This window comes from Citrobacter sp. Cpo221 (genome assembly GCF_030332345.1).
GTDB lineage: Bacteria > Pseudomonadota > Gammaproteobacteria > Enterobacterales > Enterobacteriaceae > Citrobacter > Citrobacter portucalensis.
The window spans coordinates 1-57671 of record NZ_JAOWIA010000043.1 but is presented as its reverse complement, the minus strand read 5'-3'; the positions used below and the strand labels follow the sequence as shown (position 1 = coordinate 57671).

The 57671-nt window shown below is 52.0% G+C and carries 48 protein-coding genes, 1 tRNA gene and 4 pseudogenes (1 of these 53 running past the window's edge); 39 read left to right on the top strand and 14 right to left on the bottom strand.

All coding sequences use genetic code 11. The features are described 5' to 3' along the window. The 8 genes from metK to ruvX form a co-directional block, all read left to right on the top strand. Positions 1-88, top strand: partial view of a methionine adenosyltransferase gene (gene metK, locus OGY72_RS08965; RefSeq protein WP_020996311.1) — the end only. Its footprint begins 1067 nt before the window's first position; only the last 88 of its 1155 coding nucleotides appear in the window; its start codon lies off the left edge, out of view; its stop codon occupies positions 86-88. A gap of 398 nt (positions 89-486) precedes the next feature. Continuing rightward, entirely contained in the window at positions 487-1881 is a 1395-nt protein-coding gene (gene galP / locus OGY72_RS08960) for a galactose/proton symporter (RefSeq protein WP_008785766.1), read from the top strand. Between the two features lie 78 nt (positions 1882-1959). Continuing rightward, the gene (locus tag OGY72_RS08955) at positions 1960-2457 is read left to right on the top strand and encodes a SprT family zinc-dependent metalloprotease (protein WP_003825440.1); all 498 of its coding nucleotides are present in this window, start codon (positions 1960-1962) and stop codon (positions 2455-2457) included. A gap of 94 nt (positions 2458-2551) precedes the next feature. After that, a complete protein-coding gene (gene endA / locus OGY72_RS08950; RefSeq protein WP_008785767.1) occupies positions 2552-3259 on the top strand; it encodes a deoxyribonuclease I in 708 nt (235 codons plus the stop codon). A 74-nt stretch (positions 3260-3333) separates the two neighbouring features. Then, positions 3334-4065, top strand: coding sequence for a 16S rRNA (uracil(1498)-N(3))-methyltransferase (rsmE, locus tag OGY72_RS08945; protein WP_286547593.1), 732 nt, complete (start codon positions 3334-3336; stop codon positions 4063-4065). Between the two features lie 19 nt (positions 4066-4084). Further along, positions 4085-5032, top strand: a complete 948-nt coding sequence (gshB, locus tag OGY72_RS08940) for a glutathione synthase (protein WP_003027083.1) — start codon at positions 4085-4087, stop codon at positions 5030-5032. Between the two features lie 175 nt (positions 5033-5207). Further along, positions 5208-5771: a YqgE/AlgH family protein gene (locus OGY72_RS08935; protein ID WP_003027086.1), complete on the top strand. Its 564-nt coding sequence runs from the start codon at positions 5208-5210 to the stop codon at positions 5769-5771. After that, positions 5771-6187 (top strand): Holliday junction resolvase RuvX, encoded by a 417-nt coding sequence (ruvX, locus tag OGY72_RS08930; RefSeq protein ID WP_008785771.1) that lies wholly within the window; start codon positions 5771-5773, stop codon positions 6185-6187. The genes OGY72_RS08935 and ruvX overlap by 1 nt, the downstream gene beginning before the upstream one ends. Here ruvX and OGY72_RS08925 read toward each other — a convergent pair. Next, positions 6184-7164, bottom strand: coding sequence for a type IV pilus twitching motility protein PilT (locus OGY72_RS08925; protein WP_286547592.1), 981 nt, complete (start codon positions 7162-7164; stop codon positions 6184-6186). The two genes, ruvX and OGY72_RS08925, sit on opposite strands and share 4 nt — an antisense overlap. A gap of 17 nt (positions 7165-7181) precedes the next feature. Between OGY72_RS08925 and OGY72_RS08920 the strand changes: the two genes are divergently transcribed. From OGY72_RS08920 to hemW, 5 genes are read left to right on the top strand one after another with little or no spacing between them, the layout of a single operon-like run. Then, positions 7182-7886 (top strand): YggS family pyridoxal phosphate-dependent enzyme, encoded by a 705-nt coding sequence (locus OGY72_RS08920; protein ID WP_057067562.1) that lies wholly within the window; start codon positions 7182-7184, stop codon positions 7884-7886. 18 nt (positions 7887-7904) lie between these two features. Continuing rightward, positions 7905-8471, top strand: a complete 567-nt coding sequence (locus OGY72_RS08915; protein ID WP_003825417.1) for a YggT family protein — start codon at positions 7905-7907, stop codon at positions 8469-8471. After that, on the top strand, positions 8468-8758 hold the full coding sequence (gene yggU, locus OGY72_RS08910) for a DUF167 family protein YggU (RefSeq protein ID WP_003027101.1): 291 nt from the start codon (positions 8468-8470) through the stop codon (positions 8756-8758). Before OGY72_RS08915 ends, yggU begins: the two co-directional genes overlap by 4 nt. Before the next feature lie 7 nt (positions 8759-8765). Further along, complete coding sequence (locus OGY72_RS08905; RefSeq protein WP_003825414.1) at positions 8766-9359, top strand: XTP/dITP diphosphatase; 594 nt, start codon at positions 8766-8768, stop codon at positions 9357-9359. Further along, entirely contained in the window at positions 9352-10488 is a 1137-nt protein-coding gene (gene hemW, locus OGY72_RS08900) for a radical SAM family heme chaperone HemW (RefSeq protein WP_286547588.1), read from the top strand. Before OGY72_RS08905 ends, hemW begins: the two co-directional genes overlap by 8 nt. A gap of 114 nt (positions 10489-10602) precedes the next feature. Here hemW and ansB read toward each other — a convergent pair whose 3' ends face one another. The 4 genes from ansB to trmB form a co-directional block, all read right to left on the bottom strand. Beyond that, positions 10603-11649, bottom strand: a complete 1047-nt coding sequence (ansB, locus tag OGY72_RS08895) for an L-asparaginase 2 (protein ID WP_126317426.1) — start codon at positions 11647-11649, stop codon at positions 10603-10605. A 188-nt stretch (positions 11650-11837) separates the two neighbouring features. Next, positions 11838-12557: a YggN family protein gene (locus OGY72_RS08890; RefSeq protein WP_126317425.1), complete on the bottom strand. Its 720-nt coding sequence runs from the start codon at positions 12555-12557 to the stop codon at positions 11838-11840. A gap of 49 nt (positions 12558-12606) precedes the next feature. Continuing rightward, positions 12607-12933 (bottom strand): YggL family protein, encoded by a 327-nt coding sequence (locus OGY72_RS08885; RefSeq protein WP_003027115.1) that lies wholly within the window; start codon positions 12931-12933, stop codon positions 12607-12609. Next, on the bottom strand, positions 12933-13652 hold the full coding sequence (gene trmB, locus OGY72_RS08880) for a tRNA (guanosine(46)-N7)-methyltransferase TrmB (RefSeq protein ID WP_003825406.1): 720 nt from the start codon (positions 13650-13652) through the stop codon (positions 12933-12935). The genes OGY72_RS08885 and trmB overlap by 1 nt, the downstream gene beginning before the upstream one ends. Before the next feature lie 160 nt (positions 13653-13812). Here trmB and mutY point away from each other — a divergent pair, with 160 nt between their 5' ends. The 4 genes from mutY (at position 13813) to OGY72_RS08860 (ending at position 17801) form a co-directional block, all read left to right on the top strand. Further along, positions 13813-14865 (top strand): A/G-specific adenine glycosylase, encoded by a 1053-nt coding sequence (gene mutY / locus OGY72_RS08875; protein ID WP_128611816.1) that lies wholly within the window; start codon positions 13813-13815, stop codon positions 14863-14865. Between the two features lie 27 nt (positions 14866-14892). Continuing rightward, positions 14893-15162 (top strand): oxidative damage protection protein, encoded by a 270-nt coding sequence (locus tag OGY72_RS08870; protein WP_003027126.1) that lies wholly within the window; start codon positions 14893-14895, stop codon positions 15160-15162. An 86-nt stretch (positions 15163-15248) separates the two neighbouring features. Continuing rightward, positions 15249-16334 carry a membrane-bound lytic murein transglycosylase MltC gene (gene mltC, locus OGY72_RS08865; RefSeq protein WP_003825397.1) on the top strand — a complete coding sequence of 362 codons (1086 nt, stop codon included), beginning with the start codon at positions 15249-15251 and terminating at the stop codon, positions 16332-16334. A gap of 210 nt (positions 16335-16544) precedes the next feature. Continuing rightward, positions 16545-17801, top strand: a complete 1257-nt coding sequence (locus OGY72_RS08860) for a nucleoside permease (RefSeq protein ID WP_071445575.1) — start codon at positions 16545-16547, stop codon at positions 17799-17801. Positions 17802-17853: 52 nt separating this feature from the next. Here the strand turns inward: OGY72_RS08860 and OGY72_RS08855 are convergent, their stop codons facing one another. Then, positions 17854-19989, bottom strand: coding sequence for an ornithine decarboxylase (locus OGY72_RS08855; RefSeq protein ID WP_286547586.1), 2136 nt, complete (start codon positions 19987-19989; stop codon positions 17854-17856). A 468-nt stretch (positions 19990-20457) separates the two neighbouring features. Between OGY72_RS08855 and OGY72_RS08850 the strand changes: the two genes are divergently transcribed. The 17 genes from OGY72_RS08850 (at position 20458) to OGY72_RS08770 (ending at position 43656) form a co-directional block, all read left to right on the top strand. Further along, on the top strand, positions 20458-21165 hold the full coding sequence (locus tag OGY72_RS08850) for a DUF554 domain-containing protein (protein WP_003825390.1): 708 nt from the start codon (positions 20458-20460) through the stop codon (positions 21163-21165). A 105-nt stretch (positions 21166-21270) separates the two neighbouring features. Then, a tRNA-Phe gene (locus OGY72_RS08845) sits at positions 21271-21346 on the top strand. Positions 21347-21541: 195 nt separating this feature from the next. After that, complete coding sequence (locus OGY72_RS08840) at positions 21542-22795, top strand: tyrosine-type recombinase/integrase (protein ID WP_286547584.1); 1254 nt, start codon at positions 21542-21544, stop codon at positions 22793-22795. A 206-nt stretch (positions 22796-23001) separates the two neighbouring features. Further along, positions 23002-24063: a nucleoid-associated protein gene (locus tag OGY72_RS08835; protein WP_040232076.1), complete on the top strand. Its 1062-nt coding sequence runs from the start codon at positions 23002-23004 to the stop codon at positions 24061-24063. Next, the gene (locus OGY72_RS08830) at positions 24035-25519 is read left to right on the top strand and encodes a hypothetical protein (protein WP_040232075.1); all 1485 of its coding nucleotides are present in this window, start codon (positions 24035-24037) and stop codon (positions 25517-25519) included. Before OGY72_RS08835 ends, OGY72_RS08830 begins: the two co-directional genes overlap by 29 nt. A gap of 1284 nt (positions 25520-26803) precedes the next feature. Further along, positions 26804-27541 (top strand): coiled-coil domain-containing protein, encoded by a 738-nt coding sequence (locus tag OGY72_RS08825; RefSeq protein WP_040232073.1) that lies wholly within the window; start codon positions 26804-26806, stop codon positions 27539-27541. Between the two features lie 79 nt (positions 27542-27620). Next, positions 27621-28103: a hypothetical protein gene (locus OGY72_RS08820; protein WP_023288353.1), complete on the top strand. Its 483-nt coding sequence runs from the start codon at positions 27621-27623 to the stop codon at positions 28101-28103. Positions 28104-28184: 81 nt separating this feature from the next. Then, a complete protein-coding gene (locus tag OGY72_RS08815) occupies positions 28185-29297 on the top strand; it encodes a tellurite resistance domain protein (RefSeq protein ID WP_286547582.1) in 1113 nt (370 codons plus the stop codon). 49 nt (positions 29298-29346) lie between these two features. After that, positions 29347-30792 carry an SrfA family protein gene (locus OGY72_RS08810; RefSeq protein WP_047358976.1) on the top strand — a complete coding sequence of 482 codons (1446 nt, stop codon included), beginning with the start codon at positions 29347-29349 and terminating at the stop codon, positions 30790-30792. Positions 30793-30809: 17 nt separating this feature from the next. Next, complete coding sequence (locus OGY72_RS08805) at positions 30810-33878, top strand: virulence factor SrfB (RefSeq protein ID WP_040232067.1); 3069 nt, start codon at positions 30810-30812, stop codon at positions 33876-33878. Continuing rightward, positions 33878-36592, top strand: coding sequence for a putative virulence factor (locus tag OGY72_RS08800; protein WP_286547581.1), 2715 nt, complete (start codon positions 33878-33880; stop codon positions 36590-36592). The genes OGY72_RS08805 and OGY72_RS08800 overlap by 1 nt, the downstream gene beginning before the upstream one ends. Continuing rightward, positions 36586-37605 (top strand): hypothetical protein, encoded by a 1020-nt coding sequence (locus tag OGY72_RS08795; RefSeq protein ID WP_040232063.1) that lies wholly within the window; start codon positions 36586-36588, stop codon positions 37603-37605. Before OGY72_RS08800 ends, OGY72_RS08795 begins: the two co-directional genes overlap by 7 nt. Continuing rightward, positions 37602-39569 carry a vWA domain-containing protein gene (locus OGY72_RS08790; RefSeq protein ID WP_040232062.1) on the top strand — a complete coding sequence of 656 codons (1968 nt, stop codon included), beginning with the start codon at positions 37602-37604 and terminating at the stop codon, positions 39567-39569. The genes OGY72_RS08795 and OGY72_RS08790 overlap by 4 nt, the downstream gene beginning before the upstream one ends. Beyond that, positions 39569-40294, top strand: a complete 726-nt coding sequence (locus tag OGY72_RS08785) for an ABC transporter ATP-binding protein (protein WP_047358974.1) — start codon at positions 39569-39571, stop codon at positions 40292-40294. Before OGY72_RS08790 ends, OGY72_RS08785 begins: the two co-directional genes overlap by 1 nt. Beyond that, positions 40284-41498: an ABC transporter permease gene (locus OGY72_RS08780; RefSeq protein ID WP_040232058.1), complete on the top strand. Its 1215-nt coding sequence runs from the start codon at positions 40284-40286 to the stop codon at positions 41496-41498. Before OGY72_RS08785 ends, OGY72_RS08780 begins: the two co-directional genes overlap by 11 nt. Before the next feature lie 50 nt (positions 41499-41548). Beyond that, positions 41549-43117 (top strand): formylglycine-generating enzyme family protein, encoded by a 1569-nt coding sequence (locus OGY72_RS08775; protein ID WP_047358973.1) that lies wholly within the window; start codon positions 41549-41551, stop codon positions 43115-43117. Between the two features lie 35 nt (positions 43118-43152). Beyond that, on the top strand, positions 43153-43656 hold the full coding sequence (locus OGY72_RS08770; RefSeq protein ID WP_040232055.1) for a hypothetical protein: 504 nt from the start codon (positions 43153-43155) through the stop codon (positions 43654-43656). Positions 43657-43715: 59 nt separating this feature from the next. Here OGY72_RS08770 and OGY72_RS08765 read toward each other — a convergent pair whose 3' ends face one another. Then, entirely contained in the window at positions 43716-44171 is a 456-nt protein-coding gene (locus tag OGY72_RS08765) for an IrmA family protein (RefSeq protein WP_047363966.1), read from the bottom strand. 533 nt (positions 44172-44704) lie between these two features. Here OGY72_RS08765 and OGY72_RS08760 point away from each other — a divergent pair. Next, positions 44705-44953, top strand: a pseudogene (locus tag OGY72_RS08760) (transposase); the annotation flags it as partial. 9 nt (positions 44954-44962) lie between these two features. Here the strand turns inward: OGY72_RS08760 and OGY72_RS08755 are convergent. Beyond that, on the bottom strand, positions 44963-46114 hold the full coding sequence (locus OGY72_RS08755) for an IS30 family transposase (protein ID WP_040063370.1): 1152 nt from the start codon (positions 46112-46114) through the stop codon (positions 44963-44965). A gap of 64 nt (positions 46115-46178) precedes the next feature. Here OGY72_RS08755 and OGY72_RS08750 point away from each other — a divergent pair. The 3 genes and pseudogenes from OGY72_RS08750 to OGY72_RS08740 all read left to right on the top strand — a co-directional run. Beyond that, a pseudogene (locus OGY72_RS08750) lies at positions 46179-46604 on the top strand (transposase domain-containing protein); the annotation flags it as partial. Positions 46605-47276: 672 nt separating this feature from the next. After that, a complete protein-coding gene (gene ltrA, locus OGY72_RS08745) occupies positions 47277-48785 on the top strand; it encodes a group II intron reverse transcriptase/maturase (protein ID WP_047358972.1) in 1509 nt (502 codons plus the stop codon). 80 nt (positions 48786-48865) lie between these two features. Further along, a pseudogene (locus OGY72_RS08740) lies at positions 48866-49053 on the top strand (DDE-type integrase/transposase/recombinase); the annotation flags it as partial. 165 nt (positions 49054-49218) lie between these two features. On the opposite strand, the gene OGY72_RS08735 reads toward OGY72_RS08740, so the two are convergent. From OGY72_RS08735 to OGY72_RS08710, 6 genes and pseudogenes are all read right to left on the bottom strand, one after another. Continuing rightward, positions 49219-50223, bottom strand: coding sequence for a LacI family DNA-binding transcriptional regulator (locus OGY72_RS08735; RefSeq protein WP_003029591.1), 1005 nt, complete (start codon positions 50221-50223; stop codon positions 49219-49221). Positions 50224-50252: 29 nt separating this feature from the next. Next, on the bottom strand, positions 50253-51653 hold the full coding sequence (locus OGY72_RS08730; RefSeq protein ID WP_040232051.1) for a sucrose-6-phosphate hydrolase: 1401 nt from the start codon (positions 51651-51653) through the stop codon (positions 50253-50255). After that, positions 51653-53023 carry a sucrose-specific PTS transporter subunit IIBC gene (locus tag OGY72_RS08725; RefSeq protein ID WP_000345204.1) on the bottom strand — a complete coding sequence of 457 codons (1371 nt, stop codon included), beginning with the start codon at positions 53021-53023 and terminating at the stop codon, positions 51653-51655. Before OGY72_RS08725 ends, OGY72_RS08730 begins: the two co-directional genes overlap by 1 nt. Positions 53024-53160: 137 nt before the next feature. Continuing rightward, a complete protein-coding gene (locus tag OGY72_RS08720) occupies positions 53161-54678 on the bottom strand; it encodes a carbohydrate porin (protein ID WP_047359078.1) in 1518 nt (505 codons plus the stop codon). A 165-nt stretch (positions 54679-54843) separates the two neighbouring features. Next, complete coding sequence (cscK, locus tag OGY72_RS08715) at positions 54844-55767, bottom strand: fructokinase (RefSeq protein ID WP_047359077.1); 924 nt, start codon at positions 55765-55767, stop codon at positions 54844-54846. A gap of 249 nt (positions 55768-56016) precedes the next feature. Continuing rightward, positions 56017-56463, bottom strand: a pseudogene (locus OGY72_RS08710) (IS3 family transposase); the annotation flags it as partial. 80 nt (positions 56464-56543) lie between these two features. Here OGY72_RS08710 and OGY72_RS08705 point away from each other — a divergent pair. After that, positions 56544-57655 (top strand): IS3 family transposase gene (locus tag OGY72_RS08705; protein WP_103848104.1). Its coding sequence is split into 2 segments (ribosomal slippage): positions 56544-56805 and positions 56805-57655, totalling 1113 coding nucleotides; the frame shifts between segments, so codons are not numbered across the junction. Positions 57656-57671: the final 16 nt, after the last annotated feature.

Here is a 57671-nt window from a genome sequence, read left to right as displayed (position 1 = left end):
CGCTTACGGTCACTTTGGTCGCGAACATTTCCCATGGGAAAAAACCGACAAAGCACAGTTGCTGCGCGACGCTGCCGGTCTGAAGTAATTTAAACCAGACTTAACGCTTATGAAGACCAGCCTCGCGCTGGTCTTTTTTTATACCTATTTCCTCTCCCACATCCATCACCAAACCGCGCTGATTACTATTGCTTTAAATGAAAATGAAAGCGATTACATCACACCATATTTCCCTCTACCTTGAATTAACATCTCTTAGCCAGCACACTTGCATCACTGTTACATTATCTTTCATCATTGTCTTAAATTCAGACGACAAACATTATTTAATCCCAATAAATAATGTTAACTTTCAATGAATTAACTAATAACCCGCATGAATGACAGTGTAAGCGATTACACTAATGTGATGTGATTCGCATTTTTTTACCCCGTACTCACCTACCCTTAACATCAACAAAACTAGCTACCCAACCGGAGGGCATCATGCCTGACAATAAAAAAACGGGGCGTTCCAACAAAGCCATGACATTTTTTGTCTGCTTTCTGGCAGCCCTGGCTGGATTACTTTTTGGCCTGGATATCGGTGTTATTGCCGGTGCTTTACCGTTCATCACCGACGAGTTTCAAATTACCCCGCACACTCAGGAATGGGTGGTGAGTTCCATGATGTTTGGTGCGGCGGTAGGTGCTGTCGGCAGCGGTTGGCTCTCCTTCAAACTGGGACGCAAAAAAAGCCTGATGATCGGTGCGATCTTGTTTGTTGCGGGTTCACTGTTCTCCGCCGCTGCGCCAAACGTTGAAGTCCTGCTGGTTTCCCGCGTGCTGCTCGGCCTGGCTGTAGGTGTTGCGTCTTATACCGCGCCGCTGTACCTGTCTGAAATTGCCCCGGAAAAGATTCGTGGCAGCATGATCTCCATGTATCAGCTGATGATCACCATCGGTATTTTGGGCGCGTATCTTTCCGATACAGCGTTTAGCTACAGCGGCGCATGGCGCTGGATGCTGGGTGTAATCATCATCCCTGCCCTGCTGCTGCTGGTTGGCGTTATCTTCCTGCCGGACAGCCCACGTTGGTTTGCAGCTAAACGTCGTTTTGTTGATGCCGAACGCGTCCTGTTGCGTCTGCGTGACACCAGCGCAGAAGCCAAACGCGAGCTGGATGAAATCCGTGAAAGTCTGCAGGTGAAGCAGAGCGGCTGGGCGCTGTTTAAAGAAAACAGCAACTTCCGTCGCGCGGTATTCCTTGGCGTTCTGTTACAGGTGATGCAGCAGTTCACCGGGATGAACGTCATCATGTATTACGCACCGAAAATCTTTGAGCTGGCGGGCTACACCAACACCACTGAGCAGATGTGGGGGACTGTTATCGTCGGTCTGACCAACGTACTGGCAACCTTTATCGCCATTGGCCTGGTTGACCGTTGGGGCCGCAAACCTACTCTGATCCTTGGCTTTATCGTGATGGCTGTTGGTATGGGCGTTCTGGGGACAATGATGCACGTGGGTATTCACTCGGCATCCGCACAATACTTCGCAGTACTGATGCTGCTGATGTTTATCGTTGGCTTTGCCATGAGCGCTGGTCCGCTGATTTGGGTACTGTGCTCTGAAATCCAGCCGCTGAAAGGCCGCGATTTCGGCATCACCTGCTCTACTGCAACCAACTGGATTGCCAACATGATCGTCGGCGCAACCTTCCTGACGATGCTGAACTCGCTGGGCAGCGCCAACACCTTCTGGGTCTACGGCGGCCTGAACGTACTGTTCATCTTCCTGACTCTGTGGCTGATCCCTGAAACTAAAAACGTCTCTTTAGAACACATTGAACGTAACCTGATGAAAGGTCGTAAACTGCGCGAAATTGGCGCACACGACTAATCACCAAAGGCTTCCTCCCTCAGTGGGAGGAAGCCTTCCTCTTGCAGTCCCTTCCCTGTCGCACTATCCTCTGGCGTTATGAAAACCTCCCGTCTCCCTATCGCCATCCAGCAAGCCGTTATGCGTAGCCTGCGGGAAAAACTCGCCCAGGCCAATCTCAAGCTCGAACGCCAATATCCGGAGCCAAAGCTGGTTTACCAACAGCGCGGCACCGCCGCGGGCACCGCATGGCTACAAACCTATGAAATTCGCCTTAATCCCGTCCTGCTGATGGAAAACGTCGACGCATTCATTAACGAAGTGGTGCCCCATGAACTGGCGCATTTACTGGTGTGGAAGCACTTTGGGCGCGTGCCGCCACACGGGAAAGAATGGAAATGGATGATGGAAAGCGTGCTGGGCGTACCGGCCCGGCGCACGCATCAGTTCGAACTGCAATCGGTGCAGCGCAAGACCTTTACTTACCGCTGTAAGTGTCAGGAGCACCAACTGACCGTCCGTCGCCATAACCGCGTTGTGCGCGGTGAGGCCACCTACCGCTGTGTTCACTGCGGCGAGCCACTGGTTGCAGAATAATCTTCAGAATTATCAGGAACTTTTCTGACCTAACTGATTGCATACTGGAATAACTTTCGCTACGTTGCGGGCTCGTTTTGACACGGAGTTTGTGATGTACCGTCATTTTTCTTTTGCTGCGGCCCTGTTAGCCGCTGCGTTTTCAGGCCCGGTTTTAGCCGAAGGCATCAACAGTTTTTCTCAGGCAAAAGCAGCAGGCGTCAAGGTTAACGCCGATGCGCCGGGCGATTTCTACTGCGGTTGTAAAATTAACTGGCAAGGCAAAAAAGGGGTCGTTGACCTCGAATCCTGCGGCTATAAAGTGCGAAAAAATGAAAACCGCGCCAGTCGAATTGAATGGGAGCACGTTGTCCCCGCCTGGCAATTTGGTCATCAGCGTCAGTGCTGGCAGGACGGAGGGCGTAAAAACTGCGCCAAAGATCCAGTCTATCGTAAGATGGAAAGCGACATGCATAACCTGCAACCTGCGGTGGGTGAGGTAAATGGCGATCGCGCTAACTTCATGTACAGCCAGTGGAACGGTGGCGAGGGTCAGTATGGGCAATGCGCCATGAAGGTTGATTTCAAAGAGAAAGTTGCCGAGCCGCCGGCCCGCGCCCGCGGTGCCATTGCTCGTACCTATTTTTACATGCGCGACCAGTACGATCTGACGCTCTCCCGCCAGCAAACTCAGCTTTTTAACGCCTGGAATAAGCAATATCCGGTCACCGACTGGGAGTGTGAGCGCGACGAACGCATTGCAAAGGTACAGGGGAACCATAACCCATATGTGCAACGCGCTTGCCAGGCGCAAAAGAGCTAACCTACACTAGCGTCAATATTTTTAACCATGCCCTGGCCTTTCGCAGCCCAGGGCCATGACGCGGATGTTTAACTATGCGCATTCCTCGCATTTATCACCCTGAGCCAATCACTTCCGGCAGCCAAATTTCACTGTGTGAAGATGCAGCCAACCATATCGGCCGCGTGCTGCGTATGGGACCGGGCCAGGCGCTACAGCTGTTTGATGGCAGCAATCAGGTATTCGACGCTGAAATCACCCACGCCAGTAAAAAAAGCGTGGACGTGAAGATACTTAACGCTGAACTCGACGATCGTGAGTCGCCGTTGCACATCCACCTGGGTCAGGTGATGTCGCGCGGTGAAAAAATGGAATTCACTATCCAGAAATCGATCGAACTGGGTGTAAGCCTCATTACGCCACTTTTTTCTGAGCGCTGCGGCGTTAAACTGGACAGTGAACGCCTGAACAAGAAGCTCCAGCAGTGGCAGAAAATCGCCATTGCCGCCTGCGAACAGTGCGGTCGTAACCGGGTGCCCGAAATTCGCCCGGCAATGGATTTGGAAGCATGGTGCGAGGAACAGGACGAAGGTCTGAAACTGAACCTGCATCCGCGCGCCAGCGCCAGCATCAATACGCTGCCGCTGCCGGTGGAACGCATCCGCTTGCTGATTGGCCCGGAAGGCGGGTTGTCGGCAGATGAAATTGCCATGACCGCACGTTATCAGTTTACTGATATTCTGTTAGGACCTCGCGTTCTGCGTACTGAGACAACCGCGCTCACCGCCATTACTGCGCTACAGGTGCGTTTTGGCGATCTGGGCTAAGGCATAAACGGAGAAGAAAATGATCAAGCTCGGCATCGTGATGGATCCCATCGCAAGCATCAACATCAAGAAAGATTCCAGCTTCGCTATGCTGCTGGAAGCGCAACGTCGCGGTTACGAAATTCATTATATGGAGATGGCCGATCTTTATCTGATCAACGGTGAAGCCCGCGCCCATACGCGTACCCTGAGCGTAGAGCAGAACTACGACAAATGGTATGAGTTCAAGAGCGAGCAGGATCTCCCGCTGGCAGACCTGGACGTTATTCTGATGCGTAAGGATCCGCCGTTTGATACCGAGTTCATCTACGCAACCTATATTCTGGAACGTGCAGAAGAAAAAGGCACGCTGATCGTCAACAAACCGCAGAGCCTGCGCGACTGCAACGAAAAGCTGTTCACCGCCTGGTTTGCCGATCTGACGCCGGAAACGCTGGTCACGCGTAACAAAGCGCAGCTGAAAGCCTTCTGGCAAAAACACAGCGACATCATTCTCAAACCGCTGGATGGTATGGGCGGCGCATCTATTTTCCGTGTGAAGGAAGGCGACCCGAACCTTGGCGTCATTGCTGAAACGCTGACCGAGCACGGTACCCGCTACTGCATGGCGCAGAACTATCTGCCAGCAATTAAAGATGGCGATAAACGCGTCCTGGTGGTCGATGGCGAACCCGTTCCTTATTGCCTGGCGCGTATTCCGCAGGGCGGCGAAACCCGTGGTAACCTGGCCGCTGGCGGTCGTGGCGAGCCGCGTCCATTGACCGACAGCGACTGGGAAATTGCACGTCGCATTGGACCAACGCTGAAAGCGAAAGGTTTGATTTTTGTCGGTCTGGATATCATTGGCGATCGTCTGACGGAAATTAACGTTACCAGCCCAACCTGTATTCGTGAAATTGAAGCGGAGTTCCCGGTTTCAATTACCGGTATGCTGATGGATGCCATTGAGGCGCGTTTGCAGAAGTAAATACGTTGCCGGATAGCGACGCCATCGCGTCTTATCCGGCCTGTAATTGCACCCCGCAGGCCGGATTAGGCGAGCCGTCATCCGGCAAAGCTATCTTCAGAGGGTGACATCTTCGAGCTTTGCCCACATACTGGGCTCTGTTGCTTTTTTGAACCAGGAAACAGAACCTCTGACAATGAATTTACAGCATCACTTTCTGATTGCCATGCCTGCTCTCCAGGATCCGATTTTCCGCCGTTCCGTGGTGTACATCTGTGAACATAATGAGAACGGAGCAATGGGGATTATCGTTAATAAGCCTCTGGAAAACTTACAAATTGAAGGGATTCTGGAAAAGCTGAAGATTACCCCAGAAGAACGCGATCCGGCCATTCGTCTGGATAAACCAGTGATGCTTGGCGGCCCGCTGGCGGAAGACCGTGGATTTATTCTCCACACTCCACCGTCACGCTTTGCCTCCAGTATTCGCATCTCAGATAACACCATCATCACAACCTCCCGCGATGTACTAGAAACCCTGGGTACGCAGGAGCAACCGTCCGAAGTGCTGGTTGCGCTAGGTTATTCATCATGGGAAAAAGGTCAACTGGAACAAGAGCTACTGGATAACGCCTGGCTCACGGCGCCCGCAGACCTCAACATCTTATTCAAAACGCCGATTGCCGACCGCTGGCGCGATGCGGCGAAGCTTATCGGGATAGATATTCAGACTATGCCTGGCGTGGCGGGACATGCCTGATGAGCGGAACATTACTCTCTTTTGATTTTGGTACGAAAAGTATTGGTGTTGCTGTTGGTCAGCGCATTACCGGTACGGCCAGACCGTTGCCCGCCATTAAGGCGCAGGACGGTACGCCAGACTGGAGTTTGATTGAACGCCTGCTGAAAGAATGGCAGCCAGATGAAATCATTGTCGGCCTACCACTCAACATGGATGGCACAGAACAGCCCCTTACCGCGCGCGCGCGTAAGTTCGCTAACCGTATTCACGGTCGCTTTGGCGTAACCGTAACGCTGCACGATGAACGCTTGAGCACCGTCGAAGCCCGCTCCGGCCTGTTCGAACAAGGCGGATACCGGGCGTTGAATAAAGGCAAAGTAGATTCCGCTTCTGCCGTGGTCATCCTCGAAAGCTATTTCGAGCAGGGTTACTAAATCCGTCCCTGCGCCTGACGCTGCTGCTGACTTTGTGCAAATGTCTGCATACCTGTCTGCTGCCCGGTTTGAATTACGCCGGGCAGCTGATGCGTTTTCCCTTCACGAATCAAATTGCACACGGCAGGCGTGTTGACGAGCAGCTCAAATAGCGCCACGCGTCCTCCCTGCTTATCTTCCTCCAGCTTTTGCGAAAGTACCGCCCGCAGGCTGTCTGCTAACTGGTTACGCACCGGATCCTTCTCTGTTGCCGAAAAGGTGTCCACCAGCCGCGCGATGGCCTGTGCCGCCCCTCGCGTATGTAACGTTGCCAGCACCAGATGCCCGGTTTCCGCTGCCGTTAACGCCAGACGAATGGTTTCCGCGTCGCGCAGTTCGCCCAGCAAAATGACATCGGGATCTTCACGCAGCGCGCCGCGTAAACCGGCGGCAAAAGAAGCGCAGTGTACGCCCACCTCCCGTTGTTGAATAAGACAACGCTGGCTGGTGTAGCGATATTCAATCGGGTCTTCCAGCGTCAGAATATGCCCTGCAACATGCTGATTAAGGTACTCTACCATCGCCGCCAGGGTCGTTGATTTACCGCTACCGGTAGCGCCTGTCACCAGAATTAACCCATTTTCACTGCGCAGCAGTTCAGGTATGACGTCAGGGGTCTGGAGATCGTCTAAACGTGGACAATCAAGCGGGAGCAATCTTAGCGCCAGCGAGGTTCCCTGTTGATGAACAAAAGCACTGGCGCGCAGCCGCTGGGAACCTGCCAGCGCAATAGCAAAATCCAGCTGCCCCTGTTCCTGCCACTGTACCTGTTGTTGCTCACTGAGCCAGCACATCAGCAGATTCTCCACGTCAGGCGTAGTAAAGGGTGCGATTTCGACTTTTCCACGTATGCGCCAGCGCGCAGGCCATGCATTGCACAGGTGTAGATCCGACACGTTATGCTTTACACTAAGGGCCACTATTTCTTCCATATTCATATGAACATCCTCGGAAAATGAACGATATCGCGCATAACCTGGCACATGTCCGGGACAAAATCTCAGCCGCCGCGACGCGTTGCGGGCGGTCTTCAGAAGAAGTTACGCTGCTTGCAGTCAGTAAAACCAAACCTGCGAGCGCCATCGAAGAAGCCATTACCGCAGGGCAGCGTGCCTTCGGTGAAAACTATGTGCAGGAAGGGGTGGATAAAATCCGCTACTTCCAGGAAAAAGGCGTCAACGATCTGCAGTGGCACTTTATCGGCCCGCTGCAGTCCAACAAAAGTCGTCTGGTCGCCGAGCACTTTGACTGGTGCCATACGATCGACCGTCTGCGTATCGCTGCCCGTCTGAGCGAACAGCGCCCGGCGGAACTGCCGCCGCTCAATGTACTGATTCAAATTAATATCAGCGATGAGAACAGTAAGTCAGGCATTCCGCTGGCAGAGCTTGATGCACTGGCCGCTGAAGTCGCTGCACTGCCGCGCATTACCCTGCGTGGTCTGATGGCGATTCCGGCTCCAGAGTCAGATTATGTAAGGCAGTTTGAAGTTGCACAGCAAATGGCGGTAGCATTTGCCGGGTTGAAAACACGCTACCCAGGCATCGACACTCTCTCACTGGGAATGTCTGATGATATGGATGCCGCCATCGCGGCGGGTAGCACGATGGTGCGCATTGGCACTGCCATTTTTGGTGCTCGTGATTACACTAAAAAATAAGGAAAACTAAGGAACACCATGAATACGTTGACCTTCCTGCTCTCAACGGTAATTGAGCTGTATACCATGGCGCTGCTGCTGCGCGTGTGGATGCAATGGTCTCGCTGCGATTTTTACAACCCGTTCTCGCAGTTTATAGTGAAAATCACTCAGCCCATCATTGGGCCGTTACGCCGCATTATTCCCCCGATGGGACCGATCGACAGCGCATCGGCATTAGTTGCGCTCGTTCTCAGCTTTATCAAAGCAATCGTGCTGTTTAAGGTGGTCACGTTCCAGCCGATCATCTGGATCGCCGCCGTACTGATTGTCCTGAAGACTATCGGGCTGCTGATTTTCTGGGTGCTGCTGGTGATGGCAATTATGAGCTGGGTCAGCCAGGGCCGCAGTCCTGTAGAGTACGTGCTGATTCAACTGGCAGATCCGCTGCTGCGTCCTATCCGTCGCATACTTCCAGGCATGGGCGGGATCGATTTCTCCCCAATGATTCTGGTTCTGCTGCTCTACGTTATTAACATGGGCATCGCGGAAGTGTTACAGGCGACAGGCAACATGCTGCTGCCGGGGCTGTGGATGGCGCTATGAGTGCCGTTACACCCTGCGACGACGGTCTGGTTTTACGGCTCTACATTCAGCCTAAAGCCAGCCGTGACAGTATTGTGGGTTTACATGGCGACGAAGTTAAAGTCGCCATTACCGCCCCACCGGTAGATGGCCAGGCCAATAGCCATCTGGTGAAGTTTCTCGGCAAACAGTTCCGTGTGGCAAAAAGCCAGGTCGTCATTGAGAAGGGCGAGCTTGGTCGTCACAAACAGGTTAAAATCATTCATCCGCAACAGATCCCGCCCGAAATTGCGGCGTTAACTGATTAGGTATCCCATGCAAAAAGTTGTCCTCGCGACCGGCAATGCCGGTAAAGTGCGTGAACTCGCCTCTCTTCTGAGTGATTTCGGTCTTGATGTTGTTGCCCAAACGGAACTGGGTGTTGATTCTGCAGACGAGACCGGGCTGACGTTTATTGAGAACGCCATTCTGAAGGCGCGTCATGCCGCTCAAATTACCGGCTTACCGGCCATTGCTGATGACTCAGGTCTGGCAGTAAATGCCCTTGGCGGCGCGCCGGGTATCTATTCAGCCCGCTATTCCGGCGAAGATGCGACCGATCAGCAGAACCTGGAAAAACTGCTTCACACCCTGCAGGATATTCCTGATGACAAGCGCCAGGCGCAGTTCCACTGCGTGCTGGTGTATATGCGCCATGCAGACGATCCAACGCCTGTTGTTTGCCACGGAAGCTGGCCGGGCGTGATTACCCGTGAACCTGCCGGAAACGGTGGTTTTGGCTACGACCCGATCTTCTTTGTGCCGTCTGAAGGGAAAACCGCCGCCGAACTGACCCGTGAAGAAAAGAGTGCGATTTCTCACCGCGGACAGGCGCTGAAGCTGTTGCTGGATGCCCTGCGTAATGGTTAAGCTTCCGCCGCTAAGTCTTTATATTCACATTCCGTGGTGCGTGCAGAAATGCCCGTACTGCGACTTCAACTCGCATGCACTAAAGGGGGAAGTCCCTCATGACGACTATGTGCAGCATCTGCTGAGCGATCTGGATACTGAGGTGGCCCATGCCCAGGGCCGTGAAGTAAAGACGATTTTTATCGGTGGTGGCACGCCGAGCCTGCTTTCTGGCCCGGCGATGCAAACGCTGCTCGACGGCGTGCGAGCACGGCTGAATCTGGCCGAAGATACAGAAATCACGATGGAGGCGAATCCCGGGACGGTGGAAGCCGATCGCTTTGTGGATTATCAACGCGCTGGCGTCAACCGTATCTCGATTGGCGTACAGAGCTTTAGCTCCACCAAACTCGAACGTCTGGGACGTATTCACGGGCCGGAAGAAGCCAAACGAGCAGCACACCTGGCGAGCGGTCTGGGGCTACGCAGCTTTAATCTCGATCTGATGCATGGTTTGCCGGATCAGACGCTGGAAGAGGCGCTGGGTGATTTACAGCAGGCAATCGCGCTCAACCCACCGCATCTTTCCTGGTATCAGTTGACCATCGAACCCAACACGCTGTTCGGTTCCCGACCGCCGGTTTTACCGGACGATGACGCGCTGTGGGATATTTTTGAGCAAGGCCACCAGCTACTGACCGCCGCGGGATATCAGCAGTACGAAACCTCAGCCTACGCCAGACCGGGTTATCAGTGTCAGCACAACCTTAACTACTGGCGTTTTGGCGACTATCTTGGCATTGGCTGCGGCGCACACGGTAAGATCACATTCCCTGACGGACGCATCCTGCGCACCACCAAAACACGGCATCCGCGTGGGTATATGCAAGGGCGTTATCTCGAAAGCCAGCGCGATGTCGCCGAAGCCGATAAGCCGTTCGAGTTCTTCATGAATCGTTTCCGGCTGCTGGAAGCCGCGCCTCGCGCGGAGTTCACGCAATATACCGGTCTTACCGAAGACGTTATTCGTCGACAGATCGATGAGGCTATTTCCCTGGGCTACCTGAGTGAATGCGATGAATACTGGCAGATTACCCAACACGGTAAGCTGTTCTTGAATTCGCTGCTGGAGCTGTTTCTGGCGGAGTGATGGCTGGTGAACGTAGGCCTGATAAGCGTAGCGCCATCAGGCAAATTGCCGGATGGCGGCTGCGTCTTATCCGGCCTACAGGGTTAGGGCGGTAAGCGCAGCCACCTTCATCGATTAATACTGATTAAACATTTCCTGGATCTGCTTAGGATCCTTGGTTTGAGTCAGCGCAAGCTGCAGCAGAACACGTGCTTTTTGCGGGTTCAGGGAACCTGAAGCCACAAATCCGTATTTTGCATCATCAACTTCTGCATCCTGTGTAGTGGCGCCCGTTGGTACACGGGATGAACGCACTACAACGGTACCTTTATGCGCGGCGGTTGCCAGCGTATCGAAAATGGTTTTATACAGGTTACCGTTACCTACACCCGCACTGACGATCCCAGCGTAACCCGCATCCACCAGCGCTTTTGCCGGCAGATCGGAGGCATTAGCGTAGTTATAAACAATCCCAACTTCCGGCAGTTCGGTCAGCTTAGACACATCGAACGGAGTAGACGTGGTGTGCTTACGCGCAGGCGTACGCTGGTAGTCGATTTTACCGTTATGGATGTAACCCAACGGTCCGTAGTTAACGGATTTGAAGGTAGCGACGTCGGTAGTGTTGGTTTTAGTCACGTCACGACCATCCATAACGGTGTCGTTCATCACCACCAGCACTCCGCGGTTGGCAGAGGCTTTGTCTGCGGCAGTTACTACCGCGTTATACAAGTTGAACGGGCCATCAGCGCTCATACCCGTAGACGGACGCATTGCGCCGACCAGCACCACCGGCTTGTTACACTTGACGGTCAGGTCGAGGAAATAGGCGGTTTCTTCCATGGTATCCGTACCATGTGTTACCACAAAGCCGTCGGTTTTATCACACTCGGTATTAATCTTTTTCGCCAGCGTTAACCAGACTTCGTCATTCATATCCTGGGAGCCGATATTCACCACCTGCTCGCCTTTAACGACAGCGATATCTTTCAATTGAGGTACGGCCTCAACCAGATTTTCTACGCCAACCTTGCCTGCCGTGTAGTTAGATTTTGTCGCGGAATCACCGCCGCCGGCAATCGTCCCACCGGTCGCTAAAATGGTGATGTTTGGCAGTGCAAGCGCCGCGCCGCTGAAACCCATAACCAGTGCGGCAAGTGCCGTTTTCTTGAAAAACTCCATGTTATTTCTCCAGTTACTTGAATTTGCAGCATTATGTCTATCCTACAGATGAATAATGTGACGAGATCCAATTAACCAGATTTATATCTCCACCAAATTGCCATTCTTAGAGATGGATATCAAAAAAACAGAAATACACAAAATAAAACGGCACAGAATGTTTCTGTGCCGTTAATAAGAGGTGAAGATTATTTCAGAGTGCTAACCAGCGTTTTACGATCGTTTTCCAGCGTCACGACGCGGGCACAGACATCTTTGCCAAACTGCTGGAAGTCTTGTTCCTGATTCTTCCATTCGTTCTGAATTGAGGTCTGCAAACCACCGAGGCTTCCGAGTACGCCCTGCAGTGGATTACCACCGCCTTTGAGCACGGCTTTCGCCCCCATCTCGTTGATGCTGTCCTGCAAAATGCCGCCCATCGCCTGATTAACCAGCTGTTGTCCGTCCGCGCGGACCTGATCAATCGCCTTATAATGGAAAGTCAGGCCATCAGTTCGATGCTCGATGATGCGGTTCATCTGCTCTTTCAATTGCGCATCCAGCTTGGTTAAGCGGCCACGCATGTTGCTGCTTTCACCGACCTCTTTGGCGATGATTTTGTCCAGCGCCACGCGACCTTTCTCTACGCGCGCTCTGGCACCTTCGTCGATCCACGGCAGGCTGCTACGCAACGCCGCCTGATAATCTTTGGCCTGCTCACGCTGTGCGGCGTTCAGGTTGTACTGTTTACCGTTGAAGGTGACATCGCCGGCCTGGGTAATAACCAGGTCGCCATTTTCACCCTTCACCTGCACCGTTTGTGGGCTCAAAATCACATCGTCACGCGGGGTGACGCTGCACTGGTAATCTGCATGTGCGGCCATCGCCGTGAACGTTAGGACTGCCGCCAGCAGCGTTTTGCGCATCATATCTTTCCCTCAATACAAATCGGGTCGGCATTTGCCGACCCTGTGCTACTTAGTCCCACCAAATATCGAAAAGTTCGCTGGTACGCACTTCTTCGAGTTTGTGCTCTTCCAGCCACTTACGCACGATTGCCTGGTGTTCTTCGGTGCATTTGCCGATTTCCTGCAGACAGATCAGACCTTCCCAGGCCAGATAGCCGCTGCCGTCAAAAGCCAGCTTGTTCGGTTCGATGACTTCATTGATAAAGTCATCAACGATTTGATCGACCTGCTCTCCAGATGTACCTTCCGGGAAACGCCATGCAACCGAAAATCCTACTTCCTGGAATTCTTCGATGTGCATCTTTTTACGCAGACGACGGCTACGGTTCTTTGCCATTATTTCACCCTCTCGAACATTAAGTCCCATACGCCGTGGCCAAGACGATGACCACGTTGTTCAAATTTGGTTACCGGGCGCGATTCCGGGCGCGGTACATAATCGTTACTCTCTGACTGGTTTTTATACCCGTCAATCGAGGACATCACTTCAAGCATGTGCTCCGCATACGCTTCCCAGTCGGTCGCCATATGGAACACGCCGCCCAGCTTCAGCTTACTTAAGATATGCTCAGCAAACGGTACCTGAACGATACGGCGTTTATTATGACGTGCTTTATGCCATGGGTCAGGGAAAAACAGCTGAACCATAGATAAAGAATTGTCAGGAATCATTTTATGCAGGACTTCAACGGCATCATGGCACATGACGCGCAGGTTCTCGACACCCTCTTCATGGGCTGAAGCCAGACACGCACCAACGCCAGGTGAGTGAACCTCAATGCCGAGGAAATTCTGTTCCGGACGCGCTTTCGCCATTGCAACCAGCGACGCTCCCATACCAAAACCGATTTCCAGCGTGACTGGCGCGTCACGGCCAAACAGTTCTGCGAAATCTACAGGCTCTTCGCTGAACTCAACGCCCATCACCGGCCAGTAGTTTTCCAGCGCGTGTTCCTGCCCTTTCGTCAGTCGCCCCTGGCGACGAACAAAACTACGAATCCGGCGCAGAGGGCGGCCGTTTTCATCAAATTCCGGTGAAATGACGTCGTTCTTCATAAAAGTTTAGTCTGCTGTGTTTGAGTTCTGAAAACGGGCATTATCCAAAGTTAGTTGCCGGATGCAAGTAAAGGAAGAAAGTGAGCAGCGGAAAGTTCCGGTTTACACCCCGTTGCCGCTGTGCTGCAATCTTGCCCCCGGCAATAATGAAACGGTAATCATGCAAGCGTCTCAATTTTCGGCTCAGGTTTTGAGCTGGTACGACAAATACGGGCGGAAAACGCTGCCCTGGCAAATTGACAAGACGCCTTACAAAGTATGGCTCTCTGAGGTAATGCTGCAACAAACTCAGGTTGCGACCGTTATCCCTTATTTTGAGCGCTTTATGGCGCGCTTCCCAACGGTAACGGATTTAGCCCATGCGCCGCTGGATGAAGTTCTGCATTTGTGGACAGGGCTGGGTTATTACGCCCGTGCGCGTAATCTGCATAAAGCCGCGCAGCAGGTTGTGACGCTGCATAGCGGTATATTTCCGCAAACCTTTGATGAAGTAGCCGCCCTACCTGGCGTCGGACGTTCAACCGCAGGCGCGATCCTTTCTCTCTCTCTGGGTCAGCATTTTCCGATTCTCGACGGTAACGTCAAACGCGTGCTGGCTCGCTGTTATGCTGTAAGCGGCTGGCCGGGTAAAAAAGAGGTCGAAAAGAAGCTGTGGGAGCTGAGTGAGCAAGTTACGCCGGCCCAGGGTGTTGAGCGTTTTAATCAGGCGATGATGGATTTAGGCGCCATGGTCTGTACGCGCTCAAAACCTAAATGTTCCCTGTGTCCGTTGGAAAATGGCTGTGTGGCGAGCGCCAATGCAAGTTGGGCGCTGTATCCCGGTAAAAAGCCCAAACAGACGCTACCGGAACGAACGGGCTATTTTTTACTGATGCAGCATGATGACGAAGTGCTGCTTGCACAGCGACCGCCCAGCGGCTTATGGGGTGGTTTATACTGTTTTCCGCAGTTTGACGACGAAGATGGACTGCGCAACTGGCTGGCGCAACGACAAATTAACGCAGATAATCTGACCCAACTTAATGCGTTTCGCCATACCTTTAGCCATTTCCACTTAGATATTGTGCCTATGTGGCTTCCCGTGTCTTCATTCACCTCATGCATGGATGAAGGCAACGCGCTCTGGTATAACTTAGCGCAACCGCCGTCGGTCGGACTGGCGGCTCCCGTGGAGCGTTTGTTACAGCAATTACGTGCCGGTACACACGTTTAACGTACCGGACGATAGAGAGGACTTTTTATGAGCAGAACGATTTTTTGCACTTTCCTGCAACGCGAAGCAGAAGGCCAGGATTTTCAGCTGTACCCGGGCGATCTGGGAAAACGCATTTATAACGAGATTTCTAAAGAAGCATGGGCGCAATGGCAGCATAAACAGACCATGCTGATTAACGAGAAAAAACTCAATATGATGAACGTCGAACACCGTAAGTTACTGGAACAGGAGATGATTAACTTCCTGTTTGAAGGTAAGGATGTGCATATTGAAGGCTATACGCCAGAATCATAAGAACCGTTGCCGGATGGCGCTGCGCTTATCCGGCCTACGTTTTAATCTGGTCCTTGCAAACAACAAACACAACACGCACTCCCGGAATGATGAAAAAATTTCTCGCGCTTGCCGTTATTGCGCCGTTGCTCATCTCCTGTTCCAGTTCGACCAAAAAAGGCGATTCCTATAACGAAGCCTGGGTCAAGGATACCAACGGTTTTGATATTCTGATGGGGCAATTTGCCCATAATATTGAGAATTTGTGGGGATTTAAGGAAGTGCTGATTGCGGGTCCGAAGGACTACGTCAAGTATACCGATCAGTATCAAACCCGCAGCCACATCAACTTTGATGACGGTACGATAACCGTCGAGACCATTGCCGGGACAGATCCCGCTGGACACCTGCGTCGAGCGATTATCAAGACATTGCTGATGGGCGATGATCCGGGTTCTATCGACCTCTATTCCGATGTCGACGACATTAAGATTTCCAAAGAGCCATTCCTGTACGGACAGGTGGTTGATAATACCGGCCAGCCCATTCGTTGGGAGGGGCGAGCCACCAACTTTGCCAACTACCTGCTGCAAACACGGCTTAAAAGCCGCAGCAATGGCCTGCGTATCATCTATAGCGTGACGATCAATCTGGTGCCGAACCACCTTGATAAGCGCGCGCATAAATACGTCGGTATGGTGCGTCAGGCTTCACGTAAGTATGGCGTCGACGAGTCGCTGATTCTGGCTATCATGCAAACCGAATCCTCATTTAACCCGTATGCGGTGAGCCATGCCGATGCGCTGGGACTGATGCAGGTGGTACAGCACAGCGCAGGGAAAGATGTATTCCGCTCGCAGGGGCGCTCAGGCACGCCGAGCCGTAGCTTCTTGTTTGATCCGGCCAGTAACATTGATACCGGTACGGCCTATCTGGCAATGCTCAACAATGTCTATTTGGGCGGTATCGATAATCCGACCTCACGTCGCTATGCGGTAATCACCGCGTATAACGGCGGTGCGGGCAGCGTGCTACGCGTGTTCTCGAACGATAAAATTCAGGCCGCAAATATCATTAACAGCATGTCTCCAGGTGACGTTTATCAAACGCTGACCACCCGACATCCCTCTGCTGAATCACGCCGATACCTTTACAAGGTCAATTCCGCACAAAAATCATATCGACGCCACTAATGTATCCCTCTTCAGCCCCCTAAAACGGGGGCCTGAAGCACCAAAAATGTTAACTCCATCACTCTTTTGCTTTGCAATCAGAAATTGTTTGCAAATATTTGTCACAGGTAACAAAAAAAGAGTGCCTCTCATTGATAGAATCACATCATATAGCCACGGCAAATGTGCCTTTTAAAACATTCATCCGCATTACGGTGTGAGGAAATTAACATGAATCTTAAGCTGCAGCTGAAAGTTCTCTCGTTTCTGCAGTTCTGCTTATGGGGTAGTTGGCTCACTACCCTCGGCTCCTATATGTTTGTCACCCTTAAATTCGATGGTGCATCCATTGGCGCGGTGTATAGCTCGCTGGGGATCGCCGCCGTGCTTATGCCAACGCTGTTAGGGATCGTGGCCGATAAATGGATCAGTGCGAAGTGGGTTTACGCCCTTTGCCACCTGGTCGGCGCAGGAACGCTGTTTGCCGCAGCCGAAGTCACCACGCCAGGGGCCATGTTCTTTGTGATCTTGCTTAACTCCCTGGCCTATATGCCAACACTGGGGCTAATCAACACCATTTCCTACTATCGCCTGCAATCTGCCGGGATGGATATCGTTACCGACTTCCCGCCAATTCGTATCTGGGGCACCATCGGCTTTATTCTGGCGATGTGGGCCGTGAGCTTCTCCGGCTTTGAACTGAGCCATATGCAGCTGTACATCGGTGCGACATTGTCCCTGGTACTGGTACTGTTCACCCTGACGCTGCCGCATATTCCGGTTGCCAATCAGCAGAAAAACCAGAGCTGGACATCAATGCTCGGTCTGGATGCTTTCGCGCTGTTTAAAAACAAGCGTATGGCGATTTTCTTCATCTTCTCAATGATGCTGGGCGCAGAGCTGCAGATTACCAATATGTTTGGTAACACCTTCCTGCACAGCTTCGATAACAACCCACTGTTCTCCGGTAGCTTTATCGTGGAACACGCATCGGTGATGATGTCGATTTCACAGATTTCCGAGACGCTGTTTATCCTGACCATCCCGTTCTTCTTAAGCCGTTACGGTATTAAGAACGTGATGCTTATCAGTATTGTGGCGTGGATGCTGCGCTTCGGCCTGTTTGCCTACGGCGATCCAACGCCGTTCGGTACCGTGCTGCTGGTTCTGTCGATGATTGTTTACGGCTGCGCCTTCGACTTCTTCAACATCTCTGGTTCTGTGTTCGTGGAGAAAGAAGTACGCCCTGAAATCCGCGCCAGCGCACAGGGTATGTTCCTGATGATGACCAACGGCTTCGGTTGTATTCTGGGCGGACTGGTGAGCGGTAAAGTCGTTGAACACTATACGCTGAACGGTATTACCGACTGGCAGACCGTGTGGTTGATCTTCGCAGGTTACTCGCTGGTTCTGGCTTTTGCCTTCGTTGCGCTGTTTAAATACAAACACGTACGCGTTCCAGCAGGCACACAGACTATCGCGCACTAACGTTTACGCAGAGAAAAGCGGGTTACCAAAAGGTAACCCGCTTTTTTTGCGCTTACTTCACCACATATCCATACAGACGCTTAATACCGTCTGCATCCGTTTCACTGTAAACACCTTGCAGCTCCGGCGAGAAGCCTGGCAGCAGGTTTACGCCCTCTTCCAGCGCCAGAAAATATTGCTGTACCGCCCCACCCCATACTTCGCCCGGTACCACGCACAGCACGCCCGGAGGATAAGGCAGCGCACCTTCCGCCGCAATGCGGCCAGCTGCTTCACTAATCCGCACCAGTTCAACATCACCACGGATAAAAGCGCTGTTCGCATCCTGTGGGTTCATCGCCACGGCAGGTAAACTTTCCTGACGGAACATCGCTTTTTGCAGATCTTTCACATCAAAGCTGACGTACAGTGAGTGCATCTCCTGGCACAGTTCACGCAGGGTGTAATCCCGATAGCGTACCGGATACTTATTGAAGATGGTTGGCAGCACATCTGCCAGCGGCGTATCGTCTTCAATATGCTGCTCAAACTGCGCCAGCATCGCCACCAGTTGCTCCAGTTTCTCTGCGCTTTCTGCCGGGGTCAGCAGGAACAGAATCGAGTTAAGGTCGCATTTCTCCGGCACGATGCCGTTTTCACGCAGGTAATGCGCCAGAATCGTCGCCGGAATACCAAACTCGGTATATTGCCCGGTTTGTGCGTCAATGCCCGGAGTGGTTAACAGCAGTTTGCAAGGGTCAACGAAATACTGGTCGCGCGCGTAGCCGGAAAAACCATGCCATTTAGCACCTGGTTCGAAGCTAAAGAAGCGACGCTCGCTGGCAATCACCTGCGTCGGATAGCTTTCCCACGGTTTGCCATCGACTACCGGGGGAACAAACGGCTGAATCATCTTACAGCGGGTAATAATCGCTTTACGGGCCTCAATGCCCAGCGTCACACACTCCGCCCACAGCCGACGACCGCTCTCGCCTTCATGGATTTTGGCGTTAACGTCCAGCGCCGCAAACAGCGGGTAAAACGGACTGGTAGAAGCATGCAGCATAAATGCATTATTCAGACGCTTATGCGGGCAGAACCGCGCCTGACCGCGAATATGGTTATCCTTTTTGTGGATCTGCGAGGTTTGCGAGAATCCGGCCTGCTGTTTGTGTACCGACTGGGTGACAAAGATCCCCGGATCGTTAGCATCGAGATCCAACAGCAGCGGTGACCCATCGGCCATCATCGGAATAAATTGTTCGTAGCCGACCCATGCTGAGTCAAACAGGATGTAATCACACAGATGACCGATCTTGTCGATCACCTGCCGGGCATTGTAGATCGTACCGTCATAAGTGCCGAGCTGAATGATCGCCAGACGGAACGGGCGCGGTTGTTCTGCCTTTTGCGGCGCAATATCACGAAGTTGCTGGCGCAGATACTCCTCATCAAAGCAGTGCTCGTCAATGCCGCCAATAAAGCCAAACGGATTACGCGCCGCTTCCAGATACACCGGCGTCGCACCCGCCTGGATCAGCGCACCGTGGTGGTTCGACTTATGGTTATTACGGTCAAATAGCACCAGATCGCCGCGCGTCAGCAGCGCATTGGTTACTACTTTATTGGCCGCAGAGGTCCCGTTCAGCACAAAGTAGGTTTTATCCGCGTGGAAAACTTTCGCGGCAAATTTCTGCGCATGTTTCGCCGAGCCTTCATGAATCAGCAGATCGCCAAGCTTAACGTCGGCGTTGCACATATCCGCGCGAAACAGATTCTCGCCAAAGAACTCGTAGAAATGGCGCCCCGCGGGATGCTTTTTAAAGAACTCACCGTGTTGATGTCCTGGGCAGGCAAATGTGCTGTTCCCCATCTCGACATACTGAGTCAACGTGTCATAGAACGGCGGCAGCAAATCTTCTTCATACTGACAGGCAGCAGACTCCAGCTCCAGCCAGTCCTGCGCCTGACCGCGAATGACCGCATTCACGCCCGCCGGCAGATCAACATCCGACTCTGCGAACAGAAACACGGGTATATGAAAACCGGTGCGTTTCAGCAAAGCAAGGATCCCGCTGCGGCTATCCGCAACGGTAATGACGACTGCCGCAACGTCAGTAAAATCAGTACTGTCCAGCGACACCACCTGACGATGGCTGGACAGACGAGAAACCAGTTCTCCACTGGCGGCAATTTTCATTGATTTCATAAGCGCAATAACCCGTTTCGGGAAAATCAAAAGTCCCGGACAAAGCCACATTGCTTTGCCCACGAAATGACAGGTCAAACTGGTTACCAGCCCCGACCGCCAGACATCAGTAAAAGCAGATAGCCTCTGATTTTACTGTTATCCTGCAGTGAGCGTGCGCTGCCCTCACCGCATGGTGGGAGCGTAAAGATAAGTCGCAGGAAGGGGCAAACGTCGCGCAAAAAGGCGATGTTGAAGGCGATGTAGGGGGAGTAATATCATCCCAGGCAGCCCCATTCAGACAGGAGAAAATTCGCGCAATCATGGCACCTTTCACTTTCAGGCGCAAGATAAAATCCGGAGCCTGAACCTCACAGATAAACAAGCATTTCGCCTGTCAATCGCGGCATAATAATGCAATCTGAAAACATATTTTACCCAGAGAATTGCCTTTAGCATCAAGACGATAATGGGTATGCAGGAGCAAACGTGGTAATTGGACCCTTTATTAATGCTGGCGCCATTTTATTTGGTGGTGTTCTCGGCGCACTACTCAGCCAGCATTTACCGGAACGCATTCGTGCCTCCATGACCTCCATATTCGGACTGTGCTCTTTGGGAATTGGTATTTTGCTGGTTATCAAGTGCGCTAACCTACCGGTGATGGTCCTGGCTACGTTAGTCGGTGCATTAATTGGCGAGTTCTGTTATCTGGAAAAAGGGATCAATACCGCGGTTGCCAAAGCGCAGCAGCTTTTCACCCGGTCGGATGCCAACACCACACACGAATCCTTCATCCAGAGCTATGTGGCCATCATCGTGCTATTTTGCGCCAGTGGTACCGGGATCTTCGGGGCGATACATGAAGGGATGACCGGCGACCCGAATATTTTAATCGCGAAGTCGTTTCTTGATTTCTTCACGGCCATCATTTTTGCCTGTTCATTAGGTATCGCGGTATCGGCAATTTGTGTACCAATGCTGGCAATCCAGCTAACGCTTGCCACCTGCGCAGCACTTATTTTGCCCCTGACGACGCCAGCCATGATGGCCGATTTCAGCGCCGTAGGTGGACTGCTGTTGTTGGCAACCGGTTTACGTATTTGTGGAATCAAAATGTTTGCGGTTGTGAATATGCTTCCTGCCCTTCTGCTGGCAATGCCGCTTTCCGCCGCGTGGACGGCATTTTTTGCCTGAGAATGCGTGCAATAGCAACAATGTGGTGATAGATTGTGCAGTCTGCGTTGATTTGAAGAAATTTCGTTGACGAAACGAAGCGAATCGGTTTTAATGCGCCTCGTTGCCCGGATAGCTCAGTCGGTAGAGCAGGGGATTGAAAATCCCCGTGTCCTTGGTTCGATTCCGAGTCCGGGCACCAAATTCATATCAACGGACCTCCACGGAGGTCCGTTTTTGCATTCTGAACCCGCGAAAATCAACACATCCACAATACGTTAACTCCACCCAACTCAATCAAATTCAACCCGCTTCAAGTCCCTTGCGAGGGTACAACTGAGGGTATAGTCTGATTCGATAAAATTTATACCCCTTTTACTATCAGGAGACCCCACCAATGGCGCTCACTGACGCTAAAATCCGGGCAGCTAAACCGGATGAAAAACCTTATAAACTTGCTGACAGCGGCAACATGTTTTTGCTCGTTCACCCTAACGGCTCGCGTTACTGGCGACTCCGCTATCGGTTTCTGGGCAAAGAGAAAACGCTCGCTCTGGGCGTCTATCCTGAAGTCTCATTATCAGAAGCAAGGGAAAAGCGCGATGCGGCAAGGAAACAGATAACGGAGGGAATTGATCCGTGCGAACAGAAACGAGTAAAGAAAGCAGTACAGGAGGCCAGCAATACGTTCGAGCTTGTTGCACGTCAGTGGCACAAGAGCAACAAAAAATGGTCCGAAGCTCACAGCGAGAAGGTGCTCAAAAGTCTTGAGAGTCATGTATTTCCTCTTATCGGCTCACGTGATATTACCACCCTCAGAACTCCCGATTTACTTGTCCCCGTTAAAACAGCCGAATCCAAAGAGATATATGAGATTGCAGCCCGCCTTCAGCAGCGTATCACTGCCATCATGCGCTATGCTGCCCAGTCCGGCATTATCAGCTATAACCCTGCCGTGGATATGGCTGGTGCTTTAACGACGGTGAAGCGCCAGCATCGCCCTGCCCTCGCCTTAAATCGCATTTCAGAGCTGCTTGAACGACTGGACAACTACAGAGGACAACCTCTCACCCGGCTGGCAACCAAACTTACCCTGCTTATCTTCATACGTTCCAGTGAACTACGCTTTGCTAGGTGGTCTGAGATCGACTTCAAGAAAGCCATGTGGACCATTCCTCCCGAGCGGAAACCTATTGAAGGGGTCAAGTACTCGCATCGAGGCTCTAAAATGCGTACAGAGCATCTGGTCCCGCTATCAACTCAGGCACTGGATATTCTCAAACAAATCCAAGCCATCAGCAGGGAATATGAACTGATTTTCACTGGCGATCACAATCCATGGAAACCCATGAGTGAAAATACAGTGAATAACGCACTACGTCTTATGGGCTACGATACAAAGGTCGATGTCTGTGGTCACGGCTTCCGGGCAATGGCCTGTAGTTCGTTGATTGAGTCAGGATTATGGTCGAGAGATGCTGTGGAGCGCCAGATGAGCCATCAGGAACGTAATGGCGTACGTGCGGCCTACATTCATAAAGCTGAGTTCTTAGATGAACGCAAATTGATGCTGCAATGGTGGGCAGATTTTCTCGATGCGAATAGTGAAAATCCGGTCTCACCTTTCGATTACGCCAGACAACAATTATAATCTATTCTCCCGGCAGAAATGCCGGGAGAATGTTTACTTATTCTTTCCCTGTATACATTTATTCACAGAGGGGGTGATGGCAAGCTGCCGCCTGTCCTTGTGATGAACTATTTTACGTAGGTACAGGTGATTACCTATACTACCCGCTTTAAAGCATGTCACAGCAATTAACGATAAAATAAGACACGAAATAACGGGGTGTCACTATGAGTTTTTTAACGGATGAAGAAATTAATGCACTGACAATAAAACGAATGATTTTTCATGTCGTTGGTGGGGAACTGGAGATCCCAGTGCTGCTCAGCGAAATATCACCACCTGAACACGTCGATTTTTTTCTGGAACGGATTAAGTCTGCATTAAGCGGTAACATGTTCCGGTTTACGGAATTGTCCAATACCGAGCGTATTCTGCGGCTCATAAGGAACAATGCCGATACCGACGCTAGTTGCTTCACCGAACAGTCCACCTTTCTGGCAAACGATTTTCAGTCTCATCACCACACAAAAAATGCCAGCATGGGGGTATTTTTTCTTTTTGAGCTTCACACCCTCAATGATGAAAAACTGTTTGCCCTCATTAAATATGATAACGAGGACGTGGTACGTTACGTGCTGGATGCGGAGGGAGACGAGTTTCAGGTTCCCAGACTCGAACGTTTCCGCGAAAGCTTCGTCAAGAAAGCTGAAGCCATGCAGAAAATTGCTCTGGTCCGCCTGACGGCAGATGCTCAGGGTGGGCGGGTTGTCGTTCGGGATCGCAGCAAACGAACCAATATCTCCGTTTATTTTGAGCGTTTTTTACAGGTACAGCGCGTCAACAGTACAACCGATCTCAGCGACAAACTGGTTGCCGCACTCAAGGATGTCTTCAAAAAGCATCGAGACCTGTTACCGGACGACATCAGACGCAGCGGTGTTAACAAGATTTATGAAACGTTACATCACGGGGCGCAGGATTTTAACACCGATGAACCCCTTTCCCTGCTTAACCAGATTTTTGGACCAATGGAAGAAGATCATCCGCTGGTCAAATCCTTTACCCGTAAAATAAAAGACCTGGGAATTTCAGGTGAATCTTTCCGGATCACCCCTGAGAACATTCCTAAGCCACGGAAAAGAAAACTGGTAACTCTGGAAGATGTTATTGTTATCTACGATGAGGATAATGCACCGGATATCCAAACGATGGAAGACGGGCGAAAACGTATAGTGATAGTGACTGCAGGGCTGGTGACAGATGACATCGATACTGGAAAAAATCGGTAAGGCAATTGACTGCTCACGCCGCACATCTGATCTGGTGATCACTGAAGATCAGCAAACCACCACCCGGAAATTGTTCATTTCTGGAACCATGGATAATGACACCCTTCAGTTATGGGGGGAAGTAATGGATACCGATGCCGAAAATCTCAGGATCACCTTTGTTGATGATAGTCGAGATGATATCCACCCCGCACAAGGTATCCCCGGTCAGAAGCACTTTATCACCATCATCAGCGATGAACTCCCCGGAATTTTGCGCCTCTTCACCTTGGAAGGTTGGCGTTCGTTTTTACTCCAGGATCCCAGGCTCTGTCAGTATCACCGCATCTACGCCCTGTTTATCAACGAAGCATTTGAAACACAACAATGGAAGGTCGCGCCGTGGAAAAAAATGCTCCCGGATGAGAGTGAAAGCGACGTCCCAACTCAGACGGCCTCCGTCACAAAAAGCATTATCCGTTGTTTTTCAACTGACTTTCTTCCCCCAGATACCATTGCACCTTGGATCCTGATATCCGGCGATACAGTGATCGACGAATCAATGAGACTCTGGGAGTCACTCGCTTGTCGGGAGTTGTTGAAATGTTTCGTCAATGAGCTTTTTGCTGCCGAAATAAAAAAGGTCGGACTGTCAGGAAAACCGCCGCGGAAAATCCCTTTCGGGGAAGAACATGCGGCTCTGCCCGCCTTTGACGTCATTCAGGAAACAGCAAAATGGATTTTTCTGGAAGGAAACGAAACCGAGCTTAAACATACCTTTTTGTCCAGTGAACTGGCCAGAGAATGGCCTGAGGGCGTTACGTTTTGTGAAGGCATTGTGTATCGACTCTCCCCGGCACTGGAGTCAGCCCGACTTCTCTACAAGGCCCATATCCGGACAGGGGGAAAAGACACCCTGAAATCGCTGGGCGATTTGCGAAAAAGTCTGACAGAGGACACACAAAAAATTCTGCAGCAGTCGCGTGACCTGTCTTCCACGTTGTGGAAAGATATGGCCCTGGTTATCAGCACTCTGATCCTTCGCTACAGTCTGGAGGCCCTAAAGGCAAGTGGTCCGCAAAAAGTGTATGCTCTGGCATTTTGTGCACTGGCCCTGTATATCGCCATCTCATACGGGATGTCGGTCTATATCAACCGGAATGCCCTTTCACTGCTGGAACAAAACAGAATAACCTGGAGAAGTAAGTTATATGGTTTTCTGGATGAACAAGATTATCAGGAGCTTGCGGGTCTTCCCATTAATACCGCAATGTGGTCATATCGCCGGGTTGAGCGAATAACGTCGGCCATTATGCTCGTACTGGTTACGCTATTACTCACGGCAGCAGCAAGTGAATTCTGGTCGCTAAGTATGATCATGCATTCTGGATACACTTGGGTTATGAGTGCGCTGCAGTTTCTGACATCCACGGCCCTGCGAGGCCCGAACGATTTCCAGTGTGTCCTTCAAGGCTGAAATGAAACAATCAGAGATCATAGCAGGCTCTGGTAATGAGCAACTCTCATGGTTATCTGCTTTCAGGTAACTAAACAGAAATTCATTTTGCCCTGTCGGTCATCTCGCAACTGCTTTCCCCATCGCGTCATGGTAGAAAGAACCACCCCCATAGCACTGTCCGCAGTTGCAATGGTGTAGTTCTACTCAAGGACCATTTGTGCGGATTCGTATTTAAATTCAGCACTGAAATTTCTTTTTTTTCATTGGGATGCCTGTATTGTTCTGAGATGAGCGTATCACCTTTGTTCAGGTGGTAAAATTCTGTAAACCACTACAGTTATCGCTGAAGCTAATCCTGAGTAAAACGGTGGATCAATATTAGAATGTAGGTGGAGATGTAAGTGGATCACTTTTCACCCGTCGTTGACATCCTAGCCCTGTACTAAAAAGTCTTCCAATTTAATCGTGCGCGGAATCGATTCATAAAATGATTTTAACAAACATTGATGGATGAACAAAACCACATTGTATATTCCGTTAGAAAAAATTCACTACACCCTTTTTTAGATTCATAGATACTTGCATCAGATCACGGACATATAATCAAGAAGGTGATAGTAAATGAAAATTTCATGCATATTAAATTAACCCCCCCCCCCTATCTCCCAAAAGTATATTTCAAGGTTTCCATTAACATTCCCGCCTGCCACTTTACGTACACTCATACACAAAACACTGCAACTAATAAACAACTACATTAAGGTATCAAATACAGATTACATCGGCGAAAACAAGAACTGTAACCCTACCTACATCACAAGCAAAGACGGCAGCATACTTGTGATTTATCGGCATTTCTGGCATGATCTTTAGTGTGTTTAATACAGATTAATCAGTTGAATCAACATCCTAATTGTACACACTGGAAAAATGTCAGACGTTGAGATACATTCACGGAATGTATGTTTTATGTGGAAATATCCTCCCATGTTTCATGGTAAGGCCTACGAATTCGAAAATGTCGATTATTTTTAAAAAAGATGTGTTTCAGCAGCAAGGCCAACATAAAGTGATACGAAAACACAAAATTGCATAAGCTGTCAGTGCGGGATACCTACGAACACATAATAACGCATTGCAATTAATTTATTGCTTATTATTTAAATACTCTTTGAATAGCTCTTTTGACATCTTATAACTAATACAATAATCAGTAATGTCGGACAAAATCATTACTAATTCTAAATTTTTAGTTGATACAGCTTGCTTGTCGTTACTTAATTATTTTTAAGGAAAAAGATTGTGAATACATTTAACCGAACTACCACATGCATCGTGATTTCCGCAGCATTGTTACTTGGAGGCTGTGCCAATACAGGAAGCTCTCTCCTGTCTGGGACAAAGCCGGATCCTCGCCTTACCACCACAGAACAATCACAGTTCTTTAGCGCTTCTGGTGCACAAGGTTGTGGCGTAGGCGCCGTATCCGGCGCAGCTCTCGGCGCGTTAGTAGGGGCGTTAGCAGGTGACTCGAAGAAAGCGCTTGCCGGCGCTGCAATTGGTGGCGCAGCTGGCTGTGCTGCAGGTATGACCGCTAACTACTATCTTGATGGCCTGAAAAAAGATTATGCCTCTACAGCCGATCGTCTGCAGGCTATGGATAATGACATCAGCAAAGATACCGCAGCGGTTGAAAAATCGACGCTGGCGATGAAACAAGTTATTAGCGAAAACCAGGCCACCTTAACCAAAATCAGCATCCAAAAAGATAAAGCTGGATTTGATAAAGTCGGTGCGAAAACCCAGCTGGCGCAAATTGATGCCAACATCAGCAAGATGAAAGAGACCATGAAAGGCATGAAGGATAAAGAATCTGCCTATAAGGTCGCTTTACAAGGTCAAACGACCACCACAAGTGCAGAGAAAAGCAAGCTGGCAAATTTGAACAAAGAATATGCCAATCTCAATAGCAAGATTGCTGCTCTGGAACAAGAAACCAACGAGCTGTATGAACAGCGCCAGGCGATCTCCCTTGGTTAACCCTTTCGGCCGATAGCATTATCGGCCGGTTTAAGACTGCTTAAAGCAGCGTTATTCGACGCTAATGATGGATTATTTGATGAGAAAATACGCACTTCTTGCCGCCCTTGTCCTTACGGGTTGTACTACGTCCCCCCAGGACTGTGATTTACACGCACAAGATCCAAGCTTTATTACCAAACTGAGCTGCGCCACGTCGGGTGGTTATCGTCAGCAGGTTGATCAAAAAGAACAGCAGGTTCGTCTGAGCCAATATCAAAATGAATCGGCCAGGCAACAGCAGGATTATACCCAAAACAGACAGCAGACCTTAAATCAAAAGCTGGCAGATGAACAAGCAAGGCTAAATGCCGTGCGTTCGGATCTGTCGCAGACTCTCGCAAAACTGAAATCAAGCAAGATTCAAAGCCGCGAACGCCAGCAGGAAATTGCCAAATTGCAGGAGCTGCAGCGCCAGTCACAAACGGCAACGAGCGCCAGCGAAATTTCAGCGATTGAGAAAAAGGTCGCCGAAGCCAAGCACAAAATTAAAGTTCTCGAAGAAGCAAATACGCTCCGCTAAAAGCGCAGAAAACGTTCCGGCTGTCTGAGATGCGATGATACACATCTCATGCATATCACCCACAACAATAATGATTTGCTTATGCAACGATTAACAACTGCCGCGCCGATTGATGAAGCAACGCTGACAACCTATGAAGAGACGGTCGGTATCATACATCGTCATCTTCCTCCTTCACTGGCGCTGCTGTATGCCACCGCGCGTCGCAATGCTGAAGGACGCCTGGAGTGGTGGACAACACGTCAGGGGCTGGCTAAACCTTTTTCCGCACTGAATGACGCCGAACGGCTGACTGTTGAGAATAAACGTCAGCAATATCAGGACATTCTGGCGGGGTTAATCAGCCAGCTGGCCGCGCGCGGCGAAGATAAGTCAGCACATGCGTTGCAAACGCTGCTCACCCAATCACACCACCTCGACGGCTATAGCGTCGGCGGCGAACCGGTGTTGGTCAATTGGGCCACAGCCAGCACAGCGGCCCCCCTCCATACAGTAGTGGTTATCCCCTGGTGGCGCGGTTTTCTTCCTTGGCTGGCATTATTGCTACTGCTGCTCCTGCTCGTCGGTGTCTGGTGGTGGTTTACACATCGCCCGGCCGTGAAGCTCCCCGTTGTTACACCAACCCATACCGAATTAACTGACACCAATCCCAGCGTGAAGCTTGAGAAACGTCAGGATTTTGGCCGGATAAAAATCAATCTGCAGTGGAAGCAGGGGGACCACAAAGAGCCTGTCGATCTCGATATTGCCGCCTTTGTGCGCTTAAAAAACGGTGAAATCAGCGGCGCTGAGGCGCTGAGTCATTTGCCCGGCAACTATGACCAGCCACCGTATCTGCTGCTGCAGGAAGATCTGCGTGAAGGCAATGACGTGGATGGCGAATGGCTTTTCGTCAACGGCAGCCACTGGCAGGACATTGATGAGGTGTTGATTTATAGCTTCATTTACGCTGGCACCGATAACTGGCAAGGGACAAACGCCTCCGTCACCCTCTATGTCCCCGAACAGCAGCCGATTACATCCATGCTCACGGATAGCGACCAGCGTAATAATGTCGCCGCCATCGCCAGGCTCAAAAATGTCGATGGCAATATTCAGGTTGAACGCCTTGACCGTTTCTTCCCCGACCGCGAGTCGATGGATAAGCACTATGGCTGGGGTTTCAAATGGACGCCCGGCGCGACCAAAAATTAGCCTGTACCACTGTGGCTTTAGTCAAATTACAGCCTTTAAGGGTTAGATAATGCGAAATTCGATTCAGGGACCACTACTTCGTACCGGAAATAACTCTTCATTCAAGGCGCTGGGTGAAACGGGCTATCCTGTTTTCAAGATGGCCTTCCAGCTACGCGAAGCCATCTATCGTCTTGATGCAGGGCGCGATCTGGCCCGTCATCTAGCTATCCCGCAAAACGATCAGGGCGGTGACAGAACCGACTGGTACAGCAGTTTTCCCGGCGATGTTATCCCGTGGAGCGGCGCAAGCGAAGCGGAGCGAGAATCGGCGCGCCAGCAATTTAATGCGTTTCAAATGGCAGTGCAGTCACTAAGCGAACAGCTGCTCAACGCGGAGCAAAGCGGAACCGGCGGCGATCGTCGGGTCTTTGCCCAGTTGCTTAAATCTGTGACCCATTTCCCCGATTATGAGTTTGTCTATCTCGTTAATGGAACGCTGGTGATCACCTTTTGGGGGTTTGTCCACCCGGAAGGGGAACAACGTCACCCGATGCATTGGCTGAGTTCATCGTCCGTTCCCGCCGCCGCCCTCGCGGCCGTTCCGCCGCAGGCCAGCGCCACGGAAAAAACCGTCGAACCCGCTCCCGCGCCCTTTGTTGATATTCGAACGCGCCGCTGGCGCTGGCGTTGGTTGCTATGGCTACTTTTGGCGTTACTGCTGCTAGCGCTGCTGTTAGGGCTGCTCCGCGGCTGCGCTCCTTCTCTTTCCCTGCCGGGCCTCCCTGGTCTTTCTGCGGATAAAACCACGGTCACCGCTGAACCTGTGGCTACGCACCCGGCCGCCAGCACCCATGACGTGGCGATCAGGGGGTCAGAAACCGCCGTTGGCGCTCGCGCCGTACCCGGCATTGTGGAAGGGTCAACCGCGGACGCGCATCCTGCGCTGGATTCAACGGTGCCCGCGATGCCTGCCGACACATCTGACAGAGCGGTAGACGGCGATGCGCCGCCGCCGGCTAACGCAAATGAAGCCAGCGTAGAACCGCCACTGCCGCCCGGCGTACAGGATACCCACGACGAGCAGACGCCTCCGGGCGTGACTCCGGTAACCGCCCCGCCGCTCGTTGCGCCGCAGGGCGAACCGTTAACCCTCCCGGCCACGCTGCCGGACGGCCCGGCGAAGTTTCTTAACGGCGAATGGCGCGTGAATGGCGGTATTCAGGACAAGCACACCGGACGCCCGCTCCAGCTGCAATATAATTTTGACCAGGGCAACGGCACCGTCAGCGTCCGCCAGTCCAGCGGCGTAACGTGCCGTGGCCCAGCCAACGGTAACGTGCAGCAGGGGGCGCTCAACATTACCAACCCTGAGCAAATGACCTGCAGCGATGGCTCAAACTTTATTGTGCCGACCATCGAGTGCAAATCACCTTCCGCGGGTCATGCCGATTGTATTGGCAGCAACGATGGGGAAAAAACCTTCCCGATTCGTATGCTTCAACCTAATTCCTGAACAGGGACGAGATAACTATGTTGCCCGAGATTGTATCTTTTGATCGTCAAGTAACCCTGGTAGGCGACTCCGGGATCCAGTTTATGGATTTTGGTTTGTCTCCAGGACGTTTGCCCGCCGGTGAATTTGTTAAATTAGCCAATGGCGTATTGACCCGTTTAATCTACAACGAACAGCGTGATTACTATTTTTATCAGCCCAGCCCGGCAAATATCGAGAAGGCTAAAAGCCAGTACGATATTCCCGTTGAGCAGAGTCTTAAGCTGTTTGACGGGACATGGTTGCCGCTTCCCCTACTCCGTTTTAGCCCGCCTGACGTCTATCAGGAAGGGCCGCTAAACTGGGCGCGTTTTCGTATCGTCAAGCTGGACAAGCCTGATATGGATGGGCATAGCCATCGAATGACGTTGGCTATCGATACTCGCGTAATGGCCAAACAGCAGGCCGCCGCCGACCTCAGCCCGAACCAGGAAGATGTCAATGCCGGGGCAACCTTTGCGGTGGCGACAGCCACCTATGCCCTTAACTGGTATCTCACGCAAGAGTGGATTGTCGACTGGCTGAAAGAGGTATTTAAAGAGGCGAGCAAAGGCCGGGATATCGACGAACGCGAGCAGGAGCTTAACCAGCAGTATCCGCTGGCGCACTACCTTAACCTTCTTTCACTGATGGCGATTCCCGTCGAAGGTTTGCAAAGTCAGACCGCCCCCATCATTGAATTGCCGCATTTCAGGGTCATCGCCAATCGGGAAACTAACGCTATCAAGCCTATTCCCGTTGATTTGATCCTCGATGTCGGTAACTCACGCACCTGCGGTATTCTCATTGAAGATCATGGGCAATCAGGTTCAGGTATGCAGCACAACTATGTGCTCAAATTGCGCGATCTTAGCGCGCCGGAACATGTTTATACCGAACCCTTTGAAAGCCGGGTCGAATTTTCACAGGCCTTCTTCGGCAAAGATCACTGCTCGGTGCGTAGCGGCCGCCACGATGCCTTCCAGTGGCCGACGATCGCTCGTATCGGCGGAGAAGCGGGTCGTTTAGCGGCGCGCCGAAAAGGCAGCGAAGGTTCAACCGGCCTCTCCAGCCCTAAACGTTATCTTTGGGATGAAAAATATTACGGTCAGGGCTGGCGATTTAACGGTAGCTACGTGCAGGACAGTAATCCACTCGCCACCGCTGCGCCGTTCGCGAATCTGATCGATGAACGGGGCGAGGCGTTACACACCATCGAAGATGAGATGGATCGCATCCCGGTCTTTACGCCACGCTATTCTCGCAGTTCTCTGATGACCTTTATGCTCGCGGAAGTATTAACCCAGGCGATTAGTCAGATTAATAGCCCGGAACAGCGCATACGTCAGGGACACGCAGGTATTCCGCGTCAGCTACGCCATATTATTCTGACCGTGCCGCCCGGTATGCCGATGGCTGAACGTTGCGTACTGGATGACCGTATGCGTCAGGCGGTCGGTTTAGTCTGGAAAGCGCTACGCTGGCACAACGGCGAAAACGATCCTTATGAGGATGAGCAAGAAGATCATAGTCAGACAAACATTAAAATTCCGCTGCCAAAAATCAGGGTCGAGTGGGATGAAGCGTCCTGCGCGCAGTTGGTTTATCTCTACACCGAGATAAACCAAAACTTTGCCGGTCACCCGGAGTCGTTTTTCGACGCCCTTAGCCGACCCGACAGCACGCAACGTGAAAGAATATCCATCGCATCTATCGATATCGGCGGCGGCACCACCGATCTGGTCATCACCGATTATCATCTCGATCGCAATGGTCATAGTGGGGGCGGCGCTAACGTCCATATCATCCCGCAGCAGCGTTTTCGCGACAGTTTTAAAATTGCCGGCGACGATATTCTGCTAGATGTCATCCAGTCCTATGTGCTTCCAGCCTTTGAGCAGGCGCTGCGTGAAACGGGGGTCATATCCGTTGAGACGCTGATGTCTCAACTGTGCGGCTCGCAAAATATTAGCGCGGCGGAATCCGTGCTGCGCCAGCAGCTCACCCTGCAACTCTTCGTTCCCCTCGCGTTGCACATTCTGGGTAAATACGAGCAATTCGATCCGCTGGACGAGCAAACGCATATCGTGATTAACCAACGTGTCGGCGATCTACTGCCGGTAGGTTCTCTGCGTGATGAAGTCGAGGGCTTTGTTCGCCGCGAAGTACAAAAAGCTGGTGGCCCGACCGATTTCAAACTGGCTGAGGTAATGCTCACTCTGCCGCTCGCCAGAGTGCATAACGATTTGTGCTCGGGTAAGTTCAACATTGATAAAGTGCTAACCGCGCTGTGCGAAGTGCTGAGCTATTATCATTGCGACCTGCTACTGCTGACGGGCCGCCCTTCGCAGCTGCCGGGCATTCAGGCAATTATCCGTCGCAACCTGCCATTGCCGCCGGGGCGTATTTTACCGCTGCACGGTTATCAGACCGGCACCTGGTATCCGTTCCATAAAAATGGCCATATCGACGATCCGAAGAGCACCGCCTCCGTTGGCGCGATGCTCACACAGCTGTGCGCAAATCACAGCATTCCTAACTTCCATTTCCGTACCTCGGCGCTGAAGCCTTACTCAACGATTCGCCATATTGGCACCATTGATATGGATAACCTGATTCGCAGTGCCGATATCGTTTATCGCCATATCGAATCGGAGAACGGGCAGATAAAACTGCCGACATTCACCGACGAAAATGGCGAGAACACCACGCAAAGTATCATCATGCGTGGCGATTTGCGGCTGGGTTATCGTCAACTGGATGCCGAACGTTGGGCCGCCGCACCGCTTTATACCTTACGTTTTAGCGAAGAAGGCCGTAAGAAGTTTTCCGCCGCCTTCTCCGTGGATAACGGTTCACCGTACCTGAAAGTGAGACTGGCTATCGACAAAGGCAAACGGGCGCGCCAACTGGGCTTAATCAGCGATCGGCTGATGATTGCGGATATCACCAGCAACACCGATAAGTCATTCAGCAAGCGTGATGTAGATCTGGAACTCAATACTATGCCCGATACGGGGCTCATTGATAGCCGACACTGGCTCGATAGCGGGAGTGTTAAAAAATAATGAATAGCGATCAAAAATCTCTCACTCAGGGTTGGGCAGCTATCGCTCAGGGCTGTCAGGACGCACTTGGCTGGGTTGATGCAGTGCGTTCCGATTCACGTCGCCTCGACAACGAGGCGGATAAACTCAACCTTAGCTTGCTCCGCACGCGTAACCAGGCCAATAGCCTGACGTTGGTCGCCAGAACGCCAATGACCGTCGGTTTTTTTGGCATTTCTCAGGCCGGGAAATCCTATCTCATCTCCGCGCTGGCAGCGGGCAGCAATGGTTCACTGGAAGCCCTTTATGGCGAACGGCGCGTCGACTTTATCAAAGAAGTGAATCCCGTCGGCGGCGGTAAAGAGGCCACCGGCCTGGTCACCCGCTTCACCCGCCAGGCCCCCGCTGCGCCTGCGGGCTATCCTGTGCCTCTGCGCCTGTTCAGTGAAATCGATCTGGCCAAAATTCTTGCAAACGCCTGGTTTAATGATTTCAACCACGAGCAGCTGAGCTTTCAACTTGATGAAGCCAGGGTTGAAGAGCGACTGCGCCCCTTCCTACAACTCGCCACACAAGCAAAAAGCTATAACGGCGTGAGCCAGGAAGATGTGGTTGCCTTATGGGATTACCTGAACGCCTCGTTCAGAAAATCGGTTGAAAAACTTGAACACGCCTATTGGCCGCAGGTGTTGAAAATTGCCCCTGCGCTGAGTCCTGGTGAACGCGCAGAGCTATTTTCTTTATTGTGGGGAGAACTGCCGGCCCTCACCGAGACCTATCGTTCATTAGCCAATGTGCTGACCAAACTCAATCATGCCCGGACGGTGTTCGCCCCGCTGGAGACGCTGATCGATCACAGTAATGGCAGCATTATGAACGTCGACAGCCTTAACCGGCTAGGCTCCAGCCAGGATCGCCACGTGGAGATCCGCTACTGGAAAGAGGAACAGCAAATCGGCAGCGCCAGCTTAACCCAGGCGGAACTGGCAGCGTTAACCACCGAGCTTATCTTCCCGTTAGCGGAAGTCGAGGCCGACAGCGTCGTGGAGCAGGTCGATCTGCTTGACTTCCCTGGGTATCGCGGGCGTCTTAAAATTACCGCACTGGAAGAGGCCGGTAGAGAGGGGCTTAATCCCATTTGCCAGCTTCTGCTGCGCGGTAAAGTCGCCTATCTGTTTGAACGTTACACCGATAATCAAGAGATGAACGCGCTGGTCGTGTGCGCCAGCTCCGCCAAACAGAGCGATGTTGCTGACGTCGGTCCGGTATTAAACCGCTGGGTAGAAAAAACGCAGGGTAAAAGCGCCGAAGAACGTCAGGGCCGTAACCCTGGGCTGTTCTGGGCCATCACCATGTGCGATATGCGCATCAACAGCAGTCTGCAACTCACCACCGAACAGTTAAAAGAAGGCTGGGAAGGTATGCTGCACATGACCTTGCTGGAGCGTTTCGCCCAATATGATTGGCTGCAGCAATGGGCGCCCGGCCAGGCGTTTAATAACTGTTTCCTGGTGCGAAAACCGGGGCTGGATAATCCGTTCATCGACCTAAAAGACGGTACAGAACAGGAGCGAAACAAGGAAGCGTGCATCACCGAGCGCTATCGCCAGAAGCTCGACGAAATGGGCAGCACCTTCATTAGCGCTAAAAACGTGCTGCAACACGTCACCGAGCCGAGCAAAGCCTGGCACGCGATGCTCGAGCTCAACGATGGCGGCATGGGACGCTTAACCAAAGCGCTGCGCGGCGTCGCGCATCTGGAATTCAAGCTGGCACGTTTGCAGCAACAACTTGAGCAGTGTCGCGAGGAGACCGGCAATCGCCGCCTGGGCCGCTGGTACGAAAAAGACGGCGACGGGCAGCTCGTGAAAAAACAGGCCATCGCGAAAGAGCTATGGCAGGGGCTGTCCGCCTGCTCCCACAGTATGGGAGAGCTAATTAATCGTCTGGATCTGCCGACGCAGGAGCTTAATAACATCTATTTAAGCATTCGCGACCGCAACCCGGAACCGTCAAGCGATGGCGACAGCCTGGCGGCAAACGCGTTTACCGCCAGCCCATTTGGCAACAACCCCTTCGGTGATAACCCGTTTGGCAGCGATCCATTCGCCGCCGCACCGGCTGAAATCGCCGTGGTTGACGCGCCAGCGTCAACTGCCCAGGAAAGAGTCGGCCAGGACGATGATTTCGCCCATCAGGCGTTTAAAGCCTGGGTCGCGCATCTGCGTGAACTGCCGCAGCAAGCGCCGCAGTGGCATCAGTTGGGGATGAACAGCGAACTGATTAATCATCTCAGCGAAGAATTGATCACCGCAGCCACGCGCCTCGATCTGGAAGGCACGCTGAAACGCGCGCTGGCGGGTCAGGAGCAAGCGGGTACGCGGCGTGAACATCTTATGGCACGCCAGGTTCTGCGAGCCCAACTGACTATGCGTGATTTTATCGCCTGGTTTGGTTATCTCACTCTACCGCCTGAAAAGGTGCCCAACAGCTACGTTGGCGATAAAAATAAAGTCTTCCTGCGCCAGAAACCGCTGATGAACGACGAGCTGCCGCAGCTCGCCGCCGTTGCGCCGCAGCCGGGTGTCTCTTATCTGGGAGACTGGCTATCCGCCCTGATGAGCGTCGTACTTGATAACGCTGGTCATAGCGCCACGCGCGATATTTCCGTCGAACATAATCGCCAACTTGGTCAGATTATCAGCCAATTAAAACAAGAGAACATGCCATGCTAGCTAAAATCATCGCCTGCCAACCGGCAGAGCCGGGTACCGCACAATTGATGGTTCGCCTGCGCGGCGAAACTGCGGTGCTGCCCGATCTGACCTTTACGCTTTGTAATAACGAGCAGAACTATCTGCAGCCCGATGGCAGCTGGAGCCCTGCACAGCACTGGTTTACTGTCAACGGCGGTTACTCCCTGGCCAACGGCAGCGGCTTTCGTATCGGCCCTACTCTACTTGACCCTTTGCTGGCAAACGCAAGCCAGGTCCAGATTCAGATCAAGCTGGCTTCAGGAGAAGTGCGCAATACCACCCTCCAATTGGTGCGTGATGAGTTGCTCTCTTCTGAAGCCAGGGGCGCGACGGGTAATTACAGCAGCAGCAGTATGCTGGCAACCCCAGAAACCGACTCCGCACCAGTGGCCATCGTAGAAGCGCCCGTCGCAGAATCTGAAACCATTGCGCCGACCATTCATGCCGAGCCGCAGCCGCAACAAAAACCTGCGGCTTCCCGCCTCCCGCTCATCATCGCCGCCATCCTGCTTTTAGTGGTGATTGCTGGCGCGCTTTGGTGGTTCATGGGCCGGGACAAAGGTCAGGAGGTGGTCCCGGCGGTACAAGCTCAGCAAGCCCCCGCCGCCGCCGCCCCTGAAGCGACGAACACCGAGCCTAAAGCCCCGGCTGGCTGTTCCGCACAGAGTTTAGACACGCTGAGCGAGCTTGAATTCGTGCAGACGTGCGTTCAGGAAAAACTCGATAGCGATAAACTGCTGGCCATTATCCAGTCAGCGAAAGAGGCGAAGAAATGCGGCGTCGCCCAGCGCCTGTACGCAAATCGCGCGCAGGGCGGCGATACCAAAATCGCCCTGATTTACGCCGGTGAGTACGATCCGAAATACCATCAGGCAAGCGAATGTTTCAAAGAGGCGGATAAAGATACCGCGGCCTATTGGTACGAAACGGTACTACAATCAGAACCCGAGAACCAAACGGCTAAGCAGCACCTTGAGGAGCTAGCAAAATGACCCGGACTTTTTTTTGCCGTCTGGCGCTGCCATTATGCGGCCTGTTGTTCAGCGGGCACCTCTTTGCCGCCGAGGGCGATAAACCGCTGCTTCAGGAAGGGAAGAAAACGCTATACCAGCGCATCCTGACGACGCCAGGCTGTAAGCTTAGCGACAACGCTGGGGATGAAAATGGGCAGCTTCAGCCTGCCTTTAGCAGCCTTTATGTTTATCAAAAGGAAGAGGCTAAGGGGCAAAGCTGGCTTAAAGTCGGGCCGGATAGCTATGGCAAAACCCTTGGCTGGTTGCCGAAATCCTGTACCGTAGACTGGAAAATGCAGCTGACGCTGGCGTTTACCAACCCGGCCAACCGCGATCGGTTACTCTTTTTCAAAGAGAAAGAAAGTCTGGATAACATTCTTTCTGCCCCCGATCCTGTCTCTCTGGTGGCGCCGCTGCGCGCCAAATTGAAGCGTGACGGCCACGCTGAAGGTATTCAGGCCCAGGAGCCGGAATATTTTGTCGATCTGCAAAAGCAATTTTATCTGCTGCCAATCCTGAGCGGCGAAGAGGTCATGACCGAAGATGGCTTCTATACGCGCCTGCTCAACGTGGCCTCCGTCAGCAAGGCGGATGATAACGCAGCGGCAAAACAAGATAACGACGTAAACCAGTTGAAAGGCTTTAACGCTTCGGTGGTGTTCGTTATCGATTCAACCATTTCAATGGGGCCGTATATTGAGCGCACTAAAGAGGCGGTCAATAAGATCTACGACAAAATTAAACAAGAGCATCTGGATGGGCAGGTCAAGTTTGGTTTGGTCTCTTATCGTTCAAATACCAAAGCCGTACCGGGACTTGAATATAACACCCGCATTTTCGCCGACCCTAACCAGGTCAAGGACGGCGCGGATTTTCTGCAGAAAGTCGCCGATCTTAAAGAAGCGAAGGTCTCAAGCTCTTTATACGACGAGGATGCCTATTCCGGCGTGTTATCAGCTATTGATGACATTGACTGGAGTCCATTCGGCGCCCGCTATATGGTGCTGATTACCGATGCTGGCGCGATTGAGGGCAGCAATAAACTTTCAGGAACCGGCCTTGATGCCAGCCAGCTCCGTCTGGAAGCCGGTAACCGCGGCATTGCTATTTATACGTTGCACCTGAAAACCGCCAGCGGCAAAGCAAACCATACCAAAGCCGAGGGCCAGTACCGCGATCTCTCCAATTTTGATAGCACGCAATCTAACCTTTATCAGGCGGTGAATGCAGGCGATATCAAAATGTTCGGTCAGCAGGTTGATGCCCTGGCGTCAGCCATTACGGAACAGGTGAAAGCCGCCTATATGGGGGATGCCGCCATTGGCAGCGCGCTGTATGCCAAAGATGAGGGGCAAAAGCTCACGGCGGAGCAGAAATTGCTCCAGGATACGGCGTTAATCGGGCATGCGATGCAGTTAGCCTATTTGGGCAAACGCAACAGCACCCAAGCCCCGTTGGTGTTCCAGGCCTGGATTAGCGATCGCGATCTGATTAAGCAGAACATCCCCACAACAGATGTTCGCGTGCTCTTAACCAAGGGACAGCTGAGCGATTTAAGCGATGCCGTCAGCCAGATTCTGAAAGCCGCTAATGAAGGGATGATCTCGCCCACTAAGATGTTTGAACAACTGCGCACCGTTGCGGCAACAATGGGGACCGATCCTAACCAGTTGAAACAGCAAGACAGCGCGAGCATCGGCGATCTTGGCGTGCTGGGCGAGTATCTGGCCGATCTTCCCTACAAAAGCGATGTGCTGAATCTCGATGAAGAAACGTGGAAAAGCTGGGATGGGCTGTCACAGGAGAAATTTATCCGCACACTGTCATCCAAGCTGCGTCACTATCAAAAATATAATGCAGATGTCGACCGTTGGGTCGAGCTGGCGCAAGGTAGCGATCCGCGCGATCGCGTGTATCCCATCCCACTGGAAATGATGCCCTGATGCTGCACATTGAAGACTTGTGCGTGGTTCGTGGTCAGGATCATCAGGCTCACCGTGTTTACCTGCCGCAGCTTTCGCTGCGGCCAGGCGAGGTGGTGGCGGTAACGGGTGAAAGCGGCTGCGGTAAAAGCACGCTTCTGGAAGCCATTGGTTTAGTGTTGCATCCCAGCAAAATTGGGCGTTTCACGCTCAGCAAAGGGGCACAGCAGCAGGATATTGCCGCGTTGCTTCTGGGCGAGCGACATAATACACTCGCTGCGATTCGGGCACGCGAACTTGGCTTTGTATTACAAAACGGTGGCCTCCTTCCCTACCTGAACGTCAAAGATAATATTCTCTTGCCGTGCCAGCTGCTGGGAGCCCGCCCTGACAGCACCATGCTGGATAGGGTCATCGACACGCTAAAACTGTCGCCACTACTGGCAAAATATCCTACCCAGCTCTCCTTTGGCGAACGGCAGCGCACCGCTTTTGCGCGCGCGATATTACATCGCCCGGCGCTGGTACTGGCAGATGAACCGACGGCGGCGCTCGATCCCTACAATGCCCAGAAATTATTTAGCCTGTTTATCGAACTAGTCCGTCAGGAAGACATGATGGCGCTGGTCGTTTGCCATGACTGGCCTCTGGTCAAACACTTCAATTTACCCTGTTTAGCTGCGCAGCCAGAATCGCTGACGGCGTCATCACAGAGCGAACGGGGAGGTACTTACTTTGTCCTTTAATCGTGCAAGACTGCTCGGTCGCCTTGCAATGCAAGACCTGTGGCACGATCGCATCATCTCTTTTTGCATCGTCTCCTCTCTTGTTGCGGTCATCGCCCCTTTACTGCTCCTTTTTGGCCTGCGCTTTGGCATTGTGAACCAGTTACAAAACGATCTGGCCAACGATCCCCGCAATCTGGAGATCCGCATGTTGAGCAGCGGAAGCTACGATCAGCACTGGATCACGCAGCTACGGCAGCGGCCTGATGTCGGCTTCGCCATCGGGCAAACGCGCTCGCTCAATACGCTGACTGACTTGCAGACGGACAGCACACATTTTATTGAAAATGCGGAAGTCATTCCGACAGAGGCTGGCGATCCTTTGCTCGGCACGCAGGTGCTCCATCATGACCATGAAGTTGTTATTACTCAGGAAGCGGCACGCAAGCTGGCGGTGAAAACCGGTGATACGCTCACGCTACGCGTGAGTCGTATGCTCGATGAACGCCGCGAATGGGGACGTAAGCGCGTGACCGTGGTGGGGATTTTGCCAGCCACCTATTTTAATCGCCCCGCTATCTTTACCCGCCCCGCGTTATTAATGGCTCTTGAACATTTTCGCGATGGCTATGCGGTAACAGCGTTAGGGGTCGCCAGCGGCGCTCAGCTTAACGGTAACGCGCCGCGCTACGCCCGCGCAAGGTTGTACGCACGCGATATTGACCATGTCGCCAGCCTTGAACGCGATTTGCGCGCCCAACGCATCGAAACTACCAGTCGGCTGGCGGATATTGAGAATGTAAAAAGCATTAACCGTGTGTTGGGCATCATCTTTAACACGATCGCCATCACCGCGCTCATTGGCTGTATCGCCTCGTTAATCGGCTCGTTTATCGCCAATGTCGATCGTAAACGTAAGCATATTGCTGTACTTCGTCTGCTGGGCTTCACGCGACCAGCCGTAGGCGTTTACGTCATTAGTCAGGGCACTTTGCTCAGCCTGATGGCCTATATAGGCGGTTTTGGCATCTATTTTTTAGCCAGCCAGATATTTAACCGGGCGCTGTCCACAAGCCAGGCCACCGGTCAGATGATTTGCAAGATAACGCCCTTACACGGCCTTATCGCCCTCTTACTGACGCTGGTTGTGGCGACGCTGGTTGCCGGTATCGGTGCCTGGCGCGCGATCCATATTGAACCTGCGCAGAGCCTGCGCGAGGCATAACCCTTATTTTTTTAATTTGCCCTAAGCATCTATTTTAGCGGAGATCGTTCATGGCCTTTACTCCTTCCACATTATCGCGCTGCCTGGCGCTAGCCCTGCTGGTGAAGATCTCCCCCGCGCTGGCAGAACCGTGGGCAGAGAAAACCTATAATCCGAAGCCGGATAGCGATGACGTGATTTTGCCTATGCCCTGCGAAGGTTCGATGGTATTTCGTCGGGTAGAAATTCCAGTAGCCGGTCCTCTGGATGATATTCCCATCACCTTAGGGGAAGATGGCAGTGAATGGGGCTTTGTGGAACACAGTTATCCCACGTTTATCGCCGGTAGCTTTACTGAAACGCCCCAAAATAAAGGCCGTTATTATTTAATGGCGAAATATGAGCTGACGGCATTGCAATATCAGGCATTAACTTCCGATACTTGCCCGACACCATCGCGTAAACTTAGCCTCCCTCAAACCAGCATCAGTTGGTTTGAGGCCGTTAATTTCTCCGATAAATATAACCAGTGGTTACGCGCAAACGCGCTCGACAAGCTGCCGAAAGAAGATAACAAGCCAGGTTTTTTACGACTTCCCACCGAAGTAGAGTGGGAGTTTGCCGCGCGCGGCGGTCTGAAAGTGGATACCGCACAGTTTCGTGATTCCCGTTATCCGATGGACGACATCAAAAATTATGAGTGGTATTCCGGTTCGCAGTCCTCAAACGGGAAACTTCAGCTCATCGGTCTGTTAAATCCTAACCCGCTCGGCCTGTACGATATGTTAGGCAACGTCTCTGAGATGATGTTTACCCCCTTCTACCTCAATAAAATTAATCGATTGCATGGCCAGGCTGGCGGTTTTGTGGTGCGTGGCGGCAGCGTGATGTCCAGTGAGTCGGATATCCGCAGCGCTAGCCGTAAAGAAATTAACTATTACGATAATGCCCAGCCTTTTACCAGTAAAACAATGGGCCTGCGGTTGGTGCTGGTTTCCCAGGCAATTACCTCAACGGACCGGGTCAAACTTCTTGAGAAAAACTGGTCGACTCTCGGTGATGATAAAACGGGCGCAGAGAGCAGCAAATCCGGGTCCAATGATACGGCGAAAGCGTTAGGTAGCCTGGCTTCTGGCGTTGAAGACGGCGAGCTGAAGAAAAAGCTGAAAGATCTGGAAAACCAACTTCGTGCCAGCAACCAGCAGCAGCAAGAAGAAAGAGCACAGTCTATCCGCGCCAGCCTGAATCTGGGCTCTTTTCTCTGTACCAAATTACAGGACGATGGTCGTTTCCTTGACTTCCTCAATCACAATTATGAGCTGCTGTGCAAAGATAAAGACAGCAGCGATGCCAACTGTGCCATCCGCAAAAATAAGCTGGCGGAACAAACCGATCGTCTACAGCAGCTAACGAGCTACTACGCCAGCAGTCTGGTGGATTCCGGCACCCTGTATGGGCAAGCAGGGCTAAAAGGCGAAGTGAACGTGTTCAATCAGATGCTGACGCTGAATAAACGTCTTTCCGGTCTTAAGCCGTTCCTCGCTGCTCATTGGCAGAATCAGCAAAAATACCTAGCGAACGGCAAAATTGATACAGCTGGCTGGCTGGATACCTGCAAACAAGTAAAGAACGGCCACTAATCTTAAACATGTCAGTTTATAAAGGAGTAAGGAACGTGAAATTAACTCTACGAATTGCAGCGTTGACCATTGTCTGTATGTCACTCAGCCAGACAGCTTTAGCTGCGTCTTACAGTGCGGAGGATCAGGAACAATTAACGCTGGAATGCCTGCTCACCAATAATAAATACGCCAGCGCCTTTATTGCGCAGGATAGCGCGGGATATGCCCTGGGAACCCAGTCTGCTCCGACTGCTGAGCTGAATCTTGTCACTAATCAACCGGGGGTTAACGCCTACTATAATTCTCAGATGATCGCCGGTGGCTCGCTTTACTGGATACGTGTCGTCAAAGGCCCCTATGAATATATTGTTTACGATAAAGAGCAGCACGGCGATATGTCAGGTGTGGTTGTCACAAAAAAAGGGAAAAGAATCTTCCACAAAGATTGCAAGGAACCTATCAAGGTGGGTACACAAAACGATGGCAGCATCTTTAGCCGAGTTGCGCAAGAAGATACAGAAGGCGATCGTATTATCGATTTAATCAACAAAGCATAAACGCTTATTTCGTCGTAATGGGGATGTATATCTATCATCCCCATAGAAGGCAGCTAAAGCTATCCGCTTTTTTGTACGCTCATTTTTAATGGTTGATAATATTGCGGATCAAACATCGACAGTGGCAGAGCATGGACTGAACCATCCGAAGACGTTTCCTCAACGTGGGTAATCACGATGTTGGCTGTATTTTCAACCGCATCACAGCTGAATTCAGTTGCCGAAAGGGTTGAGCGAGTTGCACTGCTATCGCCAAACGGCTGAACATCAAGAGTTCCTTTTTCCAGAACGGCTCCCGATTTATCAGTTAATTGTAAGCTGACTGTCAGGTTATTGAATGTCCCATCACCGCCGTTACCCAGCCGGAATACCAAAGAACACACGCCCTGCACCCAACTGCTATCCGTATTACGAATACTAATATACCGATGGTCATTCTCCGCACTCACTGCGGGGCCAACCATGCCGCCACAAAGTACGGCCAGCAATAAGCTGCATAATGTTTTCTTAATCATAATCTTCTACGCCCTCATTCCTCACGCCGCCTCACAAAATTCTGTTCTCTTCCCCGATACGTATGTCGGTTTTAGCCTATTTCAGTGCCAACTCAATCTGTTCTATTGCTTTCTAAGCATATTGTAATGAGCTATATGGTTAAAAAATAGTAATACACTAAACAAACTAGCACTTCAATTTAAAAGCGTTACTCACGAAAAAAAATTAGAGCGATAATTAGTTCGTTAAAAATAATAACATTACAAAATTAGTAATATCTATTCTTTCTTGTTGCTTGTAGAAAAAACAGCCTAATCAATAGACCCTATGCAAAATTCATTGAGATGGACCATTTTAGTATATGAACGGTTTTGCTAACGTCATTAATCGTTATTATATAAAACGTTGTTTTGTTTTCCTACGTATACCTAATGCGGAATATAAGGAAATAGCATTCTATAAAGATATTGGTGAAGAATAATTAATGAGTTGAATCGCCACGGGTTTAACAGACACCTCAGAGTCATTTAAGATGGCTTAAAGAGAGGTGCCCATGAGCGGTAAGCGTTATCCCGAAGAGTTTAAAACTGAAGCAGTCAAACAGGTTGTCGATCGCGGTTATTCTGTTGCCAGCGTTGCAACACGTCTCGATATCACCACTCACAGCCTTTACGCCTGGATAAAGAAGTACGGTCCGGATTCTTCCGCTAATAAAGAACAGTCAGTTGCTCAGACCGAGATCCGCCGTCTCCAGAAAGAGCTGAAGCGGGTTACCGACGAACGGGACATATTAAAAAAAGCCGTTGTAGATTCAATCTGTCAACGCAACACTCCTTTCAATTATCTCTTTCGGTGTTTTGAACTTCAGTGTCTTTCTTGGCCTGTTGTTTAGCTGAGTTGCGACTTTATCCAGCTCATGTTGAGTATATTGGGCAAGGCAGGTTTTTTTGGGAAAGTACTGTCGGATTAATCCATTAGTGTTTTCGTTTGTTCCTCGCTGCCAGGGACTCTGAGGATCGCAGAAGTAAACTTTAACGCCCGTGCTACCAGTAAATTCCAGATGCCTAGCCAGCTCCATTCCTCTGTCCCATGTCAGTGATTGCCGGAGTTCAGGTGGCAAGCTCAGGAATTTTTCTGTAAGAGCCTGATTCACTGAGAAAGCGTCTTTTCCTCTGAGTTTCAGGATGATCGTATAACGTGATTTTCGGTCTACAAGTGTGGCGATATGCGAGTTTTTTGTACCTGACACCAAATCGCCTTCCCAGTGCCCCAGAGAGCGTCTGTTATCGATATGCCGCGAACGTTCGTGGATTGGCGTTCCGTTTACTATGTTGATGGTGCCTCTTTCACCTTTACGAGTATGGCGTCTGCCATGACGTAGGCTGTGCGATCGGCGCAGATGCTGTACATTCAGGTGGTGTAGCGCTTCACGACTACGAAAATACAGCGTTTTATAAATTGTCTCTGGCGATATTCTCAGTGTTTTTTGACGCGGCTTCGTTCGTCTTAACCATCCTGATATTTGCTCTGGCGACCACTTCATCTCCAGCTTTTCCAGAACAAGCTCTCGCAACGGTAAATTCTGATCCAGTAAGCACGGTTTTGGTCTTCTCGCCATCCTGTTGGCCCGGTTATTAGCATCTACAGCTTTGTAATAGCGCCTGCCTCGATTGCGCTGAACTTCACGTGAGATCGTCGAAGGACTACGATTTAGTGCAGTAGCTATCGCACGAATGCTCATTTTGGCTGACAAACCGGCTCGTATTTCCTCGCGCTCAGATAGCGTCAGGTGAGCCACAGCCCGCTTGCGCTCATTGGGTTTTATACCGCCAGTATCCCTTAACATAGTGAAGATGGTTCCTGGTTTCGAACCCAGGATATTAGCTATCTCGCTGAAGCCTGTTCCGTTCTTCCACAGTTCAAAAACAGATGCTTTTTCCTTTGCTGTAAATGTCCGTCTCATCCAAAGATCCTCCGCAACCTCATGTTTTCACATAACTGTTGCGCTGACCAATTGAATCTACAACCGCGCTCTTGATGTCAGACTCCCTGAACAGTTCTCATTAATCAGGAAACTCAGAGCGCAGTATCCTGTGGTCACACTTTGCCACGTGTTCGGGGTTCATCGCAGCAGCTACAAATACTGGGGAAAAAGCCCCGAAAAGCCAGACGGCATGCGAGCTGTGTTACGCAGTCAGGTTCTGGAACTGCATAACATCAGCCATGGCTCTGCTGGCGCAAGAAGTATCGCGATTATGGCAACCCTGAAAGGCTTCAGAATGGGACGCTGGCTTGCCGGAAGGCTCATGAAAGAACCGGGTCTGGTGAGTTGTCAGCAGCCTACCCACCGGTATAAACGTGGTGGTCATGAACACACCGCTATCCCGAATCGCCTTGAGCGACAGTTTGCAGTGACAGAACCGAATCAGGTGTGGTGCGGCGATGTGACGTATAGTGTGCCCGTAGTTCAGGGCGGGCATGGATGCTCAAATGAACCACGAGTCTGTCTGGAATATTGAAACGGCAACTCATGACGAGAAGCCCAACAATCCCACCGGGTGTGACGGTGGAGAGCCTGAGCGGCAGTGACCTGCGGCATGCCCGCAGGGTGATGTAACCCGCTGACAACGGGGATTGAGGCGAGATCACTAAGCCGAGATGATCCTCAAGGTTGAGTGCTGAAAGGCTGAAGAACATGAACCCGTTAATCCGCCTCTGTGGGTTGAAAATGTCACCACGGCCTACGTGATCTGACAGGCCGTGCAGGAGGAACTGCCAGTGATACGTAAGCACTGTCGGTCGAAGGTGTTTTGACATGTATGCAAAACACCGGGACAGCAGCGCCTATCACGCTCGCGTTGCTGACTTCTGCCAACTTGCGGCAAGCAAGGATAAAGAGTGCGACGGGCAGCCTCCTCAGTATGTCTGAGTCCAGGCAGGTGAACCGGGGAAGGTCAGTGACGGATATTAAGGGGGCATGGCCCTGATAACGCACTGGCTGGCGGAGCTTCCGTAGTAGTCCGCGGTGGGGAAAGCCCATTACATGGCGAAGGGAAGCAGTTTAAATATGTTTGCGAAGTGAATTAACTGACCCAATGAGGTGAAGACCTTTGATAATCAGCGAAATGCAACGCAAGCTTGCCACATGGGCAACAGCCGATCCGTCCCGACGGATTGAACGGCTGCTGCGTCTGATAACACAACCAGAATGGCTGGCTGATGCGGCGCGGATCACGCTTTCATCAAAGGGGGCGCATACCCCCGGCGTTGATGGCGTGAACAAGACAATGCTACAGGCCAGACTGGCTGTTGAGCTACAAATCCTCAGGAATGAATTACTCTCAGGTCACTACCAGCCCTTGCCCGCCAGACGGGTTTACATTCCTAAAAGCAACGGCAAACTGCGACCACTGGGCATCCCCGCGTTACGGGATCGTATTGTTCAGCGAGCCATGCTGATGGCGATGGAACCAATATGGGAGAGTGATTTTCATACGCTCTCATATGGCTTCCGGCCTGAGCGCAGTGTCCACCATGCGATCCGAACGGTGAAATTACAGCTCACTGACTGCGGTGAAACACGGGGACGCTGGGTAATTGAAGGCGACCTGTCCAGTTACTTCGACACCGTACATCATCGACTGCTGATGAAGGCTGTACGCCGCAGGATCAGTGATGCACGTTTCATGACTCTGCTGTGGAAAACCATCAAGGCGGGGCATGTTGATGTCGGTCTCTTCCGGGCGGCCAGTGAAGGCGTACCGCAGGGCGGAGTGATCTCGCCGTTGCTGTCGAACATTATGCTGAATGAGTTCGATCAGTATCTGCATAAACGCTACCTGAGCGGGAAAGCCCGAAAGGACCGCTGGTACTGGAACAACAGTATCCAGCGAGGTCGAAGTACAGCGGTCAGGGAAAACTGGCAATGGAAGCCCGCTGTGGCGTACTGTCGGTATGCCGATGACTTCGTGCTTATTGTCAAAGGCACCAAAGCGCAGGCGGAAACCATCAGAGAAGAGTGCCGAAGCGTACTTGAAGGCTGTCTGAAACTCAGGCTGAACATGGACAAGACCCGGATCACCCATGTTAATGACGGTTTTATCTTTCTGGGTCACAGGATCATCCGTAAACGCAGTCGTTACGGCGATATGCGGATGGTCTCGACGATCCCGAAGGAGAAAGCCAGAAACTTCGCTGCGTCGCTAACGGCTTTGTTATCAGGCAATTACAGTGAAAGCAAAATCGATATGGTTGAGACACTCAACCGGAAACTGAAAGGCTGGGCTGCGTTCTATCAGTTCGTTGATTTTAAAGCCAAAGTATTCAGTTATATCGATCGAGTGGTGTTCTGGAAGCTGGCTCACTGGCTGGCCCGAAAATATCGTAAAGGTATTGCCTACCTGATGAGGTGGTGGTGTAAATCACCGAAACCGGGGCAGAGTAAAACGTGGGTTTTATTTGGTAAAACCAACCACGGGAAGCTCAACGGTGAAGTACTTTATCGGTTGGTCGGGCAAGGCAAGAAGCTGTTCCGCTGGCGCTTGCCAGAAGGTAACCCTTACCTGAGGACAGAAGCCAGAAATACGTATACATCGCGTTTCACAGAAGTGGCAATGGCGTTTGCCAGTGTTTAAATGGAGAGCCGGATGCGCTGAAAGGTGCACGTCCGGTTCGGAGAGGAGAGGCAGGGAAATAGTGCGACTACGCCCTGCCTCTTACTCTACTCTGGACAGGCAAGCGTTGGGCTTACCTTGCTGTTGTTCTCGATCTGTTCGCAAGGAAACCTGAGGGTTGGGCAATGTCATTCTCACCGGACAGCAAGCTGACATCAAAGCGCTGGAAATTGCGTGGGAAGCTCGCGGTAAACCCGCCGGAGTGATGTTCCACAGTGACAGTAATAATGCCGGTGTCAGTCTTTACCACCATTCAGTTTGCCGTTTAAACCGATTGGTGTGATTACTGATGCAGTGAAGACCTATCCGCATCACATCACTACAAATATTGATTTTTGATTGTTGGATTCGCACCAGATTTCACCTCTGTAGGGTATTCAAAAATGCTCAGTTATTACTGATGCCTAAACTGCAGCGTTGCGGGCAGGTAGCGTTGTAGCGTTTCGGGCGTATCGCCCTCGATCAATTGGCTTATCAGATCATAGCAGTGCCAGGCCAACTGGCGGTTATCCTGCTGTACGGTATCGATACGCAGCGACAGCGAATCATAAAGATAGTGATCGTCAAAGCTCGTCAGATGGATATCTGAGTCGAGTAAATGGTGCTGGCTCATATAGCGCAGTACCCCTTCGAGCAGTCCACAGGCGGCAGTGAACAGCGCCTTAGGCGGCCGCCCAAGTCGCGCGCAGAGTGCGGCGAACATCTCATAGCCTGAGCTCGGGTGGTAGTTACCGTTAATCACCCATTCCGGGCGCAGTGCAATACCCGCCTGAGCCAAACCCTGCGTGAAGCCGGTCAGACGATCGCGTGAAGGCGACAGACGCGACTGACCGCCTAAAAACCAGAACTCATCGCTATGCTTAGGTGCAATGCGGGAAATCAGTTCCGCCGTTGGGGTAATCGAATCAGTCATCACCAGCGGCAGCAGGCTTTCATTAGGACAACGGTCAAACAGCACTACTGGCAGTTGTTGGCTGAGCTTAAGATAGTCGGCATCGTTGTGCATACATGAAGCGACGATCAGACCGTCAACCTGGCGGGAAATCATGTTATTGACCACCACGCTCTCCTGACCGGGGTTTTCATCAGTACAAGAGATCAATAGCTGGACGCCTGCTTCGCGGCACAGCATTTCCAGCTCATGTGAAAAGACCGCAAAGCCGTGGTTGGTGATCTCCGGCACCACCAGTCCGATGGTGTGGCTGCGGTTGTCGCGCAGCGAGCGGGCGTGAATGCTTGGCTGATAGTGCTGCTCACGGGCAATCGCCAGTACTCGCTCACGCGTTTCCTGCGCCACACGCAGCTCCTTACCACGACCGTTCAGTACTAGGCTGGCGGTCGCTTTTGAGACGCCAGCCTGTTCGGCGATATCTTTAATGGTTACGCGTTTAGTTTTCATTACGACGCCATGAGCTTGAGGCAAAACGCTTATTCTACCATGCAAGTTCGCAGCGGCCAGTAGCAGAATGCGTCCGGTGTGATGCCGGAGAACATTAGCTGCCCTGAACAGGCCGGGAAGTAGCGGCAGCTCATCACTCCTTCGCCGCCGTTGATGAAAATCTCCACGCTAGACTGGTCGATGAAAATATGCAGCGAGCGGACGTCTCCGCGCCAGTAACGATAATGCTTCTCGTCGCTGGCCAGACTGGGTCGGGCCAGGCGGATCCCGCTGGCATCGCGTTCAAGGGTTAATGCGCCGTCAAAATCGAGGCTCAAAATATCGTCCCCAGTGGTTTGTAGAACGATTTCCATCGGTGCCAGCGGCAGGGAGTTCCCTGCCCAGCCGTGCGCTTCGCCGCGCAGGGCGCTCAGCTCTCGTAGAGGACGTTGGTATAGCTGACCATCGATAAACTCCAGCTCACGCAGGCAGGTCATCTGATGGATCCAGCCGTTGGTGAGGGTCGGTTGAAGCATCTCTTCGCCCTCCGGCACGCCCATCCAGCCGACCAGCAGACGGCGGCCATCACTGGTAAGCATGGTTTGCGGGGCGTAGAACTCAAACCCTGCGTCCAATTCGTGCAGTTCGCCATGCTCGAAGGCCGCGCGGTGGTAGTCGAAATCGCCGCTCATCCACACTGCCGGGTAGGTGTTGAGATAGCGCTCTTTCTCACGAGGCACGCCCTGCGGGCAGCAAATCAGGACATGCTGGTCGCCGAGGGCAAACAGGTCCGGGCATTCCCACATATAGCCCGCGTCGTCCAGGCCATTGATGCCATAACCGGCGATTTCGCCCTGACTCGTCCACTCATGAAGGTCCGCTGAGCTGAATAACAACACCTTGCCACGCTTTTGCAAATCCTGTGCGCCCAGCACCATGTACCAGCGACCTTCGTGCTGCCAGACTTTCGGGTCACGCACGTGGCCGGTATAGCCCTCCGGCAGCGGTAATACCGGGCCGAGTTTGGTAAACGTGCCGTCGGCATTTTCCGTCGCCAGGCACTGCCACGCGGTTCGGCTGCCGTCGTCAAATTTTACGTTGCCGGTATAGCACAGGGTGAGCGTGCCCTGACTATCCACGGCGCTGCCGGAGTAGCAGCCGTTGCGGTCATACTCTTCATCCGGCATGAGCGCGATCGGCTCATGTTGCCAGTGCAGCAGGTCGGCAGAGCTCCAGTGCCCCCAGCACTTGAACTTATGATCGCAGGCGAGCGGGTTCCACTGATAAAACAGGTGATAACGTCCGGCAAATTCAATAAAGCCGTTGGGATCGTTCATCAGCCCGGTCACCGGCGCATGGTGCCAGCGGGGATAGTGGCTGTCGGTCAGCGCGCGCGGCTGGCCCTGCATAACAGCCTGCAAAATCGCAGGCAGGCGTGATGGATGTGACATTATTCAGCGTCCGTTTTGTATTTCAGTACCAGGGAGACGACAAAGGCGACGCCAAAGGCGATAACCATCCCGATAATGTAGTTCAGCAGCGAGCTGGCCTGCACGATAGCCATGCCAGGGATAGCCGTCAGGCCCACCGCGGTCATGTAAACATGCATGGATACCACCCACGCGCCGCCCACCGCGCCGCCAATCAGGGCTGCGATAAACGGTTTTACAAAGCGTAAGTTAATACCAAAAATCGCCGCTTCGGTGATGCCGAGCATGGCAGAAAACGCCGAGGGCAGGGTAATGGCTTTGATTTTGGCATCTTTCGTTTTGAACCACACCGCCAGACAAGCACCGCCCTGAGCGACGTTGGCCATCGCCCAAATCGGCAGCAGGAAGTTGACGCCGATGGATGGGTTGCCCAGCAGTCCCGCTTCGATGGCGTGGAAGCTGTGGTGAATACCGGTAATGACGATAACCGAATAGAGACCGCCAAACAGCAGTCCGGCCAGCCAACCGGCGTGGGTAATCAGGGTGCTGAGGACAAACGAAATACCGTCGCCAAGCGCGCGACCAGCCGGGCCGATAATCAGCAGGGCGATAAAACCGGAAATGATCACCGTCAGGAACGGCGTCAGGATCAGATCCAGTGCATCGGGGATCACGCGACGTAGCTGTTTCTCAACGATGCTCATAAACCACACCGCCAGCAGCACCGGGAACACCGTGCCCTGATAGCCGATCATGGCAATCTCAAGGCCGAAGAAGTTCATGGTGTGGAAACCGGCGGCCACACCCCAGGCGTTGGTGAGCGCCGGGTGAGTCAGGATGCCGCCAAGCGTCGCGCCAAGATAAGGATTACCACCGAACTCGCGGGCGGCGGTGAAGCCAATCAGAATCGGCAGAATAATAAACGCCGCTGAGCTGCACATATCCAGCATGATGTAGATGGCGTTACCCGGGTCGACCCAGCCGTACGTTTTAACCATCCCCAGAAGGCCCATCAACAGGCCGGAGGCGACGATAGCCGGGATGATCGGCACAAAGATGTTCGACAACAGGCGGGCAATGCGCTGGAAAGGATTCAGTTTTTTCGCCGCAATGTCGGCAGCTTCCGATTTGCTGGATTCGCCAATCCCTGCCGCCTGGATAAAGGCGGCGTAGACTTTGTTCACCACCCCGGTGCCGAAGATAATCTGCATCTGTCCGGCGTTACGGAAACAGCCCTTCACCCCATCAATTTTGCCGATGGCCTGCTGATCGGCCAGTGAGTCATCGACCAGCACCAGGCGCAGGCGTGTGGCACAGTGCGCGGCGCTGGCGATATTTTCCTTGCCTCCCAGAAGCGGAAGTAGCGAGCGGGAAATCTGTTCAAAATCCATAGTACCCTCTGAATGCGTATTGATTTTCGAGTTGTCGTCCCGTGGTAGCCGGGGCGCATTCTCTTCGTTGTTATTGTGTCCGGGGCGACGAAACGTATTTTGTCGCCCCGGCGGTTACTGTCGCCAGGTGTTAACCATCAAAACCAGGTTTCCATCTGCATCCCGAACGACCATTCGCCGCCCGATTTAAAACCACTGCTGCCCAGCGCGTCATCGCTGGCGTAATTATTGAGTTTTTTGCTCCAGTCCATCCACGAGGTGTAAAGACGGATTTCAGGACGGCTGAAGAAATCGCCGATGTCGCCAACCTTAAAGGTCGGGGCGAAGGTGAGCTTGTAGAAGCTGCCGTTTACCGCATGGCGATCGTTATAACCTTCAGGTTTGAGATCCATATACTGGTAACTGCCTTCATAAGCGAGGGCGAAGTTTTGATTGATCTCCTGGATCAGACGCATGTTGAGGGTTGCCCACTGGTAGCTGTCGCCATCGACATAACGGTCTTTACTGGTTTGTGCCAGTATCGCCGGGGCGATAAACCAGTTCTTGCTCAGTGGCGTGGTGCCGTAGCTGGCGAAGCGCCAGGTGTTAGCCCCCGAGCGTAACGCGCCGTCAGAGCCGACACCTTTAACTTCGGCACCCAGTCCGTGACCGTAGAGCAGGGCGGTTTTGCTGGCACCTTCACGCAGGCCGTAAAAACTGTCGTTGTGCAACCCGAGCAGCGCATGTACACCGGTATTTGCCGCATCGCCTTTGACCGGATTACCGTTGGTATCCTGGCGTTCGTCGTTGTCTTTTGCCCGCATCCCGCTGACCATCATCTGCACCGGCCCGATGAAATTGTTCATGCTGACGATGTAGTTCTGCACACTGTTGCTGGTAACAGCAATATCGCCGAAGTTACGCCCGTAAAGAGAGAAGTTGCTGCGAACGCTGTCGTTCCACCTGACATCATAAATACCGCCGCCGGTACCGGCGAGGAACACGACATCCGAGTCGATCCAGTGAATGTCAAAGTTATCCCGGTCAAAGCGTTTCCCGGCCCACAGGGTGGAGCCTTTAAACGGCCCGTCGAAGGTGGGCAAGTTGCCCAGTTCAACAAAGGCCTGACGCACGTTCAAATCACTGGTGCTCGCCGTCCAGTCGTTATAAGTGGTTTGACCGTCGGCGACCATGACTTTGAAGCGGGTCGTTGCCCCGTTATCCAGGGTCTGCTTATGTTCAAGATTCATTTCAACATAGGTATCGGCCTGGTTTCCCAGGCGGCCAATAGCCCCACCGGTTTCCCCTGCTGGCGTCATGTAGGCTCCGGATTTGGTGCTGGCGCCGGAGTCATTCATTATCACGCCGGAGCGGGCGTAGCCGTGGAACTCAAACCCGCTTTTCTCATCGGCTTTTTTCTCCAGTTTGGCGGTACGCTGAGCCACTTCCTGAGTGCTGTCCTGGGTTTTTTGTTGCTGTGTCGTGAGCTGCTGTACTTTCTTCTCTGCCGACTCTGCGCGGGTTTCTGCCGTTTGCGCTCTGTTTTCGGCATCCTGTAAGCGTTTTTCCAGCGCAATTAAACGGGCTTCGATACTGCTGAGATCCGTTTGTGCATGGGCTGAGGCGGCGCCGGTTAGCAAAGCGATAAGAACCGCGAGTGTGCTTTTTCTGAACATATTGATTGCATCCCAAAAGGAAAATAAAACATTGTGTGTTTTTGCTAAACCGGTTTAGTTGCTATGTTAAGCACGACATTTAACATTTTGAAATTGATTTTGCTAAACCGGTTTAATAAGTGTGATGGATGCAACAAAGTGGACCGCGTACGACGGTATTTAGGATCAAATCTGGCGGTGTAGATCGCGCTGGTATGGCAGGGCAGTCATCGCGCCTTTCGCCAGGGTTGCCAGGGCACCGCAGGTTTGCGCCAGAGCGAGCGTTGGCTCCAGGGCATTGATATCCGCCGGCATCCCGTTGGCAGCAAGGCTGGCAAGCAGTCCGGCGACAAACGCATCGCCCGCACCGGTGGTATCCACGCTGACAACCGGTTTAGCGCTGAAATGGGTACACTTCTGCTGAAAAGCGGCAAGCACCCCCGCTTTGCCCCGCGTCACCAGTAGCAATTCCGGCTGATAGCGCTCTGTTACGCTGGCGATTCCGTATGCTAAATCTTTACTGCCGCTGATGAAGACCAGCTCCTCTTCCGATAGCTTTACCACGTTTGCCATGGACAAAGCGCGATCGAGGCAGGCTTGCAGCAAAGCCTGATCCTGCCAGAGATCAGGACGAATATTAGGGTCAAAGCTGATCCGACCGCCGACAGACTTGATGTTCTCCATAGCCGCGAAGGTAGCACTGCGGCTGGGCTCGGCGCTGAGCGCGATGGAGCAGACGTGCAACCACTGTCCGGCGGCAAACTGTGGCAGGTCTTCTTCAGCCAGGAACAGGTCAGCGCTGGGGCGTACCATAAAGGTAAAGGTGCGTTCACCTTGGTCATCAAGGTCGACCACCACAGTGGACGTGCGGTGATGATCGTCAAGATACATATGGCTGACGTCGACCTGCTCCTGTTGCAGGGTATGACGCATGTAGCGGCCAAACGGGTCACCGCCGACGCGGCCGATAAATCCGCTGTTGCCGCCAAGGCGGGCAACCCCTACCGCCACGTTAGCCGGCGCGCCTCCAGGGCACTGTAGCAAGCGCCCTTCACTCTCCGGTAGCAGGTCCACCACTGCGTCGCCCAGAACCCAAACTTTTGCTTTCATGCTAAAACCCTCCAAGGCTAAACTTAATTAAACCGGTTTAGCATATTAAATCACAATGAATGAGTGGGTGGAAAGTTCCAGCCGGAAAAGCGCTGCTCAGGGCATAAAAACGTGAGCCGCCTTACGAAATAGAATTGATTCGACAGCTGTGAAGACTTACGTCCTGGACACAAATGGATCCTGGATAAATTACCATGCAACTTGATGAAATTATTATGTTTTATCTTATTTTGAATAGACCTCAGTTTCCTAGACGGTTCCGTGCCTCATGAACCAGGCACTTTCATAAATTGCAGGGGGTTGATCCTCACAGGCACTGTGGCGGCGTTTAGCATTATAAAACATCTCTACATAATCGAAGATATCTGCCTTCGCTTCTTCCCTGTTTTTATAGATCCGTCTCTTTATGCGTTCCCGTTTTAGCAACTGGAAAAAGCTTTCTGCCACTGCGTTGTCATGGCAATTACCCCGACGACTCATGCTGCTTTTCAAATTGTGAGATGCCATAAAATGCTGGCACCTTTCGCTGGTATATTGAGAACCCTGATCTGAATGGATTAATACTTCTGCTGTCGGTTTACGTCGCCATTCCGCCATCAATAATGCATCCATCACTAATTCAGCGGTCATTCGTCCTCCCATGCTCCAGCCTATAACCCGACGTGAGAAGAGATCGAGAACAACAGCCAGATATAACTGTAAGTATCCCGCATAATCGTGCCATTCACATTTAGAGACCCTCCGGCATAATCACTCTGCCAACAAAGGAGATCGCTATGCGTAAAGCCCGTTTTACTGAGCATCAGATCATTGCTGTAATTAAATCGGTTGAAGCCGGACGAACCGTTAAAGATGTCTGCCGGGAGGCCGGTATCTCTGAAGCCACCTACTACAACTGGAAGTCCAGATACGGCGGCATGGAGGCTTCTGATATTAAAAAGATCAAGGATCTTGAGGACGAGAATCGACGTCTCAAACAGATGTTTGCCGACCTGAGCCTTGAGAACCGGGCGCTGAAAGACGTTATCGAAAAAAAGCTTTAAAACCAGCCTTTAAGCGTGAGCTGGTCACTCATCTGATAACGACATTTGGACTCAGTATCCGTCAGGCCTGCCGGAGTCTGAACCTGAGCAGAACGGTTTACCATTACCGTCCGGATACCACGCGTGACGAACCCGTTATTGTCGCGTTACAGGCAGTGGCAGAGCGATACCCACGGTACGGTTTTCCAAAACTTTTCCAGGTTCTGCGGCGGCAGGGATACCCGTGGAATCACAAAAGGATCCATCGTATTTATTGTCTGCTGAAGCTGAATTTTCGCCGTAAAGGCAAACAACGGTTGCCGGTGCGTAATCCCTCGCCACTGGCCACACCGGAAGCGCTGAACCAGAGCTGGTCTGTCGATTTTATGCATGATGCTCTGGTCTGTGGCCGTCGTTTTCGCACGTTCAATGTCGTTGATGACTTTAACCGTGAGGCATTGTCGATTGAAATCGATCTGAATCTGCCAGCTTTGCGCGTGGTCCGTGTACTCGACAGGATCGCGGCAAATCGCGGCTATCCGGTCATGCTACGCATGGATAATGGTCCGGAATTTATCTCACTTGCACTGGCTGAATGGGCAGAGCAACATGCAGTAAAACTGGAATTTATTCAGCCGGGTAAGCCGACGCAGAACGCTTTTATTGAGCGCTTTAACCGAACATACCGTACAGAAATACTCGATTTTTATCTGTTCAGAACGCTGAATGAAGTGCGGGAAATCACGGAAAGATGGGTGTCAGAATATAACTGTGAACGCCCGCATGAATCACTGAACAATATGACGCCGGAGGAATATCGGCAACACAATCATTTGGCCGGGATCTCAAAAAATGCCTGGAACTAAAACGGGTCTATTTACA

Bases quoted from the DNA above. Each gene is read 5' to 3' on its own strand.
- galP (WP_008785766.1), top strand. From the start codon at position 487: ATGCCTGACAATAAAAAAACGGGGCGTTCCAACAAAGCCATGACATTT.
- OGY72_RS08955 (WP_003825440.1), top strand. From the start codon at position 1,960: ATGAAAACCTCCCGTCTCCCTATCGCCATCCAGCAAGCCGTTATGCGT.
- endA (WP_008785767.1), top strand. From the start codon at position 2,552: ATGTACCGTCATTTTTCTTTTGCTGCGGCCCTGTTAGCCGCTGCGTTT.
- rsmE (WP_286547593.1), top strand. From the start codon at position 3,334: ATGCGCATTCCTCGCATTTATCACCCTGAGCCAATCACTTCCGGCAGC.
- gshB (WP_003027083.1), top strand. From the start codon at position 4,085: ATGATCAAGCTCGGCATCGTGATGGATCCCATCGCAAGCATCAACATC.
- OGY72_RS08935 (WP_003027086.1), top strand. From the start codon at position 5,208: ATGAATTTACAGCATCACTTTCTGATTGCCATGCCTGCTCTCCAGGAT.
- ruvX (WP_008785771.1), top strand. From the start codon at position 5,771: ATGAGCGGAACATTACTCTCTTTTGATTTTGGTACGAAAAGTATTGGT.
- OGY72_RS08925 (WP_286547592.1), bottom strand. From the start codon at position 7,164: ATGAATATGGAAGAAATAGTGGCCCTTAGTGTAAAGCATAACGTGTCG.
- OGY72_RS08920 (WP_057067562.1), top strand. From the start codon at position 7,182: ATGAACGATATCGCGCATAACCTGGCACATGTCCGGGACAAAATCTCA.
- OGY72_RS08915 (WP_003825417.1), top strand. From the start codon at position 7,905: ATGAATACGTTGACCTTCCTGCTCTCAACGGTAATTGAGCTGTATACC.
- yggU (WP_003027101.1), top strand. From the start codon at position 8,468: ATGAGTGCCGTTACACCCTGCGACGACGGTCTGGTTTTACGGCTCTAC.
- OGY72_RS08905 (WP_003825414.1), top strand. From the start codon at position 8,766: ATGCAAAAAGTTGTCCTCGCGACCGGCAATGCCGGTAAAGTGCGTGAA.
- hemW (WP_286547588.1), top strand. From the start codon at position 9,352: ATGGTTAAGCTTCCGCCGCTAAGTCTTTATATTCACATTCCGTGGTGC.
- ansB (WP_126317426.1), bottom strand. From the start codon at position 11,649: ATGGAGTTTTTCAAGAAAACGGCACTTGCCGCACTGGTTATGGGTTTC.
- OGY72_RS08890 (WP_126317425.1), bottom strand. From the start codon at position 12,557: ATGATGCGCAAAACGCTGCTGGCGGCAGTCCTAACGTTCACGGCGATG.
- OGY72_RS08885 (WP_003027115.1), bottom strand. From the start codon at position 12,933: ATGGCAAAGAACCGTAGCCGTCGTCTGCGTAAAAAGATGCACATCGAA.
- trmB (WP_003825406.1), bottom strand. From the start codon at position 13,652: ATGAAGAACGACGTCATTTCACCGGAATTTGATGAAAACGGCCGCCCT.
- mutY (WP_128611816.1), top strand. From the start codon at position 13,813: ATGCAAGCGTCTCAATTTTCGGCTCAGGTTTTGAGCTGGTACGACAAA.
- OGY72_RS08870 (WP_003027126.1), top strand. From the start codon at position 14,893: ATGAGCAGAACGATTTTTTGCACTTTCCTGCAACGCGAAGCAGAAGGC.
- mltC (WP_003825397.1), top strand. From the start codon at position 15,249: ATGATGAAAAAATTTCTCGCGCTTGCCGTTATTGCGCCGTTGCTCATC.
- OGY72_RS08860 (WP_071445575.1), top strand. From the start codon at position 16,545: ATGAATCTTAAGCTGCAGCTGAAAGTTCTCTCGTTTCTGCAGTTCTGC.
- OGY72_RS08855 (WP_286547586.1), bottom strand. From the start codon at position 19,989: ATGAAATCAATGAAAATTGCCGCCAGTGGAGAACTGGTTTCTCGTCTG.
- OGY72_RS08840 (WP_286547584.1), top strand. From the start codon at position 21,542: ATGGCGCTCACTGACGCTAAAATCCGGGCAGCTAAACCGGATGAAAAA.
- OGY72_RS08835 (WP_040232076.1), top strand. From the start codon at position 23,002: ATGAGTTTTTTAACGGATGAAGAAATTAATGCACTGACAATAAAACGA.
- OGY72_RS08830 (WP_040232075.1), top strand. From the start codon at position 24,035: ATGACATCGATACTGGAAAAAATCGGTAAGGCAATTGACTGCTCACGC.
- OGY72_RS08820 (WP_023288353.1), top strand. From the start codon at position 27,621: ATGAGAAAATACGCACTTCTTGCCGCCCTTGTCCTTACGGGTTGTACT.
- OGY72_RS08815 (WP_286547582.1), top strand. From the start codon at position 28,185: ATGCAACGATTAACAACTGCCGCGCCGATTGATGAAGCAACGCTGACA.
- OGY72_RS08810 (WP_047358976.1), top strand. From the start codon at position 29,347: ATGCGAAATTCGATTCAGGGACCACTACTTCGTACCGGAAATAACTCT.
- OGY72_RS08805 (WP_040232067.1), top strand. From the start codon at position 30,810: ATGTTGCCCGAGATTGTATCTTTTGATCGTCAAGTAACCCTGGTAGGC.
- OGY72_RS08800 (WP_286547581.1), top strand. From the start codon at position 33,878: ATGAATAGCGATCAAAAATCTCTCACTCAGGGTTGGGCAGCTATCGCT.
- OGY72_RS08795 (WP_040232063.1), top strand. From the start codon at position 36,586: ATGCTAGCTAAAATCATCGCCTGCCAACCGGCAGAGCCGGGTACCGCA.
- OGY72_RS08790 (WP_040232062.1), top strand. From the start codon at position 37,602: ATGACCCGGACTTTTTTTTGCCGTCTGGCGCTGCCATTATGCGGCCTG.
- OGY72_RS08785 (WP_047358974.1), top strand. From the start codon at position 39,569: ATGCTGCACATTGAAGACTTGTGCGTGGTTCGTGGTCAGGATCATCAG.
- OGY72_RS08775 (WP_047358973.1), top strand. From the start codon at position 41,549: ATGGCCTTTACTCCTTCCACATTATCGCGCTGCCTGGCGCTAGCCCTG.
- OGY72_RS08765 (WP_047363966.1), bottom strand. From the start codon at position 44,171: ATGATTAAGAAAACATTATGCAGCTTATTGCTGGCCGTACTTTGTGGC.
- OGY72_RS08755 (WP_040063370.1), bottom strand. From the start codon at position 46,114: ATGAGACGGACATTTACAGCAAAGGAAAAAGCATCTGTTTTTGAACTG.
- ltrA (WP_047358972.1), top strand. From the start codon at position 47,277: ATGCAACGCAAGCTTGCCACATGGGCAACAGCCGATCCGTCCCGACGG.
- OGY72_RS08735 (WP_003029591.1), bottom strand. From the start codon at position 50,223: ATGAAAACTAAACGCGTAACCATTAAAGATATCGCCGAACAGGCTGGC.
- OGY72_RS08730 (WP_040232051.1), bottom strand. From the start codon at position 51,653: ATGTCACATCCATCACGCCTGCCTGCGATTTTGCAGGCTGTTATGCAG.
- OGY72_RS08725 (WP_000345204.1), bottom strand. From the start codon at position 53,023: ATGGATTTTGAACAGATTTCCCGCTCGCTACTTCCGCTTCTGGGAGGC.
- OGY72_RS08720 (WP_047359078.1), bottom strand. From the start codon at position 54,678: ATGTTCAGAAAAAGCACACTCGCGGTTCTTATCGCTTTGCTAACCGGC.
- cscK (WP_047359077.1), bottom strand. From the start codon at position 55,767: ATGAAAGCAAAAGTTTGGGTTCTGGGCGACGCAGTGGTGGACCTGCTA.